Source organism: Microcoleus sp. Pol11C3 (genome assembly GCF_036701485.1).
Classification (GTDB): domain Bacteria; phylum Cyanobacteriota; class Cyanobacteriia; order Cyanobacteriales; family Microcoleaceae; genus Microcoleus.
In genome coordinates, this window is record NZ_JAUBQW010000023.1 from 1 (window position 1) to 57,671 (window position 57,671).

At 46.3% G+C, this 57,671-nt stretch carries 45 protein-coding genes, 1 pseudogene and 1 riboswitch (1 of these 47 running past the window's edge); of the genes and pseudogenes, 21 read left to right on the top strand and 25 right to left on the bottom strand.

Features of this window, described 5'->3' with window-relative positions:
- Positions 1–32: 32 nt before the first annotated feature.
- The 3 genes from QUA40_RS08190 to gltB all read right to left on the bottom strand — a co-directional run bounded on the left by QUA40_RS08190 (position 33) and on the right by gltB (position 6,237).
- On the bottom strand, positions 33–674 hold the full coding sequence (locus tag QUA40_RS08190; RefSeq protein WP_333123819.1) for a hypothetical protein: 642 nt from the start codon (positions 672–674) through the stop codon (positions 33–35).
- A 356-nt stretch (positions 675–1,030) separates the two neighbouring features.
- Complete coding sequence (locus tag QUA40_RS08195; RefSeq protein WP_333123821.1) at positions 1,031–1,555, bottom strand: hypothetical protein; 525 nt, start codon at positions 1,553–1,555, stop codon at positions 1,031–1,033.
- Positions 1,556–1,650: 95 nt separating this feature from the next.
- Positions 1,651–6,237, bottom strand: coding sequence for a glutamate synthase large subunit (gltB, locus tag QUA40_RS08200; protein WP_333123824.1), 4,587 nt, complete (start codon positions 6,235–6,237; stop codon positions 1,651–1,653).
- 523 nt (positions 6,238–6,760) lie between these two features.
- Here gltB and QUA40_RS08205 point away from each other — a divergent pair.
- From QUA40_RS08205 to QUA40_RS08235, 7 genes are all read left to right on the top strand, one after another.
- The gene (locus tag QUA40_RS08205; RefSeq protein ID WP_190732468.1) at positions 6,761–7,180 is read left to right on the top strand and encodes a phosphomannose isomerase type II C-terminal cupin domain; all 420 of its coding nucleotides are present in this window, start codon (positions 6,761–6,763) and stop codon (positions 7,178–7,180) included.
- 146 nt (positions 7,181–7,326) lie between these two features.
- Positions 7,327–7,656 carry an iron-sulfur cluster assembly accessory protein gene (locus QUA40_RS08210; RefSeq protein WP_333123827.1) on the top strand — a complete coding sequence of 110 codons (330 nt, stop codon included), beginning with the start codon at positions 7,327–7,329 and terminating at the stop codon, positions 7,654–7,656.
- Positions 7,657–7,664: 8 nt separating this feature from the next.
- Positions 7,665–8,231 (top strand): Uma2 family endonuclease, encoded by a 567-nt coding sequence (locus QUA40_RS08215; RefSeq protein WP_333123925.1) that lies wholly within the window; start codon positions 7,665–7,667, stop codon positions 8,229–8,231.
- Between the two features lie 204 nt (positions 8,232–8,435).
- A complete protein-coding gene (locus QUA40_RS08220; RefSeq protein WP_333123829.1) occupies positions 8,436–9,281 on the top strand; it encodes a class I SAM-dependent methyltransferase in 846 nt (281 codons plus the stop codon).
- An 857-nt stretch (positions 9,282–10,138) separates the two neighbouring features.
- Positions 10,139–10,744 (top strand): DUF3038 domain-containing protein, encoded by a 606-nt coding sequence (locus tag QUA40_RS08225; RefSeq protein WP_333123832.1) that lies wholly within the window; start codon positions 10,139–10,141, stop codon positions 10,742–10,744.
- A 101-nt stretch (positions 10,745–10,845) separates the two neighbouring features.
- On the top strand, positions 10,846–12,438 hold the full coding sequence (locus QUA40_RS08230) for a DUF4335 domain-containing protein (RefSeq protein WP_333123835.1): 1,593 nt from the start codon (positions 10,846–10,848) through the stop codon (positions 12,436–12,438).
- Positions 12,439–12,484: 46 nt separating this feature from the next.
- Entirely contained in the window at positions 12,485–12,997 is a 513-nt protein-coding gene (locus QUA40_RS08235; RefSeq protein WP_333123837.1) for a tetratricopeptide repeat protein, read from the top strand.
- A gap of 216 nt (positions 12,998–13,213) precedes the next feature.
- Here the strand turns inward: QUA40_RS08235 and QUA40_RS08240 are convergent, their stop codons facing one another.
- The 3 genes from QUA40_RS08240 to QUA40_RS08250 all read right to left on the bottom strand — a co-directional run bounded on the left by QUA40_RS08240 (position 13,214) and on the right by QUA40_RS08250 (position 16,246).
- On the bottom strand, positions 13,214–13,597 hold the full coding sequence (locus tag QUA40_RS08240; protein WP_333123839.1) for a VanZ family protein: 384 nt from the start codon (positions 13,595–13,597) through the stop codon (positions 13,214–13,216).
- Between the two features lie 120 nt (positions 13,598–13,717).
- Positions 13,718–15,064 carry a DUF3370 domain-containing protein gene (locus QUA40_RS08245; RefSeq protein WP_333123841.1) on the bottom strand — a complete coding sequence of 449 codons (1,347 nt, stop codon included), beginning with the start codon at positions 15,062–15,064 and terminating at the stop codon, positions 13,718–13,720.
- Positions 15,065–15,322: 258 nt separating this feature from the next.
- On the bottom strand, positions 15,323–16,246 hold the full coding sequence (locus tag QUA40_RS08250) for a nucleoside hydrolase (RefSeq protein WP_333123842.1): 924 nt from the start codon (positions 16,244–16,246) through the stop codon (positions 15,323–15,325).
- A gap of 78 nt (positions 16,247–16,324) precedes the next feature.
- Here QUA40_RS08250 and QUA40_RS08255 point away from each other — a divergent pair, with 78 nt between their 5' ends.
- Together QUA40_RS08255 and QUA40_RS08260 are read left to right on the top strand one after the other, a co-directional pair.
- Complete coding sequence (locus QUA40_RS08255) at positions 16,325–18,268, top strand: S9 family peptidase (protein ID WP_333123845.1); 1,944 nt, start codon at positions 16,325–16,327, stop codon at positions 18,266–18,268.
- Positions 18,269–18,503: 235 nt separating this feature from the next.
- Entirely contained in the window at positions 18,504–18,722 is a 219-nt protein-coding gene (locus tag QUA40_RS08260; RefSeq protein WP_333123847.1) for a hypothetical protein, read from the top strand.
- Positions 18,723–19,047: 325 nt separating this feature from the next.
- Here QUA40_RS08260 and QUA40_RS08265 read toward each other — a convergent pair whose 3' ends face one another.
- From QUA40_RS08265 to ntrB, 4 genes are all read right to left on the bottom strand, one after another.
- On the bottom strand, positions 19,048–19,833 hold the full coding sequence (locus tag QUA40_RS08265) for a universal stress protein (RefSeq protein WP_333123849.1): 786 nt from the start codon (positions 19,831–19,833) through the stop codon (positions 19,048–19,050).
- 46 nt (positions 19,834–19,879) lie between these two features.
- Positions 19,880–20,719 (bottom strand): nitrate ABC transporter ATP-binding protein, encoded by an 840-nt coding sequence (locus QUA40_RS08270; protein WP_333123852.1) that lies wholly within the window; start codon positions 20,717–20,719, stop codon positions 19,880–19,882.
- A 257-nt stretch (positions 20,720–20,976) separates the two neighbouring features.
- Positions 20,977–22,407: an ABC transporter substrate-binding protein gene (locus QUA40_RS08275; protein WP_333123855.1), complete on the bottom strand. Its 1,431-nt coding sequence runs from the start codon at positions 22,405–22,407 to the stop codon at positions 20,977–20,979.
- Positions 22,408–22,517: 110 nt separating this feature from the next.
- A complete protein-coding gene (gene ntrB / locus QUA40_RS08280; protein WP_333123857.1) occupies positions 22,518–23,366 on the bottom strand; it encodes a nitrate ABC transporter permease in 849 nt (282 codons plus the stop codon).
- Between the two features lie 100 nt (positions 23,367–23,466).
- Positions 23,467–23,679, bottom strand: a riboswitch (cyclic di-AMP (ydaO/yuaA leader).
- A gap of 171 nt (positions 23,680–23,850) precedes the next feature.
- On the opposite strand from ntrB, the gene QUA40_RS08285 reads away from it, so the two are divergent.
- Positions 23,851–25,047, top strand: coding sequence for a sensor histidine kinase (locus QUA40_RS08285; protein WP_333123860.1), 1,197 nt, complete (start codon positions 23,851–23,853; stop codon positions 25,045–25,047).
- Between the two features lie 135 nt (positions 25,048–25,182).
- Here QUA40_RS08285 and QUA40_RS08290 read toward each other — a convergent pair whose 3' ends face one another.
- Positions 25,183–26,520 (bottom strand): ArsB/NhaD family transporter, encoded by a 1,338-nt coding sequence (locus QUA40_RS08290; RefSeq protein WP_333123862.1) that lies wholly within the window; start codon positions 26,518–26,520, stop codon positions 25,183–25,185.
- A gap of 203 nt (positions 26,521–26,723) precedes the next feature.
- Here QUA40_RS08290 and QUA40_RS08295 point away from each other — a divergent pair, with 203 nt between their 5' ends.
- Positions 26,724–28,007 (top strand): HAMP domain-containing sensor histidine kinase, encoded by a 1,284-nt coding sequence (locus QUA40_RS08295; protein WP_333123865.1) that lies wholly within the window; start codon positions 26,724–26,726, stop codon positions 28,005–28,007.
- 34 nt (positions 28,008–28,041) lie between these two features.
- A complete protein-coding gene (gene bchD / locus QUA40_RS08300) occupies positions 28,042–30,144 on the top strand; it encodes a magnesium chelatase ATPase subunit D (protein ID WP_333123867.1) in 2,103 nt (700 codons plus the stop codon).
- An 82-nt stretch (positions 30,145–30,226) separates the two neighbouring features.
- Here the strand turns inward: bchD and QUA40_RS08305 are convergent, their stop codons facing one another.
- Positions 30,227–30,550 carry a PEP-CTERM sorting domain-containing protein gene (locus QUA40_RS08305; RefSeq protein WP_333123869.1) on the bottom strand — a complete coding sequence of 108 codons (324 nt, stop codon included), beginning with the start codon at positions 30,548–30,550 and terminating at the stop codon, positions 30,227–30,229.
- 549 nt (positions 30,551–31,099) lie between these two features.
- On the opposite strand from QUA40_RS08305, the gene QUA40_RS08310 reads away from it, so the two are divergent.
- The 4 genes from QUA40_RS08310 (at position 31,100) to rpsU (ending at position 35,466) form a co-directional block, all read left to right on the top strand.
- Positions 31,100–31,828, top strand: coding sequence for a Bax inhibitor-1 family protein (locus tag QUA40_RS08310; protein WP_333123871.1), 729 nt, complete (start codon positions 31,100–31,102; stop codon positions 31,826–31,828).
- A 259-nt stretch (positions 31,829–32,087) separates the two neighbouring features.
- Positions 32,088–33,671: a tetratricopeptide repeat protein gene (locus tag QUA40_RS08315; RefSeq protein WP_333123874.1), complete on the top strand. Its 1,584-nt coding sequence runs from the start codon at positions 32,088–32,090 to the stop codon at positions 33,669–33,671.
- A gap of 293 nt (positions 33,672–33,964) precedes the next feature.
- A protein-coding gene (gene prfB, locus QUA40_RS08320) for a peptide chain release factor 2 (RefSeq protein ID WP_333123876.1) occupies positions 33,965–35,099 on the top strand; the annotation gives its coding sequence in 2 pieces (ribosomal slippage) (positions 33,965–34,036 and positions 34,038–35,099; 1,134 coding nt in all).
- Between the two features lie 172 nt (positions 35,100–35,271).
- Positions 35,272–35,466 carry a 30S ribosomal protein S21 gene (gene rpsU, locus QUA40_RS08325; RefSeq protein ID WP_006632476.1) on the top strand — a complete coding sequence of 65 codons (195 nt, stop codon included), beginning with the start codon at positions 35,272–35,274 and terminating at the stop codon, positions 35,464–35,466.
- An 11-nt stretch (positions 35,467–35,477) separates the two neighbouring features.
- Here rpsU and QUA40_RS08330 read toward each other — a convergent pair whose 3' ends face one another.
- The 13 genes and pseudogenes from QUA40_RS08330 to fbp all read right to left on the bottom strand — a co-directional run bounded on the left by QUA40_RS08330 (position 35,478) and on the right by fbp (position 48,353).
- Positions 35,478–36,941 carry an AtzE family amidohydrolase gene (locus QUA40_RS08330; RefSeq protein WP_333123879.1) on the bottom strand — a complete coding sequence of 488 codons (1,464 nt, stop codon included), beginning with the start codon at positions 36,939–36,941 and terminating at the stop codon, positions 35,478–35,480.
- A gap of 24 nt (positions 36,942–36,965) precedes the next feature.
- Positions 36,966–37,142 (bottom strand): DUF4089 domain-containing protein, encoded by a 177-nt coding sequence (locus QUA40_RS08335; protein ID WP_333123882.1) that lies wholly within the window; start codon positions 37,140–37,142, stop codon positions 36,966–36,968.
- Between the two features lie 109 nt (positions 37,143–37,251).
- A complete protein-coding gene (locus QUA40_RS08340) occupies positions 37,252–37,704 on the bottom strand; it encodes a KGK domain-containing protein (RefSeq protein ID WP_333123886.1) in 453 nt (150 codons plus the stop codon).
- A gap of 97 nt (positions 37,705–37,801) precedes the next feature.
- A complete protein-coding gene (locus QUA40_RS08345; protein ID WP_333123889.1) occupies positions 37,802–38,254 on the bottom strand; it encodes a hypothetical protein in 453 nt (150 codons plus the stop codon).
- Positions 38,255–38,265: 11 nt separating this feature from the next.
- A complete protein-coding gene (locus QUA40_RS08350; RefSeq protein ID WP_333123891.1) occupies positions 38,266–38,574 on the bottom strand; it encodes a hypothetical protein in 309 nt (102 codons plus the stop codon).
- A 26-nt stretch (positions 38,575–38,600) separates the two neighbouring features.
- A pseudogene (gene codA, locus QUA40_RS08355) lies at positions 38,601–39,626 on the bottom strand (cytosine deaminase); the annotation flags it as partial.
- 12 nt (positions 39,627–39,638) lie between these two features.
- Positions 39,639–39,869 carry a hypothetical protein gene (locus QUA40_RS08360; protein WP_333123893.1) on the bottom strand — a complete coding sequence of 77 codons (231 nt, stop codon included), beginning with the start codon at positions 39,867–39,869 and terminating at the stop codon, positions 39,639–39,641.
- A gap of 202 nt (positions 39,870–40,071) precedes the next feature.
- Positions 40,072–40,563, bottom strand: a complete 492-nt coding sequence (locus tag QUA40_RS08365) for an ureidoglycolate lyase (protein ID WP_333123896.1) — start codon at positions 40,561–40,563, stop codon at positions 40,072–40,074.
- Between the two features lie 97 nt (positions 40,564–40,660).
- Positions 40,661–42,211: a cobyrinate a,c-diamide synthase gene (locus tag QUA40_RS08370; protein ID WP_333123899.1), complete on the bottom strand. Its 1,551-nt coding sequence runs from the start codon at positions 42,209–42,211 to the stop codon at positions 40,661–40,663.
- Positions 42,212–42,650: 439 nt separating this feature from the next.
- Positions 42,651–44,015 carry a glucose-6-phosphate dehydrogenase assembly protein OpcA gene (gene opcA, locus QUA40_RS08375; RefSeq protein WP_333123902.1) on the bottom strand — a complete coding sequence of 455 codons (1,365 nt, stop codon included), beginning with the start codon at positions 44,013–44,015 and terminating at the stop codon, positions 42,651–42,653.
- A gap of 122 nt (positions 44,016–44,137) precedes the next feature.
- Positions 44,138–45,667 (bottom strand): glucose-6-phosphate dehydrogenase, encoded by a 1,530-nt coding sequence (gene zwf, locus QUA40_RS08380; RefSeq protein ID WP_333123905.1) that lies wholly within the window; start codon positions 45,665–45,667, stop codon positions 44,138–44,140.
- Positions 45,668–45,928: 261 nt separating this feature from the next.
- Positions 45,929–47,083 (bottom strand): transaldolase, encoded by a 1,155-nt coding sequence (gene tal / locus QUA40_RS08385; protein ID WP_333123908.1) that lies wholly within the window; start codon positions 47,081–47,083, stop codon positions 45,929–45,931.
- A gap of 196 nt (positions 47,084–47,279) precedes the next feature.
- A complete protein-coding gene (gene fbp / locus QUA40_RS08390) occupies positions 47,280–48,353 on the bottom strand; it encodes a class 1 fructose-bisphosphatase (protein WP_333123910.1) in 1,074 nt (357 codons plus the stop codon).
- A gap of 7 nt (positions 48,354–48,360) precedes the next feature.
- Between fbp and QUA40_RS08395 the strand changes: the two genes are divergently transcribed.
- The 5 genes from QUA40_RS08395 to QUA40_RS08415 all read left to right on the top strand — a co-directional run.
- The gene (locus QUA40_RS08395; protein WP_333123912.1) at positions 48,361–48,495 is read left to right on the top strand and encodes a hypothetical protein; all 135 of its coding nucleotides are present in this window, start codon (positions 48,361–48,363) and stop codon (positions 48,493–48,495) included.
- A gap of 578 nt (positions 48,496–49,073) precedes the next feature.
- Entirely contained in the window at positions 49,074–51,842 is a 2,769-nt protein-coding gene (locus QUA40_RS08400) for an ankyrin repeat domain-containing protein (RefSeq protein ID WP_333123915.1), read from the top strand.
- Positions 51,843–51,871: 29 nt separating this feature from the next.
- The gene (locus QUA40_RS08405) at positions 51,872–53,257 is read left to right on the top strand and encodes a serine/threonine-protein kinase (protein WP_333123918.1); all 1,386 of its coding nucleotides are present in this window, start codon (positions 51,872–51,874) and stop codon (positions 53,255–53,257) included.
- A gap of 416 nt (positions 53,258–53,673) precedes the next feature.
- On the top strand, positions 53,674–55,953 hold the full coding sequence (locus QUA40_RS08410) for an AAA-like domain-containing protein (RefSeq protein WP_333123920.1): 2,280 nt from the start codon (positions 53,674–53,676) through the stop codon (positions 55,951–55,953).
- Positions 55,954–55,989: 36 nt separating this feature from the next.
- On the top strand, positions 55,990–57,671 hold the 5' end (the start) of the coding sequence (locus QUA40_RS08415; RefSeq protein WP_333123923.1) for an AAA-like domain-containing protein. 1,753 nt of this gene lie beyond the right edge of the window; the window shows 1,682 of its 3,435 coding nt (coding positions 1–1,682); it begins with the start codon at positions 55,990–55,992; its stop codon lies beyond the right edge, outside the window.

The following is a 57,671-nucleotide window of genomic DNA, read 5'->3' on the forward strand; positions in this document are numbered from 1 at the left end:
ATGAGTTTCAGCTTCTAGTCTTATGCACGAGTCTATCTTTTATTAGATAAAGTTATCACCATAAGTTCTGAAGAGCCTTCTCCTTCCTGATCGCCTGAAATTGTCAAAGGTCGGTCATAGGCGTAAAGAACGCGAATAATAGCTAGACAATCTTGGAGATAAAAGAATGGCTGATCGAAGGGGCTAACGCATATTACAAATGGCTTATTTTGAACATGAGTGAGTTTTGAATATGATTTCTGGAATTTCTTAAATTTCTCAGTAACTGCTTGTAATAGTCGAAGCGTAGATAACCTTAAAATATCATCCATTTCGGCTTCTTCGGGTCTGACCTGATCTCTATCCCATTCAGGACGATGACCTTTAGGGTGGTTTGCTGTAGTCGCTTCAGCAATAAATTCGCCATAAGGAGAAGTTAATACAAAATCTGGAGATGAATGAGATAGATTTGCTTTACAGTTAAGCTCTTTAAAAAATGCAAAAAGATACAATTCCCAAAATGATGAATTAAACGTTGTCTGGAACTCCTTGACAAATTTACCATCTCGATCAACAAAACCATCCGCCCAATTTTTCAAGACTTCACTTTCCGGGTCAAAGAATCCTGGTTTAGTGATAAAACGAAAGTTACGATGTTGAAGTTCTTGAGATACGACAGGTGTGAAGAGATCCATAGTTCAAGAATTAGGGTAGTGACTACCAGCTTAGCCCATAGTGCAATATTTTGCGTGGCCTAACACCTCTATTGGAGCAGACGGACAGACCTTAGTCGAGTTGCAAAGGCTGCTTGCAGGCGCTCAACAGAAATCTCGATGCGACGTGGCATATTGCGATCTGTGGGTGGGGTTCAGAAACCGGGTTTCTTCCTAAATCCTGGTGACGATGCCAAAATTATCACAGAAACCCGGTTTCTTGGATTTACTAACTACCCCCAATCCGAGCGACATCGCGAGTAATCGGTAGGGTGCGTCAGGCAAAAACCTGAAAATACGCCCTAAAATCTTGATGTCTGACGCACCCTACAGAGGCTTTAACCATTGTCAGAGATCGCGCGGATTCGTTGAGTCGCATAGTCTCTGTGACCATTGAGGTGGGCGATCGCCTCCCCGCGATTGTACAACGTACCAAATAGGTCGAAAATTCCAAAACCTTGATGTTTTATTTGATACGAAATCGGTTGCCCGGTGGTTACTAAACGCGCCCAATGCTCGCAATTCCAGCCTTGAACACCATAGTTCCATTGCTCGTGAAACGCCGGGACAGAAGCAATTAAATTGGTCAGAATTGCCGATCGATCGAGATAGGGAACTTTCAGGGCATCATGAAAATTATCCCCTAGCTTCTCGATAGCCAAGCGTCCTCGATCTGATGGACTGCCCGATCGCTCCGGCCCCCAACCGATCGCAGACGCATCCGATAGAACAACGCTGTAATGCCAATGCAAAACGCTATCAAACCGTTGCACTAGGCGACCACATCGACTCGATCGCGGTTGCCAACGTTTAAGAATTTCTTCAATGAGCGCATTCTCAGTATTACTAATATTTTGTAACATTGATAGTTTGTAGTTAATAATTGGTAATCGATCGCTCGTGAGGAATAGGTAATTGCTGATTGATAACAGCCATTACCCATTCCTCATGCTAAACGCTAGCTGCCACCAATTCGGGCCACATCGCGAGCGTTTTCTTCAAATGCAGCCGTCAGCGCATCATCACCGCTTAAACCCGATGCGATCGCCCTTTCAATAGCCTGCAACACCCGCTTATAATCCCGCGGCATCACCTTCACAAACACCGGCACCATCTCATCCCACGCAGCCAGAACCTTCGATGCTTTCGCACTTCCAGTCAAATCAACGTGAGTCTGAATTAACTGCCGCAAATCGCTAATCTCCTCAGGATCCTCCAGTTTTTCCAACTCCACCATCGACATATTGCAGCGAGTAGCAAAATCCCCCGCTTCATCCAAAATGTAAGCAACACCGCCACTCATACCCGCTGCAAAATTGCGTCCGGTTGCGCCCAAAACTACAACTTTGCCGCCAGTCATGTACTCGCAACCGTGATCGCCGACACCCTCAACTACCGCATTCACGCCAGAGTTACGCACCCCAAAACGTTCGCCGGCCATCCCTCGGATGAAAACCTCGCCAGCAGTCGCGCCGTAAAGCACTACGTTACCGACAATTACGTTTTCTTCGGCGACAAAGGTAGAAGCTGGCGACGGATACAAGATGATTTTGCCGCCGCTGAGCCCCTTGCCCAAATAGTCGTTAGCTTCGCCTTCGAGCTCCAGGGTGACACCCTTGGGCACGAATGCGCCAAAGCTTTGGCCGGCGCTGCCTTGGAAGTGCAGGTGCACCGTGTCATCCGGCAAACCTTCCCAGTTGCGTTTGGTGATTTCGTTGCCCAGAATTGTGCCGACAACCCGGTTGACATTGGTAATCGGCAGTTTGGCGTGGACTTTTTCGCCGTTTTCGATCGCACCTTTGCACAAATCCAACAACACCGTCATATCCATCGACTTTTCCAACCCGTGATCCTGCGCCATCTGACAATAGCGCCCGACATCCGCCCCAACTTCCGGCTGATACAAGATTTTCGAGAAATCCAAACCCTTAGCCTTCCAATGCGCCACAGCTTGCTGAGGTTCCAAAACATCAGTCCGCCCCACCATTTCATTCAGCGTGCGGAAGCCCAACTGCGCCATAATTTCCCGGACTTCCTGCGCGATGAAAGTCATAAAGTTTACCGTGTGATCCGGGTCGCCGGTAAAGTTTTTCCGCAACAGCGGGTCTTGGGTCGCCACGCCCACCGGGCAAGTGTTCTGGTGGCACACGCGCATCATGATGCAGCCCAATGTCACCAGCGGCGCCGTCGCAAAACCGAATTCCTCAGCACCAAGCAAGGCAGCAATTGCTACATCGCGGCCAGTTTTCATTTGACCGTCAGTTTCCACGACAATCCGGCTGCGGAGATTGTTGAGTACCAAAGTCTGATGAGTTTCCGCCAGTCCCAATTCCCAAGGTAAACCGGCGTGTTTGATCGAAGTTTGCGGCGAAGCGCCGGTTCCGCCGTCGTAGCCGGAAATCAACACGACATCGGCGTGGGCTTTCGCAACCCCGGCCGCGATCGTCCCGACTCCAACTTCCGACACGAGTTTGACGCTAATCCGCGCTTCCCGGTTGGCATTTTTCAAGTCGTGAATCAATTCTGCCAAATCTTCGATCGAATAAATGTCGTGGTGAGGAGGAGGCGAAATCAATCCCACACCCGGAGTCGAGTTCCGCACCTTGGCAATCCACGGGTATACTTTTTTACCCGGCAACTGTCCGCCTTCACCGGGTTTCGCGCCTTGCGCCATCTTGATTTGCAGTTCCCGCGCTTGGGAAAGGTACAAGCTGGTAACGCCGAAACGCCCGGAAGCAACTTGTTTGATCGCGCTGTTTTTCGAGTCGCCGCGATCGTTCGTCCAAGTGTAGCGTTCCGAGTCTTCCCCGCCTTCACCGGTGTTCGATTTGCCACCAATGCGGTTCATGGCGATCGCCAGAGATTCGTGGGCTTCTTGAGAAATCGAACCATAACTCATCGCCCCAGTTTTAAAGCGTTTGAGAATAGATTCGATCGGCTCAACTTCCTCAATCGGTATCGATTCCCGCTGCTTGAATTGCAACAAACCGCGCAAGGTAAAATGCTGCTGGTTTTGTTCATTAACCAGCCCAGAATACTGTTTGAAAAGCGTATAACTGCCCTCGCGCACCGACTTTTGCAGCGCGTGAATTGTCTGCGGACTAAACAAATGCGCCTCGCCTTCTTTCCGCCACTGATATTCGCCGCCGACATCGAGAGTATGTCCGCTGCTGGGGCGATCGGGGAATGCGTGAGTATGGCGCAAAATTGCTTCTTGGGCGAGGACTTCGAGGCCTACGCCTTCAATCCGCGAGGCTGTCCAAGCAAAGTATTTATCGACTACGGATTTGTTTAAGCCGATCGCCTCAAAAATCTGCGCGCCGCGATAACTTTGAATTGTGGAAATCCCAATTTTCGAGGCAACTTTCGTCACACCTTTAGTTGCCGCTTTGACGTAGTTTTTGCAAGCTGTTTTGTACTCGACATTTAGCAGCAATCCTTCGCGAATCGAATCGGCGATCGTCTCAAAGGCCAAATACGGATTAATCGCGCCGCAACCATATCCAATAAGTGTCGCAAAGTGATGCACTTCCCTCGGTTCGCCGGATTCGAGCACGAGTCCCGCCCGCGTGCGCGTACCTTTACGGATCAAGTGGTGGTGCAGGCCTGCAACTGCCAGCAGCGCCGGAATTGGGGCTTTGTCTGGACTGATACCCCGATCGCTCAAAATGATGATATTCACCCCGGAGGCGATCGCGCTGTCTGCTGCTGCAAAAACCTCTTCTAAGGCTTGTTCAAGACCTTTTACCCCGCTTTTGGGGTCAAACAAAATCGGTAGTGTAATCGACCGGAAATTGCCCTCATTTACGTGTTTGAGCTTAGCTAATTCTTCATTGCTGAGAATGGGCGTTTTCAGTTCAATCAAATGACAGCTTTCCGGTTCTGGTTTGAGCAAATTGCGTTCAGCGCCGATCGTAGTTTCGGCAGAAGTTACAATTTCTTCGCGGATAGAATCAATTGGCGGATTGGTAACTTGAGCAAACAACTGCTGGAAGTATTCGTAAAGCAGTTTTGGGCGGTTGGAAAGCACCGCCAGCGGCGTATCCGCACCCATCGCGCCGACAGCTTCCACGCCATCTTTCGCCATCGGTGCTAACAGCAACCGCAGTTCTTCAAAGGTGTAGCCAAAGGCCATTTGCCGCTGGATCAATGTTTCGGGGTCGGATTCTGGCAATGCCGGCGCATCTTTCAGTTTGGCGATTTCGACCATGTGCTGGTCTATCCACTCGCGGTACGGGTGTTCTGTGGCGATTTTGGTCTTAATTTCTTCGTCAGAGACGATGCGGCCTTCCTCGGTATTTACCAGGAACATCCGCCCCGGTTGCAAGCGGCCTTTTGATACAATTCGTTCTGGGGCGATCGGCAAAACTCCCGCTTCCGATGCCATAATTACCAAGTCGTCTTTGGTAACGCAGTAGCGGGAAGGGCGCAAACCGTTGCGATCGAGCACGGCGCCGATCGAAGTACCATCGGTAAAGGCGATCGAAGCTGGGCCGTCCCAAGGTTCCATCAAGCAAGAATGGTATTCATAGAAAGCCTTTTTCTCGTCACTCATCGACTCGTGGGCTGTCCAAGGTTCGGGAATCATCATCATTACAGCGTGCGGCAAAGAACGCCCAGCCAAATACAGCAATTCCAAAGCATTGTCAAAAATCGTCGAGTCGCTGCCTTCGATATTGATTAAATTGGGGATTTTCTTTAAGTCATCGCCGAATAGTTCCGACTCGAACAGCGATTGCCGCGCGTGCATCCAGTTAATGTTGCCGCGCATCGTGTTAATTTCGCCGTTGTGGGCGATGTAGCGGTAAGGGTGCGATCGTTCCCAGCTCGGAAAAGTATTGGTGCTGAAGCGCGAGTGAACCAGGGCTAGAGCGCTTTCCATGTCGGGGTCGTGCAGGTCGGAATAGTAATCGCCGACTTGCACCGGCATTAACATACCCTTGTAGACGATCGTCCGGCAGGAGAGTGTGGAATTATACCAGTATGGGTCTGTGTTAGTCCTGCGAATCGCATTGTGAGCCCGTTTGCGGATGACGTACAGTTTCCGCTCGAAGGCCGCCTCGTCGATACCTGCCGCGCGCCGCAGGAACACTTGCTGCATGAAGGGTTCGCTAGATTTGGCGGTGTCGCCGAGGGACGAGTTGTCCGTGGGCACATCGCGCCAGCCCAGCACTTCCTGGCCTTCTTCTGCCGCGATTTCCTCAAAAATGCGTTTGCCGTTTTCGCGTTCAGTTTGATTTGGCGACGAGTAAATCGCGCCCACACCGTACTCGCCGGCTTCGGGAAGTTCGATGTTTAGGGCCGCAGTTACTTTCTTGAGAAACTTGTGGGGCACCTGCATCAAAATGCCCGCCCCGTCTCCGGTGTTGGGTTCGCAGCCGCACGCGCCCCGGTGGTCGAGGTTCAGCAGGATTGTCAGTGCCTGCTCGACAATTTCGTGGGATTTGTTACCCTTCATGTGTACAATAAATCCGACTCCGCAAGCGTCGTGCTCGAACTGCGGATCGTACAGGCCTTGTTTTTGTGGCAGTCCGTTGCTGTTCATTTTGATGTTTTCCTAAAAGTGACGAAAAAATTGCGATCGACAGAGTACCGAGCTTTTTATTGTACCTAATCTGTATTTTCTAATCATGTCTGCTTATAAGTTTTAAGCTTAAGAAAATTGTTATATCTCTGCAGTCATGAGTCATTAGCCATTAGCGATTAGTCATTAGTCAGAAGAAAAGTTCTCTCCCTGTCCGTCTCTGTGCCCCTGTCCCCCTCTCTTCCCGTCTCTCACTCCCGCTTCTCCCCTTTCCCCGTTAAGGTTCTTTAAAGCACAAGCCTTTGACAATGAAGATTTGATGTAGATTTGGGCAATCCCGAATACCGGCTGACAACCGCTGTGGTGATTTTGCTATGGTTGTTAAAGCAACTCGATCGAGCAGAGCAGACAAAAGTGCAAAACTCTACAGTCCGCTAACTGGTTCGTGCGATCGGACTTCGGTTTTAAGGATAAATTAGCTAATATCCAAACCCAACGTCGTTTACCAAGGGATTCAGCAAGCAATCCTCAAGGAGTGAAAATCATGGTACAGATTCAAGAAATTTCTCAAGTATCTACTCTGCACGCACCTGCTGCACCCAACGGAATTGCCGCTACAGAATTGCGGCCTTGGGGTTCATTTACTACTCTAGAAGAAGGCCCAGGATATAAAATTAAGCGGATCGAAGTTAAGTCCGGACACCGCCTCAGCCTGCAAATGCACCACCACCGCAGCGAACACTGGATCGTAGTTTCTGGTACTGCAAAAGTTACTTGCGGCGAGACAGAAATTGTTCTGTTTACAAATCAGTCTACCTACGTTCCTCAGTGCACTTCTCACCGCCTGGAAAATCCGGGAGTTATCCCCCTGGTTTTAATTGAGGTGCAGAATGGCGAATATCTCGGAGAAGATGATATTATCCGCTTTCAAGACGATTATGCTCGTAATGAAAAGGCTAAGTAACTCAAGTTGCTAAAAATATAGGGGTAAGGTGCGCGGCCCGGCGCACTTTACATTCTCCGGGTAAGGTGCAGGGCTAGGCGCACTCTACATTCTCAAAACTCTACACTACTCCCAAATTACCAATTACCAATTACCAATTACCCATAATGATTCATCTGAGCAAAACAGCAGCGATAGAAGTAACGCGCCTCAAGTCGAAGTATCCCAACCCCAATGCTTTATTTCGTCTGGGCGTGGAATCGAGCGGCTGCTCCGGTTTGTCTTATACAATGGCATTTGACGATGCGCCAGCCCCAGAAGACGCTGTATGCGAGTCGGAGGGAATTTCCGTTGCGATCGACCCCCAGCACTTAAAATATCTCAATGAGCTCACCTTGGATTATTCAGAAGACTTGATGGGCGGAGGTTTCCGATTTCACAATCCCAATGCCGCCCAAAGCTGTAGCTGCGGCAACTCCTTTTCTGCTAAGGAATAATCCATATGATGACCCTCAAAGACTTAGAAAAAGTCCAAAAAACCTTCCAAGAAGCTGGTCAAGACTACCAAGTTGAACTTGAAAGCGGGAAGATTATCATTGTGGGGCCGTCAGATATTGTATCTAGTGAAATTGGCATTCGCTTGAGTGCGTTTCTTTTCGTTTGGGTGAATCCCCGCCGTTTGGGTCGAGTTTTTGACTCCGCAGGCGGCTTTATTTTACCTGATGCTAACCTCACAGCACCTGATGTTTATTTTGTCCGAGCCGCACGTCTCAGGCAAAGTCCCCGTTATTTTGGAGAATTAGTCCCAGACTTGGTAGTAGAAATTAAATCACAGAGCGATCGTATTAAACCGCTAGAAAAAAAGATTAAGAATTTTATAGAACTCGGAGCGCAAGTAGGAATTTTGATCGATCCGGATGAAGAAACTGTAACAGTTTATCGTCAGGAAGGTGAACCGCTTGTGTTGGGAAATGAAGATATTTTGACAGTAGCCGAACTTTTTCCTGGTTGGGAATTGCCAATTTCCCAACTGTGGCCGCCAATTTTTACAGAAGCAGAAACTCAAGCATAATTTCGCATTTTAATACAATTAGTTAGAACGAACCGCGAAGACGCAAAGGACACAAAGGAAGAGAAGAGTAAGATTTTATAATTGATGGGAGGATTGGTAGATATACGTTGTCATTGCTTACTCTTGAAAGTTAGCGTAGCGCTCTCTTATCAAAGCAATCGCAGCATCGGGTAATTGCAGCAGCAAATATGTAAAATTTTAAAAATGGTAAAAGAATCAGAAAAATCCCAAGATTGGTATAGCGAATACATCGCTACCTACACTTCCGAACAGCGAAAAAACTGGTACAGCGAAATCGCAGATGCTTATAACAAAACAAGACCGCGCTATCCTCAACAACTAATTAATCGCGTTGTCGAATTAGCTGAACTTCCTGCGGGTACAAACATTCTTGAAATCGGATGTGGCCCGGGAATTCCCACTATTCCGTTTGCTGAATTCGGCTTTTCAATGCTTTGTCTCGAACCCAGCCAAGAAGCTTGTCAGCTAGCACGACAAAACTGTGCAGCTTATCCATCTGTAGAGATTCAAAATCTCACATTTGAAGAGTGGGAATTAGAGACTGAGAAATTCAATGCTGTGCTGGCAGCGACTTCTTTTCACTGGGTGTCGCCGGAGATTCGGTATCAAAAAACGGCGGCTGCATTAAAAAATAAAGGTTCTTTGATTTTGCTGTGGAATGCGGGAGTTTTGCCGCCGGATGAAGTTTACCGAGTTTTGGATGAGGTTTATCAAATTAAAGCTCCGTCTCTAGCAGAATATCATGCCAAAGAAAGAGGAAATCAAGAAGAAAGTATCAATGTATTCGGACAATATGTTATTGACTCTGGGCTGTTCGAGGGTTTGATTTACGAACAGTTAGTGTGTGAAATTACCTACAGCATAGAAGATTATCTGGCACTTTTGAAAACTTACTCAGTCTACATAGCGCTCGATGATGAAAATAGAAATTATTTGTTGGCAAATTTGCGGGAAGTCCTAGAAAAGAACTGCGGAAATAGCATCCAAGCTTCCTATCTTTCAGCTTTTCACGTAGCCCAAAAAATCTAGCGCTTTTTCTCTTCTCTTCCTTCGTGACAAGAGCGCTTACGCGCCGCTTTGCTAACGCACCTCGAAGCGGTTCGTTTTAAAAAAACTCATTTACAAATCCTGCCCAAGTTGCTATGTACAATTAACTGGTTCAATGATATATAGCCTTTCTCAAAAAGGTGAGGTATGAATTTTGACCTGGAAAGCTTGACAATACAGGGTTTCTGCATACCTCATTAATCTGAGAACCGCTATAATCCAGAATTAATCGAGATTTTAAAATTATTTAATTAATCAAACCAATAAATTGCAAATTATGCCTCGGTATAATATTTTGTAGTTTTAACGCGATCGCCCCAAGTATAGCCTAAATTGTCCCAGATGCCACGCTGCCCGTCAATTCTGCCGTTATTCTCAACGGCAATAATATAGCAATCCTCGCATCAGTTTCAATAACTGGTTAACTGGTTCCCAGGAAGAGCCTGGAAACCGATGTCACTCTTGCTCTGCCTCGGCCCAGACTATGGAGGCTCTGCCTCCGGATCTGCGTTACCAGGCTCTTCCTGGTAACGAGTATAATCATTTAGGATTGCTATAAGTCCCGAGAGTTTCAAAGCACGGATTTGATTTCGGTCACTCTGTGGCGTAGCATGGTTAGGGGTGAAAAATTATGGGTTTTGTTGCTTGCGATCGATCAAACTTGAAACCGCAACTTTTAACCCGCAAATCCGTCCAGCAGTTAGGATTGCCGGAATCAAAGCAACGAGCTATGGAGACAACTTAACAGATGTGCTGTTGCCCACAGGCCGCAAAGCTTTCATCACTGCATACTGTTTGATATCCTGCCTCAACCTGTCTTAATTTCCCGTGCTGAAGCCATGCGCTCGACCGTAAAGTCCTCCGCTCCCACAAACGAAAGGGGCCCATCTCCCAACTGGGAAGAATTGACCCAAAAAGCACCAGAACCTACCCAGTTGGACAACATTAAAGCCCAACTGGATTTAGTGCTGTTAGCCCTAGAAGCACTGGCAGAAATTGGGTCAGAGGCGATGCTCAAGGTAGCAGCCGAACTGAATTTAGAGCCAATGGTAGCCGATCGGGTAGCTTTGTGGCGGCTGCGCCAATCTAACCCGCTGCGGAAAGGCCACGGAGGGCGCAAAAAACTTGATGTGGAGGAAGCTCGATCGCTCGTTTTGATAAGCTGTCATTTGGCCTGTCAGCACCAAGCTTTAATCCGCCGCGCTGTTGCTTTGCTCGAACAAATGGCAGAGCAAAACCGCGAACCTCACACAATCGCTTTGCTGGGAGATTATATTGACAGGTTCAGCAACACTTATGGCTCGCGCATGGAAGATGCAGAAAATTTATCTGCCCGAGAGTTGACTGATTTGGCTCTCAAACTCCTGATCGATTTGCTGTTTTACAGCAGTCCCGGCGGCCACCGCCGCCTCTGGCTGGCTCTTCTAGACCGTGCTAAAAATTAAACAACACTCAAAATTCAGCAGCTAACAGTCAGCAGCTAACAGTCAACAGCCAACAGCCAACAGTCAACAGTCAACAGTCAACAGTCAACTGACTTCCTGCTATGGTTCTCAAACGGTACACGCCCCCCACTTGCACGCTGGAAATTACAGCCAAAAGTTCGCCTCTATCTCGCTGGGCGGGCCAACCGGTGTTTAAATCTTTAAGTTTCGAGCTGCGACTCGACGACCCCAGGCTGCCAGATACCCAACACATTACTCTTAGGGGCGATCGAATTCAACTCGAAACCCTCCACGAAGCTGTTAGCACCTACGTCCAAAACTTGCTCGGCGAATCCCGCGAGTGGGAAAGCAACCTCAACTCTCAAACAGACCGTATCCCTGCGGGCCCAGACTCGCCAGAAGTCGCGCGTAACGCCGTTATATTCGATCGCTCCGTCAACACTTCCGAACTAGCAACTTCCAACCCCTACTCTCTCCCAACCTCCGCCGCTTCCTACCTTCCGGTTCCCCCCCGCTTAGAACCCCGCGGCTTGCTCGCCCACAACTTGTTTTTAGGCTCTTTGAGCGCCGCAGAATCCGGGCCAGTAGTTCCCTTGAGCACCCTGCAACTGTTTGACTTGGCCACAGCACTAGATAACTGCGCCGCCGAAGTGATGGCGCTTCCCAACCTCAACCGTGAGTCCCGACAACCGCTGTCCTCACCCTGGCTCAAAGTAGCAGCAATGCTCGTCGCCAGCGCGGGCCTGACGACAGGAATTATCAAAATGCTCCATCGATCCGCCACCTCCCCCCAAATCGCCACAGCCCCCGCCCCCGCGCCCGCTCAAGGAAACCCCCAGCTAGCTGCAGGCGTTTCCCCCAGTCCAGTTCCCGCCCTACCCACACCCCCAGCACCAACACCAGCAGCGACACCCGGTTTACCGCCCCTGCCGCCCCCGCCCATCAACACCGCCACCTCCCCCAGCCCCAGCTTGCCCCCCATCGCCCTCGCCCCAACTCCCCCCACCAACAAACCCAGCCCCATCCAACAGCCACCCCTGCTATTTCCCGCCAATGGCAGCGCACCCAGCGCCCCACAGAGCGCCCCAGATTTCCCTCAAGGGCAAACAATCACTATTCCCGCCCCCGAAGAACCGCCCCAAGGCCGCCCCCAAGCACCCGCACCAGTACCTTACCTGCTGCCCCCATTACCGCCCAGACTAGCTCCCGCCGTGCCGCCCCCCCTGCCGCCCTCTCTGTCTGCTTCCCGATTTCCCGTTCCCGCGCCGCAACCCTTCCCCCGCCGCATCGAGCCGATTCTCCCCCCCGCCAGTACCGAACTCCCAGCTCTTGAGGACGCTCAACCCCCAGCCGAGTCCGAGGACAACAACCAGGCTGCGGCAAGCAAAAAAAACCGCACTTTATTTGATACAATTCCTCAAGTTTCAGAAGCTAGAACTTACTTTGAGGAACGCTGGAAGCCTCCAGAAGGAATGGAACAAACTTTGGAATACAGCGTGCTGATCGATGAAAATGGATCAATTCAAAGTATTGTGCCGATGGGAAAAGCAGCAGCAGATTATATCGAGAAAACTAATATGCCATTAGCCGGCGAGCCGTTTGTTTCTGCGGTTTCTGATGGAAAAAACCCTAAAATCCGAGTTGTTTTGAGACCCAACGGTAGAGTACAAACCTTTTTGGAAGAGAGTAATTGAACGCTCTCCCACACATTGTTGAGATAGAAAATCCGGTTAATTGCTAATGTTAAACAAGTTCAAAAAAAATCAATTTTTAACGGCAGCAGCAGCAGCAGCCAGCCTATTGACAGTTGCTCCAGTTTGTGCTGCTAATATCTCTTTACCCATGGGGGGAGAGTCACCAATAAACAATAGTTTAGTCCAAAATACGGGCGCAAACGAATCTTTTCAAGAAGGCTTAAATCTCGCAGCACAACAAGATAGGGCAGGTGCAGAAGCAGCCTTTCGTAGAGTCATTCAAATAGACCCCAATTTTGCCGAAGCTTACGCTAATTTGGGCAGCATTCTAGCCAATCAAAACAAATTAGCAGAAGCAATTACCAATTTAGAAACGGCAATTCGCCTCAAGCCTAACATCCCAGAATTTTATTATATGAAAAGCCAAGTCCTGTACGCACAAAATAAAATGTCAGAGGCAGTAGAGTCGGTAAAAAAAGCCAGGGATTTATTTAGAAAGCAAGGCAAAACTCAAGAAGCAAATTCGCTAGAACAAGTTATAAAAAACCTGAGTAGATAACTCAGGTTTGGTACGCAGTGTACATCAAACCCTAATTTACGACTTCCCATAAAAATCTAATAGTGCAGTAACGAAAGTTGCTCACCCTCGTCAAGTGGTGGGCATTGCACACCTTACAAACTACAAACTCACCCTCGTCAACCGGTGCAGCTTCTTTCTATCTCTTCAATCCGTTAAATCCAGTACACTGCGACGGAAGCCGAACTTCCTTCTATATCACTTCTGTTTTTTTCTATCCCAAACTTCTCCAATCCAATAAAAAACTAAAATCCCGCCAAAACTAAACAAAAAATCTTCAATACTAGCAGTACGATTTGGTAAAATCGCTTGCAGCATTTCTTCCGCCGCAGTGAACATGGTAAAAATTGCGGGTCCGAAAGGAATTGGATAATTAAACACACTCATCATTTTTTTGCCAGTTGCTCTATGGCATAGAAAAGATGCTATTCCGTACAAAATAAAATGTCCGAGTTTGTCATAAGGCGGATGAGCGAGAGGAAAGTTGACTAAGAGGCCCGTATCTGCTAAAAGCATGATACTGAGAAGAATTAAAAAGTACACAAAACCAGCAACAATCCAGAATGTTTTTGATAACTTCATCTTGTTTTTTGCCCATACCAACTAGACATAAACCACGTCTGTGCAACGCGAAACTAATATCAAATCTGGTTAATTGCGTATTGTATTTGTAGGCGTCTGCCTACCCGTAGCAGCTCAAATTTAATTTGTTCTCACTGTCAAAACTTGCGGAGGCGACGCATCGGGCGGATAAATAAAATCCACTTCTACAAGTCGCTTTTCTCCCGATTTCATCTCTAATTTTACCAAAGGTTCCCCCTGCTGTCCCCGCCGCTGGACTAAATGCACGTAGCGAGTTTGAGGCACTTTATTGTCATCATTATAGCGCACTCTGACCGTCCCCCTAAAAAAAGTTTGAGGTGCCGGAGGTTCTAAAAAACTAAGTCCTCCGGCAGCTAATTTGTCTGTCTTAATAGGAGTTTGAATCGCGACAGTTACAGTTTGATTTTTGCTGGTAGAATTGTACAGCGGCAAGCTGAGATTGTATTCAATTCCGTAATTGCCGTGGGCGCGGTATGCTGTATCTGGGTAGCGGACTAGCATTCTCGCACTTTGCACTTGATTTGTGCCCAGCATTCCGCGCGGGAGACTGCTTAATGCGTAGGAAAATGCTGTTCCGGGTTGGGGAATTGTTAGGTTTGATGTGGCGGGGTTGTCGGAGAGAAGTGCTCGCCATTCTGAACCTAATGCTACACCGGCAACTCGGCCGTAAATTATTTGACCTTCGGTGATTTCGGGCGGTGTGGGAGTTCGATCGCGCGGCCCGGCTATATTACCATTGTCTAATAAGTTTTGCCATTCTGCTAAGTTGGGCGATCGCTCGTTTCCCTGTGCGTCAACTCGGGCAAACATCGCCAGACTGGCAACATAGACTATACCATCGCTGCGTAACCGCATCAAGGTCGATCGACCGTTAAGCGGCGGTACCAATCCCCGCACCGGTATCGGATGATTCATCAACAGTTCGCTTTTTCCCGGTGGAATAATTAACTGAGGTGGAAAGTCTGACTGTCTCCTTCCTCTGAGAATATCATTCACAGCGCGGCTTCCCGGCCCTGCGTAAATATTACTGTTTGAATTATCGACTTGCGGCGGCAATTCAATAAAAGGTGCATCGGGTTGACTGAGATAACTCGCCGCTTGCAATATATCTAATGTTACAGGTTTATTGCCCGGATTGTAAACAATTACTCCTTGATACAATGTTCGCAAATCTTCCGGCGAAGGTGCGCGGGCTATGTGGTGGGCAAAGATGTCGAAACGTCCTTGAAACGGAAAGTTTAAATGTGCCGCCGGAAATCTTTTCCCATCCGGGGGAAATGTCGAAAGCAAAATTCCTTCTTGCAGCACTAATTCTGGACTGTTGCTGTTAAATACTGGTACGTTGTCTAACTGTCCGGGGAGAGGTCGCACTTCTTGGATTTGAACTATTTCTTGAGGTGTGGGAGGGGTTTTTGCTAAGGGGATGATTGATAAAATTGGCAGCATTTTTTGATATTTTGCATTTTTGAGATGAGTTTTTTTTACCGCAGAGGGCGCAGAGGGCGCAGAGGAAGATAGGGAAGAGAAGAGCAGGTAAATATTCGCGTTAGGGCGGGTTGTGTACGGAGATTTTGCCTACCAGTCGTAAGCTGTTGTGGCATTGAAATTGTCTGTCACAAAAAATTCAAGTTTTGTGGGGTGGGCGTCCCGCCCGCCCTGAAGATACAATTTAAATGCGCGACTGCTTAGCCGATATTGTGGTTTTTACCGCGCCCACTGTTGTAATATGTAATTGTAAAATTTTGCCGTGTCAACTTTATCCATTGCTTGAATTTTTCGCCCTCCTATTTTAACTTTGGTGCGTCCTTGGCTGATGCCTTCGGTAATAATTTCTGTTTCCCATTCTCGCAGTTGGTAAAATTCGGGATGCGCTAAATAAGCGGTTGCCAAAATGTCCCAAAAATAGTAATCTTGAGATATTGCTAGGGCATAACACTGTCCTGCTAAGTCGGAAATTGGATATTTGCGCTGTTTTGCTAAGAGATTGGAAAATTCTACAGTCAGCGGTACATTATTAGTGATATCTAAAGGACACATGACAACGGGAATTTGGGTTTGCCAAATTCTCTCGATTGCTATCGGGTCCCAGTAAGCATTCCATTCCGCCGACATATCTTGTCCGGGTTCCATATCTTTGCTAACATTGCCGATAACATTGAGGGCGCCTCCCATCCAGACAATTTCTTGAATTTTGCTTTCAATTTCTGGCGCGATATCTAAAGCTTGCGCTACTGTTGTTAACGGCCCCGTTACCATTAATGTGACTGGTACGGCTGCGTCTTGCAAAACTCGCACCATAAAGTTTTGTGCGGGTTCTGATATTAACGGCGTGTCAATGGTTCCTTTTTCATTTAGAATGGGAAGTCGATCGACTGCAAAGGAATCTCGCCTAAATAACACCGGAAATGGGTTGAGTCCCCGCACCGTACTCGCCGCCACCGGAACTTCTGAACGCCCCATCAAATCAAGGATTTTGCGCGTTGCACTCACCGCCGGTTGAATGTAGCAGTCCGCAGGAGTTACAATTACTCCCAGAGTTTCGACTTCCTCCATTGTCATTAGCAACACGACAGAGAGATAGTCGTCAACTGCACCGTCGTGATCCATTAGTACGAGTTTTTTGGACATTTTGCTTCCCGGTGACTGAATTACTGTAAACTACAAATATTAATTTTTTTGTTCGAGAATCACAACTGCCTCAACTATATGAATACAGTATCACCTTACGGCTCTTGGAAATCACCTATTTCTTCCGATTTAATTGTTTCTGGAACTATCGGACTCGGACAAATTACTATTGACGGCGATGATATTTATTGGGCTGAGGGAAGACCTTCGGAAGCGGGGAGAAGCGTCCTCGTGCGGCGCACTCCTGACGGTACAATCAACGACGTGACACCGCCTCCTTTTAATGTTCGCACTCGCGTTAACGAATACGGCGGCGCTGCTTTTGCAGTTGCTGGCAGTGTTGTCTATTTTTCTCATTTTGCCGACCAACGTATTTATACTCAAACATTAAATTCTCAACCAGAACCTCTGACACCTACTGCTAATTCTCGCTATGCAGATGCGATAGTTGACAAGCACAGAAATCGCCTGATTTGTGTGCGCGAGGATCATGCAGGTGAGGGCGAACCTGTCAATACTATTGTTAGCATTAATTTAGATAACGGCGAAGATATTCAAATCTTAACTCAGGGAAATGATTTTTATGCTTCCCCTCGTTTAAGTCCAGACGGTTCTCTACTTTCCTGGATTTGTTGGAACCATCCAAATATGCCGTGGGATGGCACAGAATTGTGGGTAGCAGAAATTAATGCTGACGGTTCTTTAGGTGAACAATACTTAGTTGCTGGCGGGATTGAGGAGTCTATTTTTCAACCGGAATGGTCGCCCGATGGAGTTTTGTATTTTGTTTCTGACAAGTCTAACTGGTGGAATTTCTATAGAACCGTCAATCCCCGCTTGCCGAGGGAACAGCAAGAGGTTGAACCTCTGTGCGGAATGGCGGCTGAATTCGGACTCCCCCAGTGGGTTTTTGGAATGTCTACTTATGCCGTTGTCTCGGAAAGCAAAATTATTTGCACCTACACTCAGCAAGGCCTGTGGTATTTAGCGAGTCTTGATTTAACGACAAAGCAGTTGACAACAATTGAAACGCCTTACACTGATATTTCGTCGGTAAAAGCGCGGGGAGAAACAGTTGTTTTTCTGGCAAGTTCGCCGACTGAATCTACTGCTATTGTACAACTGGATTTAGCAACAAGCCAACTAGAAATCTTGCGTAAATCAAGCAATTTAAGCGTCAATCCGGGTTATCTTTCTGTACCGGAACCGATTGAATTCCCCACGGAAAACAATTTGACTGCTTTCGGTTTCTTCTATCCTCCTAAAAATCAAGATTTCACAGCGCCTGCAGGTGAAAAACCGCCGCTTGTTGTTAAAAGTCACGGCGGCCCAACTGCTGCTACTTCTAGTAGCATGAATTTGAAAATTCAATATTGGACGAGTCGCGGTTTTGCCGTGCTCGATGTTAATTACGGCGGTAGCACTGGTTACGGCCGAGAATACAGAAAAAGACTCCAAGATAGTTGGGGAATTGTCGATGTTGACGACTGCGCTAACGGTGCTAAATATTTAGCTCAAAAAGGTTTAGTTGATGGCGAAAGAATGGCGATCGCCGGAGGCAGTGCAGGGGGGTACACTACTCTGTGCGCTCTTACTTTCCGCGATGTGTTTAAGGCTGGTGCGAGCTATTATGGAGTTAGCGATTTGGAAGCTTTGGCAACGGATACTCACAAATTTGAAGCGCGCTATTTGGATGGATTAATCGGGCCTTATCCTGAAAGGAAAGATTTGTATGTAGCTCGTTCGCCGATTCATTCCGCCGAACATTTATCTTGTCCCGTTATCTTTTTTCAAGGATTAGAAGATAAAGTGGTTCCGCCTAATCAAGCGGAAATGATGGTAGAGATATTGAAAGCTAAAGGTTTGCCGGTTGCTTATGTTGCTTATGAAGGGGAACAGCACGGTTTTCGCCGCGCTGAAAATATTAAAAGAACTCTTGACGGCGAATTCTATTTCTATTCCCGGGTGTTTAAGTTTGAGTTAGCTGAACCTGTGGAGGAAGTGGTGATTTACAATCTTTAGAAAACATTAAGTTTGCAGTGGCTCGGTATTCCCTAAAACGCACCTGCAAACTTTATCATAATTCGCAAGTTTTTAATGTGATTTACTTCACAATTTTTGCTGTTTACTATCACAATTTTTGCTGTTTATTGTCACACTTTTAAAGGCAATACAGCTTACACTTTTATAGTGCGATCGCCTTTTGTTAATGCAGAAACGTCCGATCGCGCGATCGTCGAATTCAGACTTAATCGCTATGCTAACTCCTATCCACCTGATTCCATCTGCTTTGGCCGAGCTGTTTGCCGAAGTGAATCATAATGGCTACATTACTCTAGCCGATAGGTACGGTTTGATGGCTGCTATTTTTGACGAAAATTTGACGGAGGAAGACAAACGCTCGATCGATCGGCTGCTGCGCTCTGTGTGCCGGGGAAAGATAAAATTAGTTAACGAACTGTCTATGATCAGATAAGTGCCGATAATTTTCCTTAAGAGTAATTTTAAACATCTCAATAATCAAAAAAAAGTCCCAATTGTATCGTAATTGGGACTTCGAGGGAGGAAACTATTGTTATTTTTTGATCGATATAGCAATCCTAAATCATTTGTGTAATTCTTATAGGGGCAAACCCCCGCGGTTGCCTCCATGAGGCTGGGGTAGGCACTCTTAGCACTACCCCTACTCATTTAGGATTGCTATATAGAACTTACGCAAAAAAAGGTTGGGCGCGCGAATTATAGTCGTAGGTTGCGCCGCACCTTACATAATTAGATTCTGCCCCAACGAGTGAACAAGTTTAACGTGCAGGTATAGTTGTCGCCAACTGTAACTTGCTCAAACTTTCTTCAGGCTGAAAATCCATCTGATAGCTGAGTGCCGAAGGAATCCCGAGTACGCAGCACGGAAAATTATTGCCTAGTTGCCTAACCAGCCGATGGTTGCCAGAACCACAGCCCAAAAACAGTAAATTTGCTGATTCTAATTCAACCACATTTCTCAGTTCTGTCGCCACCCCTCCGATGCGTAAATGAGCTTTGAATAAACCGCGCCATTCCTCAGCCAAACAGCGCGCTTGCCACAGCAACTTATCTGCTACCTCGTACTCATTATTTTGACCATAAATTGCTTGTAAATAATGCGGATCTATCCAATTTTTTTGCTGGGATACCGATGGGATTTCGGTTGGTAAAGCGAGCGCAGGTACTGCACAATGAAGGGCGAATGTTTCTTCTAACTCCGACACTTTTTGCTGTGCAGCCAAGGCATTCGCTACAGCCAATTTGCAAGTATCTTCGCGGTAACTTTTTTGCGATTCGTCGATCACGTAGACAACTTGAACCGTGACTTCTTTAGTTGTTACTAAACGAGTTTGATGCGCCATCCAAAGGGTAATGTCCAGAGCTGTTTGACTTTTGGGAGAACTGTTGTAACCGACAATAAAATTGATACTTTTTGCCGGTTTTGTAACTTTTGATTTCTTAGAACCTTGCACTTGTGGCTCCGGCAGCAACACCATTTCTTCTGCTAAATTTTGATATCCCAATGCACTTTCAAAACGCGCTAACATTGTTTTGAGCTTCACAGGCTTGACCTCTCTTAAGTGAATTGTTTGGTCTGTCCGTCGGGCGTTATTCGTCTTGAGTAAAGTAGCGATCGAGAAAATTCAAAGCATAATTGCGGAGTTCGTAATAGTCCTTCGATTCCCGCAACTCCTGGCGATCGCGCGGGCGCGCAAACGGCACTGACAAAACTTCACCTATCGTCGCAGCCGGGCCGTTTGTCATCAGCACAATGCGATCGGACATATAGATAGCTTCATCCACATCGTGAGTAATCATCATTGCAGCTTGTCTGTGATTTTCCCAGATATCCAGCACCTGTTTCTGCAACTTGCCGCGAGTCAGAGCATCCAGCGCTCCGAACGGTTCGTCCATTAATAACATTTTCGGTCGAATCGCCAAAGCTCGCGCAATCCCAACCCGCTGTTTCATGCCCCCTGAAATCTCGTCTGGATATTTATCGGCTGCCGATGTTAAGTTTACCATTGCTAGGTGTTCGTTGACAAGACTAATCTTCTCAGAACGGCTAAGACTTTGCAAAACTTCATCAACTGCCAGCCGAATATTTTCCCGCACCGTCAGCCAAGGCAGCAATCCGTAGTGCTGGAATACCATCATGCGATCGGCTCCGGGTTTGCGAATTTCTTTTCCTTCCAGTGTCACCATTCCCCCGCTCTGTTTTTCCAAACCAGCCACTATTTTGAGCAGCGTTGATTTGCCACAGCCAGAGTGACCGATTACCGAAATAAATTCGTTTTCTCCAATACTTAAATTGATATTTTCCAAGACGCTAAATTCTGTACCGTCACCATTTTTGTATGATTTGAACAAATTCTCTATTTCCAGAAATAGACTATCGCTGTTGCCGGAATTTTTGGTACTGGTAGAAGTAGAAGTGTATTGACTCACGGTATTCTCCTAAAAAGTAGTAAAGTGTTAATTGACTTTTATTGCTATTGCCTAAGTCCTAAAATTTGGCAGTCGGGTGGGAGCATCTCAATGAAAGCAGCCAAGCTAGAAATTGGAGTTGTGAGGCAGGAGGAAGGAGGCAGAAGAAGTATTTTTACAAATATGAGATGCTCCCAGTCGGTTTCAACCGACTTTAGCTATTAGCCAGGGAATTCATTCCCTGGCGGGACATTAGGAAAAGCGAAACATCTCAAACATTAAGACTGAAAAAAAGACTGAGGGCGGTTGGCTCGAATTTCAAAACTATTCAAATAACCCACCGGATCGCTAGGATCGAATGCCTTTTTATCAATGAAAAGTTCCGCAGGTTCCACTTGGTAATCCTCCTGGGGACAATCGATCGCCATTTCGGCAACAATCTTGCGGTAAAGGTCGGTTCTCCAAGCTTTTTTAGCTAATTCCTCAGCATTTTTTGGCACTTCTTTAATCTGTCCCCAGCGAGCGGCTTGAGTCATCAACCACAAACTCTGAGACTGCCACATAAATGTTGAATGATTTCCCGGTATTTGAGGCAAATTCTTAGGAATATCATAGAAAATAGTTGCATCTTCCGATTGTATGGTGCGGTCTTTTCCGTCAAACCCTCCATAGTTGTAGTCGCCAACTATTGCGGGTCGCGTAAATTTGTCGATCGCCCCTTTTTTCGGTTTCGCCCCCGTAAACGATCGCTCAGTCAGCAGCGCCGATATTTCACTGCGATTTTCCGGCTTGCTGCAATACTGACAAGCTTCCACCATTGCCTTAACCAGCGAGTAATAAGTCTTCGGATTTTCCTCAATGAATGATTGCATTACTCCCAAAAGGCGATCGGGATGTCCCAGCCAAACTTCCTTCCCTTGCACGAAGGTAAAACCCACTCCCAAATTGCCTTGAATTGCCCGCGTATTCCAAGGTTCGGCCACCATGTAAGCCTGCATGGCGCCAATCCTGATGTTCGTTACCATCTGCGGCGGCGGCACAATAATTACCCGAAATTCTTTGAAAGGATCGACACCGGCAGCCGCCGATATGTAGCGGACAAAGTATTCGTAAATCGCAGAACTCAGAACCACTGCCCAAACCCTGTTTTCCGCTGGCTGACGGTCAAAAAAGGCTCGAAATTGTTTGCCAAATTCTTCCAAATTGCCGTTGTATTCGTGCCACGGGCGTAAACCGAAATCCCACATAGCTTTGTTCATCGTCATGGCGTTGCCGTGGCGGTGAATTGTCATGGCGGCGCACAGGGGTGCGTGCCGCGCTCCTTCGGCGCCAATTCGGGCGTTTGTGACGGCGCCGGATACGACTGGGGAGGCGTCGAGGCGGCCGAAAATCACGCCGTCGCGGGAGGTTGCCCAGCTTGCTTCGCGGTTGAGTTTGACGTTTAAACCGTATTTGCGGAAAAATCCTTTTTTCCAGGCGATCGCAAATGGTGCACAATCGTTAACCGGCACGTATCCTACGGTTAAATTTGGTTTTTCTAAGGTGCGGGAATCGACGATCGGCTTTACGGCTGAGGCTTCTTCTGTGAGTCCTTTTGCCGATCGATCCGCGCTAATTGCACAACCAGATAAAGCCATTCCCGCCGCCGCCGCTCCCATTCCTTGCAAAAACTCTCGGCGGTTCCATTCATTGGAAAACTTGTCACTCATATTTAATTTGACTAATGACTGTTAACTGTTGACTGTTGACGGTTAACTGTTGACTGTTGACTGTTGACAACAGACAACTGCTTTGCTAACAACTGCCAACTGACTAATAACTAATGATTAATGAGTGATCGATGCGTTACCAATTCCTGAACTTTGTCAACTGCAGCGTCGAGCAACAATCCAGTTATGCCAATTACAAACACTGCTAAAAATACCGAGCTCAGATTCAAACGGCTCCACTCATCCCACACAAAAAAGCCAATTCCCACACCGCCTGTCAGCATTTCCACCGCCACAATCACCAGCCAAGCAATCCCCAAACTAATCCGTAAACCTGTAAAAATGTATGGCAAACTTGCAGGCCAAATTATCTTGGTAATCCGCCTCCAGCGCGGCATTTCCAACACTCGCGCCACATCCAGATAATCCTTGGAAACGCTAGCAACTCCCAAAGCTGTGTTGATAATTGTCGGCCACAAAGACGTGATGAATATGACAAAAATTGCCGAGGGCTCTGCTAAATTAAAAATCGATAAAGCTATCGGCAGCCAAGCTAGCGGCGACACTGGTTTGAAGATTTGAATCAGCGGATTGAGCGCCATCATTGCCGGTTTCGACATCCCGATCAGAAATCCCACGGGAATCGCAACTGCTGCACCCAGGAAAAATCCCACCAACACCCGCCGCAAACTCGCTAGCAGCAGCCAGCCAATGCCTAAATCTCCAGGCCCGCGCTGATAAAATGGATGCAATATGTAATCTAAATTAGCTATTAACGCCTGATACGGAGTGGGAATCAAATCGCTGTTGAAGCTGGCCACAATCCACCACAAGCCAAGAATTCCCAAAAAACCCGCAGCAGGTAACAAAACAGCATCTCGGATGACAACGGGTTTTACACGCTTCCACGTTGCAACTCCTGCAAGTGCGATCGCAGATAAATTAAGCTGTATTAACATTTCAATCTCCTTCAGAGTCAGGGCAGGTACAAGAATCTTGAACAATACCAACCTGAGACACTGACGAAGCCAAATTATCTTTTTCAAAATATTTGGCTTTTCAGTCTCTTCTCAATGCCTGCGAAGTTAGCTGACGGGCTAGGACTGAGAGATGTCCTTCTCTAGAGATTTCAAAATCCAAAATTACACTCAAATTTGGCAATTTTTAATTTGGCTTTTTAATTCTGTAGAGATTCGCCCCGAAAATTGGTTCCTCCGCTCCAGCCACACGCTTGGTCTGATAGCGTGACGCTTGATTAGGCTTGACTTTTTAAGCCAATTTAACATAACCTAGCACGAGTGTTGAATTTTGTCAATAGGTCTTTAGGAGTAGCTATTGGTACTCGCCGAAGCTCAAAAGTTGAGAGAAAATTCAAAAAGTTAATTATTAAACTAACCTAGAGATATAAAATGCGTTCCAGACTTGATTTATATATTAAGAGCCATGATTGATTTTAGCGAAGCGCTACAAGATAAAATTGACATAATTGTTCAAAACTGGATCGAAGCTGTTCGCGCCGACGAGCAAATCGGAACCGCCAAGCAACTCACCTACGATTCCGTGCGCGACAGCCTTCCCATCGTACTGCAAGCGATCGCAACTATGCTGTCCCAATCACAAGGCTGCGATGAGATCCAGACAGTCATACAAGAAAGTTTAGACCACGGGAATGTCAGGGCAAAACAAGGCTACGATGCCGAAGAAATTGCGCGGGAATACCGCTTGCTGCGGAGGGTAATTTTCGATGCTATAGAACCCGAATTGCTAGAAGGATCAGCCGCTGAAGTGAGCCGAGCTTACCGCTTAATTGACAGTGCTCTCGACGAAGCAATTGCTGACTGTTTCAAAACCTATACCCAGGCAAGATTCCAAGAACTACAGGAGTTGCAAAACCAATTGCAACTTACAAATCAAGAACTGACTCGCTTACTTCGCGCCAGTCAAGATAATCTATCTCACTTAGCTCACGAATTGAAAACTCCCCTCACCTCTATTATTGGTTACTCAGAATTGTTTTTGCGCCAAAGAAACAATTCTAAACTTAAAGATTCTGCTCCCAATTTGGCACATATTGATAAAGTCCTCAGCAACGGCAGACGGTTACTTAGATTAATTAACGATACTCTCGAAATCTCGCGGTACGACGCGGGACGCATAAAATTGCAGCTAACTACGACAAATGTGCGATCGGCGATCGGCACTGTTGTCGAAATAATCGAGCCTTTGGCTAAAGCCAAAAATTTAGAGATTGCCGTTGAGTGCGATCCGGTTCTCGATCAAGTTATCACCGATTACTTGCGCTTGCAGCAAATTATCACCAACTTGGCGAGCAACGCCATTCGCTACACCCAAGGTGGTACTATTACCATAAAAACCGAATTATTGTCAGACAAAAATTGGAGTATCTGCATCACGGATACAGGAATTGGCATTGCTTCAGAAGACTGCGATCGGATTTTTATGCCATTTTTTCGGGCAGACAACTCCCAGGGAGCTTACATTCCTGACAGTACCGGCTTAGGGCTAGCAATTGTCACTCGATTAGTCAACCTCTTGCAAGGTAAAATCGAATTAATTTCTGAAGTAGGAGTTGGCTCCTCTTTCACTGTAATTTTCCCCTTAGAATTGGAGGGATTTTAGATAACTGTTGACTATTGACTGTTAACTGCTGACTGCTGACTGCTGACTGTTAACTAATGACCAATAACTAATGACCAATAACTAATGCCCAATGCCCAATGCCCAATGCCCAAAGACTAATCACTAATGACTTCTTCAAATCAGAAACCGAATCGTTACATAAACAGCCGCACTTATTAATTGCAGCGCCATCACAGGCAGCCCGTAACGCAGAAAAGTTTGAAAAGAAATCCGGCGCCCGTGCTGTTCAGAAATTCCCGCCGCCACAATATTAGAAGAAGCTCCTACCAAAGTGCCATTTCCGCCTAAAGTTGCTCCATACATCATCGCATAAAACAGCGGCAGCACAGCAGGTGGAAACTGCCCTGCAAAATCCGGAGCCAGCACCTCTGCCGGTGCAAGCCCGACATTGACAACATACTGTTTTAGCAGCGGCACCATCGCCACTACCAGCGGAATATTTGGCACCACGCTCGACATCAAACCCACAAAAAATAACAAAACTAAAGAGCCAAGAAAAATATTTTTACCTAATATTACTGCTAATATTCCAGATATGCTGGCGATGACTCCGGTTTTTTCCAAACCGCCAATCAGCACAAAGATAGACATAAAAAATAGCAGGGTGCTCCAATCTAAATCCCGCAAAATATTATTAACCGAATCAATTTGGGAATGGTGAGCTAAAAGCATTGCCAAAGCAGCCCCCAACAAAGCAACGGCGGCCGGTGAAATAGGCACGGGCAGAGTCTCTCCTATGACAAAAAATGTCAGCACGAAAGCTATAATTAAGCCGCCCACTGCTAAAACTCGTGGGTGATTGATTTTTGGGCGCGGCAAATGTTCCAAATCGTCTAAGTTTTTGTGCCAAATTTCGCGGAACAGCCAAGGCAACATAACTAATATAACTGCTACGGCAATTACCCCGCCCAAACTTAACTTTATCAGATAATCTGCAAAGCTCATGTTAATAGCATCGCCGACAATGAATGTCGCCGGATCGCCCACGATTGTCAGCAGTCCAGAACTGTTAGCCACAAATACCATTAAAATTAATAACGGCACAAAATCTACACCGACTTCTTCTGCCATTGGCGGAATTAATGGTGCTAGCAGCATGACTGTTGTAGCATTGGGTAAAACAGCACAAATTGGCGTAGTAATCGCGACAATACCCAGCAATAGGTTTTTGCCTTTGCCTTTAGCCAAAAGCACCATTTGAGTTGCCAAGTATTCAAATACTTTGGTAGGCTCAAAGGCTCTCACCATTACCATGACTCCGAAAAATAAGCCCAGCGTGGCGTGACTCCGACCGATATATTCGATCGCGTTGTTTAATGTCATAACATGGGTAAAAACCAGAATCACGGCTCCCAAAAATGCCGCAACTGTGAGGTGTATCCATTCTGTAATTATTAAGAAAATTACACATATAAATATTGTTGCAGCAATCACAGCTTGCACGTTTTCCATTTAGTCCCCTGAAAAAATTAAAAATTAAAATTAAAAACTATTAGTGTGAGGCACTTTACTGCTTTATGGCTCTTCTGTCAAGTTAAACGGCTGATTATCCTAGCAAAAAGCTGGGATCAACCCCTAGAGAGAGATCCGGCAGGGGGAAAAAATCACCTCAAAACTACTTCTTTTGGCAGGGTTGCGATCGCCAGAAGTTTGGTATGGCGATCGGGCGATCGCTCAACTACAATGAAGCATGGGCAATCTCTGCCAAACTCAACCCCCACGCAGACATCATGGACTACAGCCAAGTGCTCGCCGAAAAAACCGATATTATCGTCAAAAACTGGATTGAAGCAGTTCGTCAGGATCGGAAAATTGAAACCGCTGACGCCTTACCGCTCTCAGCAATCGAAAATCACATACCTTACCTGCTAGAGGCGATGGCCACAGTGCTTTCCCAATATCAAAACAGCGACATAAAAGTAATAATTGAAGCCAGTTTAGATCACGGATTTCTCAGAGCAGAACAAGGCTACGACGCCGCCGAAGTAGCCCGGGAATACCACTTATTGCGTCAAGTAATATTTTCCCAGTTAGAATCAGAATTGCTAGCAGGAAGCGTCGCAGACGTATTCAGAGCTTTTCGGCTGATAGATGCCGTACTAGACGAAGCAATTGCCCAGTGTTTCAAGAGCTACGTCGCTCAGAGGCTGCAGGAACTTCAACAAATCCAAACTCAGTTAAAACTCACCAATCAAGAACTCTCTCGCCTTGTCAGCGTCAATCAAGAAAACGTCTACCATTTGGCTCACGAACTCAAAACTCCTCTCAACTCAATTATTGGTTATTCCGAACTATTCCTGCGAAAAGAAAAATGGCAATCTCAAGTCAAAGATACCCTCCCCGGCATCGAACACATCGAGCGAGTATTGCGTAACGGCAGACAGTTGCTTCGCATGATTAATGACACCCTAGAACTTTCTCGCGCCGATGCCGGCAAAATTAAACTTAACCTGCAGCGAACTAATGTACAATCAGTAATTAACACCGTAGTAGAAATGATGCAGCCAATTGCAGATGCTAAAGGATTAAAGCTCGCTGTTACCAGCGACTGCGCCCCAACACAAGTAATCTCCGACTCTGGGCGGCTGCAACAAATTCTGATCAACTTGCTGAGCAATGCCATTCGCTATACAGAATCTGGTAGCATTGAATTAAGTTGTAACCGTGCCGGAGAAGCAAATTGGGCAATCGCAATTACAGATACCGGCATTGGCATCGCCCCCGAAGATACAAAGCGCATCTTTGACCCCTTCTTTCAAGCAGGAGAAGCGGGCAAACAGCTCTTTCCCGCCGAAAGCACTGGGCTGGGATTAGCAATAGTATCGCGGCTCGTCACGCTGCTGCAAGGCAAAATCGAGCTAGTATCAGAAATAGGAGTTGGCTCAACTTTTACCGTGATTCTACCCCAAGAAGTTAAAATACTCCAAGAAGTAAGCTAAACATTAAGTTCAAATTTTTACATCCGAAAATCCTATGCCTGCAGCCAACCTTAGCCCTTCCACCACAGCCTTTCCCCTCACCGCCGTAGTCGGGCAAGAAGCAATCAAATTAGCCCTGCTGTTAGCAGCAGTCGATCCCGGATTGGGAGGAGTGGCAATCGCAGGCCGCCGCGGCACAGCAAAATCAGTAATGGCCCGCGCCTTGCACTCCTTACTGCCACCCATTGAAATTGTTAAAGATTCTTTTTGCAACGCCGAACCTAATGAAATTCTTGCACAACAGGCATCAGGCTTGTTACCAGAAAATGGCGGGCAAGATGCCCACACCACCGATACTAATTCCTTAACTACTGAAATAATTCCCACACCCTTCATTCAAATTCCTTTGGGTGTCACCGAAGACAGACTCTTAGGTTCCGTCGATGTCGAACAATCAGTAAAATTCGGCCAAACCGTATTTCAACCAGGACTCTTAGCGCAAGCAAATCGAGGCGTACTTTATGTAGACGAAATTAACCTCCTTGATGACAACATTTCCAACCAATTGCTAACAGTATTAACCGAAGGGCGCAACCAAATAGAACGCGAAGGCATTAGCTTCCAACACCCCTGCAAACCTCTATTTATAGCCACCTATAACCCCGAAGAAGGGCCACTCAGAGAACATTTGCTCGATCGCATCGCGATCGTACTTTCAGCCGACGCAGCACTCGAAATACAAGAAAGAGTCTATGCAGTAGAACAAGCTTTATCCTACTCCAGCTCCCCCCAAGACTTTCTCAATCAATACGCCGAAGACACCGACAACCTCAAAACCCAAATCATCCTAGCCAGAGAATGGCTCAAAGATGTCAGCATTAAACGCGAACAAATTGCCTACCTAGTAGAAGAAGCCATCCGGGGTGGCGTTCAAGGACACCGCGCCGAAATATTCGCAGTCCGCGTCGCCAAAGCCGCCGCCGCCATCGAGGGACGCACAGAAGTTAACGCCGAAGACCTGCGCCGCGCCGTAGAATTAGTCATCGTACCCCGCGCCACCATCATCCAAACTCCCCCAGACGACGAAAACTCCCCTCCCCCCCCACCGCCTCCCCAAAAGCAGTCAGAACAAGAACAAGACGAACCAGAAAACGAGCAAGAAGACGAAGAAGACCAAGAGGACGAAGACAACCCGGAACCTGAAGAAGAACCAGAAAAAGATACCATTCCCGAAGAATTTCTCTTCGACCCCGAAGGCGTAATTCTCGACCCCAGCGTGCTTTTCTTCGCCCAAGCCGCCAACCGCCAAGGCAAATCGGGCAGCAGAAGCACCATTTTCTCCGAAGATAGAGGTCGTTACGTCAAGCCAGTATTACCCAAAGGCCCCGTCCGCCGCATCGCCGTTGACGCCACCCTCAGAGCCGCCGCACCCTACCAAAAAGCCCGCCGCGACAGGAATTCTAACCCCCCCCAAGCTTCGGGGGTACAAGGGGGGGTTGAGCGCCGTGTATTTGTCGAACAGGGAGACATTCGGGCGAAGCGCTTGGCCAGAAAAGCTGGAGCTTTAGTCGTATTTGTCGTCGATGCTTCCGGTTCGATGGCCCTCAACCGAATGCAGTCGGCAAAAGGTGCAGTCATGCAGCTACTCACAGAAGCTTATCAAAGCCGCGACCAAGTTGCTCTCATTCCCTTTCGCGGAGAACAAGCAGAGGTGCTGCTACCGCCGACTCGCTCGATAGCCTTGGCCCGCAAGCGTTTGGAACGGTTGCCCTGCGGCGGCGGTTCCCCCCTGGCCCACGGTTTGACTCAAGCAGTGCGGGTGGGAGTCAACGCGCGGCAGTCTGGAGATATTGGTCAAGTTGCGATTGTCGCCATTACTGACGGACGCGGTAATATTCCTTTGGCTCGTTCTTTGGGCGAACCGATTGTAGATGGAGAAAAGCCTGATATTAAAAAGGAATTGTTAGAAATTGCTGCGAAAATTCGCGGGTTGGGAATGCAGTTGCTGGTGATTGATACCGAGAGCAAGTTTATTTCGACTGGCTTTGCGAAGGAATTGGCCAAGACTTCTGGAGGGAAATACTATCACTTGCCGAAAGCTACCGAACAGTCGATCGCAGCTATGACTAAAAATGCTCTGCGCGACGCGATCGGCTAAAATCCTGATAGCCACATTTATCTGCGTTTATTCGCGTTTATCTGCGGTTAAAAATCCAAAAATTAGACTGTTGGCCAAAAGTCTAATTTTTAACTCTCGCTCTCCGGCGACTCACCGCCAGCGAACCCGCAACTAAACCCAACCCTACCACCGTCGAAGGCTCAGGAATTCTTACGGGCAGAGGTACGCGGTTTGCCGTCCCCCGGTTCGGGGTTGAAGAAATTGTACCTTGGGGGAGTTGACCGGTCTGAGCCAGCAGCAAATTTTCTGAACCCTGCCATGAAGCAGCGGTAGAAACGGCTCGGACATTAGCTGCAACGGCAGCTTGACCGCCGGAAATAACGGCTGCCGCCAATAAAATTCCGGCGGCAGGTGGCAATAATTTGCGATCGAAAAAGGTGTACATGAGATATTACCTATTTAGCAGTTTGTCGATCGAACTCGATCTATTCATTAATTTTATTGGTATCCTCTGTCTGAGCTACCTTAGCAATTAACGGAACCGATTTGAGATTTAAGATTTGAGATTTGAGATTTGAGATTTTATATTATTGAAGTTTCTGATCCCTAGTTTCAACTAAGTCGCAAATCAAAAACCTAAAATCAACTGTGGCCCCTGCCTCTAGCATATACTCCTTAATCCCCAATCGTAAATCCCCCCTCCAAATTGATTGACTTCAGCTATATGTGATTTGATCGACTTTAAGCTAGCCCTTGGCCGCAGATAGGGCCGGCCCTTTAAACTCAATTATAGCTTTGCCGCGAGGCGCAACGGTGCGAGACAGCGACACGGCACAGACCTGTACGCCGTCGATTATAAACAATCGATCCCTGCTTTGGAGTGATTTGACCCCCGTTCTTTATCAAATCTTTAAACTCTTTCAGGTTTTGCAAACAAAGTGTAAAGCTGTCAAAATAGAGATAGCAATTCTCAGCCAAAATTAGGTAAATCCTCGTGAGTAACACTAGCAATTTTCGCGAAGCCGTGCGCGAGGCCAAAAACCACGCGCTGGTAGGCCCGAACGTCATCTCCAACGCTCTCCCCTTCGTGGGCGGGGGACTTGTCTTAACTGCTGTCGGCACCTACGGGGGCCTGGGAGTGATCCGCAACTATCCCGCGATCTTCTTTCCCACATTCATCGGCGCGATCGTCGTAGAATTAATTCTCTTCTTCATCGCCCGCGGCGCCGCCGAACAAGGCAACAAAAACACCGCTTTGCCCCTGCTGGCAACCTACAGCCTGCTTTCCGGCTACACTCTCAGCGGATTGGTATTTACAGCCCTCAGAACCCAAGGCGTCGGCATCTCCGGCATCGCTTTTGCAGCCCTCGGATGCGGCATTACCTTTATCGCCGCCCGCCAAATTGGCTCCAACCTTTCTGAACAAGACGGCATGGCCATCACCAAAACTATCAGTTTAGGTGTGATTGCTTTGTTAGTCGTTGTTGGCGGTCAGTTTCTGCTCTCTTTATTTGGCGTCTACACCCCAACCTGGTTGGAAATTGGCATTTCTGGCATCGGCGTGTTTATATTTGCCGGCGCTGCGATCGTCGATTTTTACATATTACCCCGCAGCTACCGCGACGACCAGTATTTGCCCGCCGCTCTGTCGATGTACTTGACCTACATCAACTTGTTCATTTTCATTCTGCGCCTGCTGATTGCTATCAACAGCCGCGATTAATTGAAGCTTTAGCTTATTAAAAAAAACCGCGGCTCGATCGACATCCTGCCACGGTTTTTTTTTAATTAAGATTTGGAATCAAGATAGTCGTCATCGCCTTCTCTCCTCCTCAATCTCTCATACAAAAAACTTATATCATGTTCACAGTCGGCAGGCATAAGGTATAATTTTACTTTTAAATCACTCAATCAAAACTATTGCTATCTAATTGTGTCGATCGCGATTTCAATATTAATCACAAATTAATTGGGGAAAACTCATGTACTTAAAATATGAAGATATTAGGAGAGTCAGCGTAGAAATTACCTCTAGGTGCAATGCAGCTTGCCCGCAGTGTCCCCGCACCGACAACCCGATTTTGCCGGGGGCGGAATTAAAGATGGAGGATATTGAGAGAATTTTCCCACAAGAGTTTTGCTCTCAGTTGGATTTTGTTTATATGTGCGGCAACTACGGCGATGCTATGACTAGCAATACCACAATTCCGGCGATCGAATATTTGCACCGCATGGGAGTTCCTCATATCTCCCTGTACACCAACGGTAGCGGACGCAATCCCGAGTGGTGGCAAGCCCTGGCAAAGGCGATGACAGGAGAATACGATCGCGTAATTTTTAGTATCGACGGGTTGGCTGATACTAACAGCATCTACCGCCAAAATACCAACTGGGACAGGATAATGCAATCTGTCAATGCGTTTATCCAAGCTGGCGGAAAAGCTGTATGGCATTACTTGATATTTGAACACAACCAGCACCAAGTAGAAGCAGCCCGGGATTTAGCCCAACAATTAGGATTTGTCGAGTTTGTACCGAAAGCTACCTCTCGTTTTGTGGCGAAAGAAATTTATGACAAAGAATCCGCAAATCAACAGCCTCAGAAGGCAGAAAACTCTCAGGTAGAAGCTAAGAGCGATCGCCCAAACCAACCAGCAACAGCTAACGTATCAGCCCCTCAGCATCAAGAACAGGCCGCGCTTGGGTTCCACCGACAAGCAGAGGAATTTTTGAAACAAGGAAAGCTATCAGAGGCGATCGCAGCCAGCCAACAAGCCCTAAAAATTCAACCTAATTTGGCAGCAGCATGGAAAACTTTAGGCAATGCTGTTCAAGGTTTGGGGAAGATGCAAGCAGCAGCAGACTGTTACGCAAAAGCCCTCAAAATTCAGCCTAATTTTCCCGAAGTTTATGCTAATGTCGGCAGTCTTTACGCTCAACAGCAACAGTGGCAGCCAGCTAGTGCTTATTACCAAAAGGCGATCGAGCTTAAACCCTATTTTGCCGGAGCTTATCGCAATTTAGCTAAAGTTTTGACGCAGTTGGGGCAACCAGAAAAAGCAAATTATGCTTGGTATCAAGCTATAGCTATCGAAACCACTCAAGCACCAGAAGCAACTCCTTCTGTCCCATCACAGCCAGCCAGCGAAGAACTTCAACCCCCATCTTTGGAACAATATAAAAATCCCCAGGGAGACCAATTTATCCAAGCTGTAGAAAAATTTGGTAGCCTAAACAATTACTACCGAAATGTAGAAATTAGCTGCCAAACTCAAGCCACCAAAGAGATTTTCATCAGTTTTGAAGCGGAACTCTGGCCTTGCTGTTGGGTAAGCCATACTAAATACGCGGTTTATAACCACACTTACAGACCGCAAATGCTGGCTTTAATTGAAAAGTACGGAAATGGCTTTAATTCTCTCAGAACTCAATCGGTGAAAGAGGCGATCGCCAGAGATTGGTTTCGCGAAGACCTCACAAAAAGTTTTTCCTGTTCTAAAAGGTTGGACGTATGCGCTCACGAATGCGGTAAAACTTTCAATTCAACAGGTTCGCAGTACATTTAGTCACCTCTGCAACCGAAAAAAACTGGAGAAACCGGGTTCCTTGACCAAAAACCTACGTTTTCGGGTAAGCCCGGCGCAAGAAATTAAGCTTGTAGGGTGCGTTAGGGCAAAGCATTACTCGCTATTACGGGTTTTGACTTCCTAACGCACACTACGATACCAGATTCATCCGCGTTCATCCGCGTAAATCTGCCTACATCTGCGGTCAAAAAATCTTTCCGAATATTTTTGCAACAAGCAGCCTGCCGACAGCTAAAATCAATATTACCACCCACAAACTAGGAGAACTAACAGTGGAAGTTCTAGACATCAAACACAATATCGAAACATTGTCCGATCGACTGGGTACAACCCAGGACTATCTTTGACCTCCCCGCACTCACAGCCAAAATTCAAGACTTAGAGCAAATCTGCGCCCAACCAGCATTTTGGGACGACCAAGATCGAGCTCAAGAAACCCTCCAAGAACTTAATGACTTCAAATCTCATTTAGATCAATATCGCGGCTGGCAAACGAGCTTGGAAGATGCTAAAGCTATTTTAGAACTGCTGGAGTTAGAAGCCGACGAATCTCTGTTTCAAGAAGCCTCATCCAGTCTTTCTCAGTTAACCCGCGAACTCGACCAGTGGGAACTGCAACAATTACTATCGGGGCCCTACGATGAAGGCGGCGCCGTTTTGACAATTAACGCCGGGGCCGGCGGCACCGATGCTCAAGATTGGGCCGAAATGCTGCTGCGGATGTATACCCGCTGGGGGGAAAGTCAAGGTTACAAAGTACATTTAATGGAAATTTCCGAGGGAGAGGAAGCAGGTGTTAAATCGGCTTCTTTGGAAATTGTCGGCCGCTACGCTTACGGTTATATGCGATCGGAAAAAGGCACTCACCGTTTGGTCAGAATTTCGCCTTTTAATGCTAACGACAAGCGTCAAACCAGTTTTGCAGGCGTCGAAGTGATGCCAGTTCTCGATCGATCCGTCAAGTTGGACATTCCAGAAAAAGATTTGGAAATCACGACTTCCCGCGCGGGCGGCAAGGGCGGGCAAAACGTTAACAAGGTAGAAACCGCAGTCCGCATCGTTCACATTCCTACCGGTTTGGCTGTCCGCTGCACCGAAGAACGCAGTCAGTTGCAAAATAAAGAAAAAGCTTTGACATTACTCAAGGCTAGGCTGTTGGTGATTGCTAAGGAACAGCGGGCTTCGGAAATTGCCGAGATTCGCGGCGATATGGTGGAGGCGGCTTGGGGCAACCAAATTCGCAATTATGTTTTTCACCCGTACCAAATGGTCAAGGATTTGCGTACTGGGGTGGAAACAACCGCCATCGAAGATGTGATGAACGGCGAATTAGACCCGTTTATTCAAGCTTACCTGCGGCAGGAAAATCAGTTGATAGCCCAAACCGATGGAACCGCGCGAATATAATTCGCGCCTGGACATACAAAGTCCGCCTGTGCAGACTAAAGAATCAAGAGCGGTGATGGCAGCGGATTTGCTATAATTTTGGGGTTTTGGTCGATCGCCCGACCTTCAACAGGTCGCGCGGCCAAAAACCTTGATATGATAAAACTTGATCTAACGAACAAAAGGAGAAATAATGACCCAAGTTGTAATAGGCGAAAATGAAGGGATTGAGTCAGCCCTGCGACGGTTTAAGCGACAAGTTTCTAAAGCGGGTATTTTCCCCGACATGAGAAAGCACCGCCACTTTGAAACCCCGTTGGAAAAGCAGAAGCGCAAAGCTATTGCCAGAAGGACTAAGAGACGCTTTCACCGCAATAACAAGCCCTAGAATTATTAGCACTAAATTGATTCGGCAGATATAATGCCTTGCGATTCTAGTACCGCAGCGACTCGGAGAATCACCGCTTCGCTGTAGGGAGCACCAATAATTTGTACCCCCAAGGGCAAAGCGCCGGGCCGCTGTACGGGCACGCAAAGAACGGGCAAGCCAATAAATGATAGGGGTTGGGTGAACAGTCCGAGATTGGGACGCACTAAGATTTCTTGTCCGGCTATTACCATTTTCTCGACGCCAATTTCAGGGGCAGCTATCGGGGTTGCGGGTGCGAGGATGATGTCTGTTTGTTGGAATATTTCGCGAATTCGATCGCGGTACCACTGTCTGAATCTCTGGGCTTGCAAGTACCAAGTCGCAGGAATCAGGGTTCCCGCTAAAAAGCGATCGCGCGTCGCCGGATCGAAGTCTTGAGGGCGCGATCGCAAATTGTCTAAATGCAAGTTGCCCCCCTCGCAGGCGGTAATTATAAACGCCGCAGCCCGGGCGCGATCGGATTCCGGTATGGTGACAGTTGCAAGCCCCCCTATTTTTGGGGGGTTTGTTGTTGTTTTTGTTCCCTTACCACAATCCAAGACATTTGTCAAGGCTTTAGCAACTATTTCTACAGCATCCATTGCTTCCGGTTCGGCCCCTGTAGCGAAATACCCGTCAGCAACAGCAATTCCCAATCCTTCGATGCCTTGATTTAACTGTGGCGAACAAAGTTCAGGCGGGCGTTGAGTGCAAACTGGGTCGCGAGAATCAGGGCCTTGCAGGATATCGTACAGCAGCGCCATATCTCTGATCGATCGCCCAAACGGCCCCACACAATCCAAACTACTCGAAAATAAATAAGCGCCAGCCCTGGACAAACGGCCGTAAGTAGGCTTAAACCCAAAGATACCGCACAAAGCAGCCGGTACGCGGATGGAACCATTAGTATCAGAACCGAGAGTGATGGGTACAAAACCGGCGGCGACTGCTGCTGCGGAACCGCCGCTAGAACCGCCGGCGATGCGCGTAGTATCGCGGGGATTGCGAGTCGGGCCGTAGTGGCTGTTTTCCGTGACGAAACCGTAGGCGTACTCATCCATGTTGAGCGTACCTACGAGCACAGCCCCGGCTTGTTTGAGTCGGGCGACCACCGCCGCGTCCTGGGTAGCCGGAGGATTGTCAGCGTTGATTTTTGACCCTGCTAGAGTAGTAATTCCGCCGACATCGAACAGGTTTTTGACAGCGAAGGGAACACCTGCTAAAGGGCCTGGGTTTTGGTTATTTGCGATCGAATTATCTATCTTTTCGGCTGCTGCGAGTGCACTTGATGCAGTGATTGCAGTAAAGCAATTAAAAGCTTTATCCTTAACAGCAATCCGTTCCAAAGCAGCACTTACCGCCTCTGCAGCCGTAACTTTACCACATTTAACAGCCGCTGCCGTAGCAACCGCATCAGCCTTATCTAAAAAACATCTGCGTTCATCTGCGTTCATCTGCCCTCATCTGCGGTTAAAAATCTAAGGTTCAAACACCGGCGCGACTTCTACTTCTGGGGGTAAAGGAAACTCAGTAACGAGTCGGGCGATCGCAGCTATCCTCTCGAAGTTTACCACAACACCGGGCCGATGTTCTGGATCTAACGGTAAGTTTATCAGTTCGGCAGTGCGATCGACATATTCTTCTATATTTGTCATTAGCCCATCCCAAACAACATCCGCGTACATCTGCCCTCATCTGCAGTTGAAAATCTAAGGTTCAGATATAAGTGCGATCGATTATTGTATTGTAATCGCGATCGGGCAGTCAGTTATTATTGCTCAGCTTTTTGTATTCCTCAGATTGTCTGATATCATCTAAAGGGGATTTTTGCTTTGCTGGTTCATGGGGACAAAACTTTATACATACCTGGGTTTCCCCCGACTGGAAATTTTCCTTAATTTTTATTTGAAGCCTTCCTTTTTGCCAACCCTTAGAACCTATTCTTAGAACTTGACAATCTATTCCTTCTTGAGGGGAGTTCCAGTCTATATCCCCTCCCTTAATTATTATTTCTTCGTTAATTCGTAGCTCTTTCATCCAATTAATTATTGATTTCTGGCGAGATTCCCTTATTGCAATAAGATCAAGTATCTCAATAAACTTGCTCGTGACTACCTCTTCAAAACTGCGTACCAAAAAAGTAGCTTTATCGAATAACAAAACATCATCGCCGTCTAGTATATCATAGTTCTTATTGGATTCGAGTTTGTCGTCCATTTTTTTTCACACAATTCTGCGGCTTCCTATTTGATACCATTTGAAGGTATATGGGTCAAGGTGGTAAAGAAACAATTTGCGATCGCACTTTTTCCACTCAAACACTGACAGTTTCCTGCAACTTCTCAACAGCCACATCCAGCCGAGTCAAATCAAAATCCTCAGCATCCATCAATTCCTTAACCTTATCAAAAATCTCCACTTCCGCCTCTTCTTGGTCTGTCAGCTTATCGTAAAAATAAGGATCTGTAAACCACTGTTCAAACGCTATCATTAACAATCCATTGGGCGAAAGTTCAAACCGCCAATACTTAGAAACTCTACTGTCAACCACTTCAAACATCGGTGCCGGAGTCTGTATGGGATAATAGCTGTAATTGTCATTGGAGATGTAGTACCAAATAGTCCCTTGCCATTCTCGGATAGCATAAACAACATATTCCTTGCCTATAGTTAGCGGTAACTCAACCTTTCTAGTGTAACCGCGTGGCGTATCTATATATTCTTCAGGGAGAGATTCCCCCGTATTAGCAATACAACGAATTTTCATAAATTGATTACCTACAGATTTTTAGGGGCTGTTTTGGGATACTGTCGCTTGAACTTGAACTCCACCTCTTGAAGAGTCTGACTGTTCCGAAACCAATGGACTTGTACGGAAGCTCCATTAATTTCAAAAGCCTCAATACTTGTCATTTTATCCCAATCCTCAGAATTTCCGCCATAAACAGCAATAAGTCTCGGTGCATCCCCCAACAATCTATCTGTACCGCAATGAATTACTATGCAATTACCAGCCTTAGCATCTTGCAGTAGCAGTTGCTCCTGCAAATTTCTCGGACTCTCATCGGGAATATCACGTTCATTCACAAGTTAACAGCTTCAAATATTGTTTGTCAAATACCATAAAAACTAATCTTAGCAGGTTCAGTTTCCGCCAGCAACTTTCCCCGCGAAATCACATACCGAACGGCAGCGCGCCTCCTAATTGCATCATAACAATCCTCAGCATCCAACACAATCAAATTTGCAGGTTTCCCCGCCTCTATCCCATAATTATCATCACCCAGATTGAGAGTTTTCGCACCGTTGACAGTCACCATATTAAAACAAGCTGCAATCTCAGCCATTCCCGTCATCTGACAAACATGAACCGCCATATGAGCGACATCCACCATATTGCCCGTACCTAAACTATACCAAGGATCTTGCACGCAGTCGTGGCCAAAACTCACATTCAATCCCTGCTGCCACAACTCCTTAACCCGCGTCACCCCACGGCGTTTGGGATAAGTATCAGCGCGGCCTTGCAGGGTGATATTAATTAAAGGATTGGCGATGAAATTAATTCCCGATTTTGCCAAACTTCCCATCAGTTTAAAAGCATAAGCATTGTTGTAAGAACCGAAGGCCGTCGTGTGGCTAGCCGTCACCCGCGAACCCGCCCCGCTTCTAATCGCACAAGCTGCTACAACTTCCAAAAATCTCGACTGTTCATCATCGATTTCATCGCAGTGAACATCTATTAATCTATTGTATTTTTCCGCAAGTTCAAAAATTCGCTCAACCGACTTCACCCCATCTTCCCGCGTCAACTCATAATGCGGAATCCCGCCCACAGCATCCGCACCCATATCCAGAGATTTCTCTAAAAGTTTGTCATTTTCTGGACTTCCGTAAATCCCGTCTTGGGGAAAAGCCACAACTTGCAGAGTCATCCAATCTTTGACTTGTTCACGAACTTCCAAAAGTCCTTGCAAAGCAGTCAGCGTCGGTTCGCTAACATCAGCGTGACTCCTGACAAACAAAATCCCTTGAGACGCTTGCAGCCTTAAAGTTTCTACAGCCCGTTTTTTGACATCATCCAGAGTTAAACCTTGCTTTCGTTCCCCCCAGATTTGAATTCCCTCGAACAAAGTGCCGCTTTGATTCCATCACGGTTCCCCCGCAGTCAAAGCCGAATCGAGATGAATGTGCGACTCCACAAAAGGAGGAGTAACTAAATTGCCTTGAATGTCGATTTCGCGTTCGCCAAATTCTGATAGCCGAGGCGAAACAGCGACTATTTGGTCATCCTCAATAGCAATATCAACCGTTGGGCGATCGTCGCCCGCACCTAACAAACGACATTGGCGCACAACAATGCTATACTTTTGCTCAGGCATGACAATTGCACCTATTTTAACACTTGTAAACTTTATACTTTTTAGTGACCATTCAGCCTAGTGAAACCAAAAGAATTCCCCAATCACTTGCGAATCCCCTCCTTCTCCTCCTCTGCGTCCTCTGGGGTTAAAAAATCTTACTCAAAAAAGCAACCTATAACGAGAATTACCCCGAATAAAGCGCAACTACAAATCGCCAACATCAGACAATCTCAAACTCCAGATTGTGATTTTTCACCAAATCAAAGCTAAAATGGTCAACCACATTAGTATTGCTCAACTCCAGATTGTAAAAATCAACAAAATCCGCATCAAAATAAGGCCCAGCGTGCCAAGTCCCCACATCTAACTTAATAAAACAATTGCCCGGAATCCGAAAAGCAGCAATATCCTCTAAACTCGGTTTATAGCTATCTCCAGGAGGCGCAACCGCCATCAACCAATCCTTCCCATCCAAAGAACCCAAACACTGAGTACATTGAACGTGCCGTGTAATTTTGCCAAACTTGCGACCTTTATTGTGCAGCCGCATAATGTAAAATCTAGGAATACCATTTTGCAAGTTTAACTGAGCATCCTCAGCATCGAAAGACTTGCCATCAACAGCCGCAAAGATAACTTGACCGTAACTCCGAAAATTATCCGGTGTCACCCATTGTGCGGATAACTGCTTAGTCGAAATTGATTCGCTCATAAAGCCCAACATCCCTAGCTTGATCCGTTATGAACATTCTAATACAGTAAATCCTCTCTCATCTCTTCTCTGTGCCCTCTGTGTCCTCTGCGGTTAATTAAATAAAAAAATCTAGTTCGCTTTCTCGATCGCCCAAAACACCCTTACAATCAAAATCAGCACACTGCTGCAAAAAACGAGCCGGAATATCAGGCCGAGCACCCCAATGCAAATGCAAATAAGAAGCGTGCACCTGACAAACTCCCCAACCTTCAGCAACCGCCTCAACTTCCCCCCGCTTCCCATACCTCCAACTGTGATAAACTGGATTACTCGGTTCCACAGTTAAATGCGATCGATGAAACTCATGTCCCCAAACCTCATCAAAAGCAGTTAAAACCGAACTATCCCTCACCGCCACAGCTTCTCGGTATCCCAGCGTCAAACGCTTTCCCATCGCAGCAGAAGTTTCCAACACCCCCACCCCTTGCCAAGAATTGCCATCGAAGTCTACAATAGAATCGCACAAGTACATCAAACCGCCGCACTCCGCATAAGTCGGCATTCCCGAAAAAATAGCACTTCTTACCGCATCCCGAATTAAAACATTACCGCTCAATTTTTGAGCAAACACTTCGGGAAAACCACCACCAAAATATAACCCTTGCACATTGTCAGGAAAAACCGAGTCATCAAGGGGACTCCAAAATACCAACTGGGCACCCAACTCTTCCAACAAATCAAGATTGTCCTGATAGTAAAAATTAAAAGCCCGATCGCGCGCAACTGCAATCCTCACTCCAAATTGTTTTCCCAAAGAGTTGACAACATCATCTTTTTGAGTTATATTTCCCGAAGGGAAATTGTGCCTACCCAAAAGTTGCTCAGACCCCTCACCCCCCCCATTTCGAGTTGCAGCCAACAAAGGCAAAAGTTGCTCCCAGTCAAAACTAACAGCAGCCAAATCAGCCAGTTTATCGATCGCAGCATGAAGATTCGGCAACTCCTCAGCAGGAATCAGCCCCAAATGTCGATCGGGAATAGTAACAGCCTCCTCCCTACGCAAAACGCCCAAAATAGGTAAATTGAGCGGTTTGAGAGCCTCTTGAAGCAGTTCCAAATGTCGATCGCTCGCCACCCGATTCAGCACCAAACCAGCGAATTTAAGGTCCGGGTTAAAAGAACGAAAACCGTGGGCGATCGCAGCCACAGAACCAGAGAGCCTGCTGCAATCTATCACAAACAATATCGGCAAATTCAGCAAATCAGCAACATGAGCCGTAGAAGCAAAGGAAAAATCATAATTGCCTTCTTCTTTTCGATAATTAATCCGTGTATCCGTGTCAAAATCCGTGTCGTGGCTTCGTGATTTCTGATTTTTTCGACTCACTCCATCAAATAGTCCCATCACCCCTTCAACTAAGGCATAATCGACATCTTGTATATGACGAGAAAAACACTTCTGCACGTAACATTCAGAGGTTAATATCGCGTCTAAATTCCGACAGGGGCGACCAGTAACAAAAGCATGAAACATGGGGTCAATGTAATCGGGACCAACCTTAAAAGATTGAACATTCAAGCCGCGGCGGATTAAATAAGCTAAAAGGGCGATCGTCACAGTCGTCTTTCCCGCACCGCTGCGTTCGCCAGCAATTACTAAAGCCATAGTTCTAGTTAGTTAAAATAAATAATAGATAAGATTGCCAAAGTTGCTTTCCAATCAGGAAATTATCTGCGTTTATCGCTCTTAATCTGCCTTGCATCTGGGGTTTCTGTATCAATCAAAGATTTATGCAATTTTTCCTCATAAAAACAGACAGTTGATAAAGTTATGAGTATTGCTCTCGAACGGCTCAAATAATAACTATTTAGCGAACCGCGAAGACGCCAAGAGCGCGTTCGGCGAAGCCGTTCCCGTTCCCCGCAGGGGTTCCCGAAGGGTAGGGTAGGAAGAAAAGAGAAGAATAAAAGTAGGGCAGACATTGCCTGCCCCACTGAATGTTAACTCAATCCGTCTTGCTTATTCCTTTCTCCTTTCTCCTGATTCCATCCATCCGTTACATCCGCTGCACAATCCGTTGCACAATCCGTTGCCGAACTTCTTTTTACCGCTTAGCTAACTTCAGCATTTGAGCCGTGACTGCCAAACTTTCTTCGTAAAGCACATCCCGACCCCAACTCTGCAAGTGCTGGCCCAGCAACTGTTCCGTCACCTGATCGAACAGAGGACTCACCTGGTTAAACCGATCGGTTTGAGCGCCGCCCTTCGTTTCCATCCGCATACAGCCGCCCACTTCCGAACACAGAACTGTACCGCAGTCAGCCTTTTCGTTTGTAGAATTCAAACGCAGAGCAATCAAATCGCCCGCGACATCGCCCGAATCAGCAGTAGGAATAGCAGCCAACTCCGCTTCGACAACCCGTTCGTCGGGCCCCGCGAATTTAATTCGCTTGATTTGGTAATCGCCCTCCTCTTGTTTGAAAGCAACCGGACGCCACTGAAGCCGACTCGCCAGCCAGCCCAAATACATCAGCGCTTGAGTAGAATTGTCCTGTTCGTAATCGATCGTCACCCGATCGATTTCCCGAATCGCAGCGCGACGTTCCGGGGCGTCAAAAGCCTCAGCAGCCAACTCCTGCCACGCGGCCAGCCGGCGCCAATTCAGATCCGCAATCGGAATGCCCTCCTCGATCAGACTTTGCATCAACAGCAATTCGGCTTCACACTCGGCAAAGCTGCTAGAGTCAACAATCACAGAACTGCTAATTGTCGCCAGCCGCTGGAACAAACCTCGATCGGCATCAGGATTCGCTTTCCACCACAGCAGCGTCGGCAAATTTGGGATAGTCAACGCCGTCACGATGCCGCTCACCCGTTCCAGAGCAGCTTCCGTACCCCGGAGGGTAATGTACTCGCAGCAGATCAGATTGCCGGTGGTGCGCTTGTGAACCGGACAATAAGCAGCCACTTGAGCCTGCACGCCTGTATCTTCCCCCGCCGTCGGGCACAGAGCAATAATCCGGCAGGGATTGGCAGCCACAATCGCGTCAGCCACGCCCGAACCCCCCGAACCCAAACCACTCGATCCCATCTCCTCGCCATTTGAATTTTTGCGAGCCACTTCTTCCCGCAAAGTCGCCAGCAATTCAGCATTAGGTTTGCCAGTTCTCGGCAGCCCGTAAGCTTTTTGAGCCACCCTGATGCTAGATGCCGTCATCGGCCCGGTAATACCGTCCACCGGCCCGTCGTAAAACCCCAGATCCGCTAATAACCGCTGAGTTTCTTCCGGTTCGTAGACTACAAAAGTAAAAGTTGTTGCCCTACTAGCGATCGGAACATCGCCCTTTGACCCCGATTCTCTGTAACTTTCCCAAATTTGACTCAATTCGGCCTCTATTTGGTCGATCGACACATCTTTAGGATTTTGCAGCGAAACCAGAGGTGGAGCTTTCATCGGTGTCATCGTCATAAATCTTTTCTCCTTTGTTATTTGTTATTAGTCATGAGTAATTGGTTCTTAGTCCTGGGTTCTTAGCTAATCAATAATGACTAATCCTGACCAATAAACTAAGGACTGCTGACTAATGACTTTTAAAGTCTGCGCCACTTGCGACCGTCTCTGTTAATTAGCAGTTCTGCTTCCGCCGGTTCCCAAGTACCCGCTTCGTATTTAGGAACCAAATCTGGGTCGTTGGACGATTCCCAATCCATCAGCGCCGGCGTTACCACCCGCCAAGCTTCTTCCACTTCATCAGAACGGGTAAACAAAGTTTGGTCGCCCAGCATACAGTCAATTAACAGGCGATCGTAAGCATCCGAAGATGTCACCCCAAACGAAGAACCGTAACTGAAATCCATATCCACCGTCCGCGTCCGCAAATCCGGCCCCGGCATTTTCGCCTCAAACCTCAGCGAAATCCCCTCATTGGGATGCACCCGCATAGTCAAAACGTTAGGAGTAGTTTGTTGGGCCGCAGACTGAAAAATTAACAGCGGCACTTCGCGGAACTGAATGGCAATTTCGCTAACTTTTTTCGGCAACCGCTTGCCGGTTCGCAGGTAGAAAGGCACTCCCTGCCAGCGCCAGTTGTCAATCATAAACTTCATCGCCACAAAAGTCGGCGTTGTCGAGTTGGGAGCAACGCCCGGTTCTTCGTGATATCCTGGCACCGGTTTGCCCTTCATCCAACCTGCGGAATATTGACCGCGAATCGCTGAGAACTCCAAGTTATTCAAATCTGCCAAGCGAGTTGCTTGCAGAACTTTCATCTTTTCGGTGCGGATGCTGTCAGCGTCGAGGGAGTTCGGCGGTTCCATCGCCGTCAGACAGAAAATCTGCATCAAGTGGTTTTGCAGCATATCCCGCAACGCCCCAGAGGATTCGTAGTAACCGGCCCGGTCTTCTACGCCTACTGTTTCTGCAACTGTAATTTGTACGTGATCGACAAATTGCCGATTCCACAGCGGTTCAAAAATCGCGTTAGCAAACCGGAACACCATTAAATTCTGAACAGTTTCTTTACCCAAATAGTGGTCGATCCGGTAAACTTGCTGTTCTTGGCAAACCTGCTGCACGACTCGGTTGAGAGCTTTTGCCGAACTCAAGTCGCGGCCGAAGGGTTTTTCAATTACCAAGCGGTGTTTTACTGGGTCAACCAGCATTTGAGCAGCGCCCAGTTGCCTAATTGCTTCTGGGAAAAAGTTCGGGGAAACTGAGAGATAAAATATGTGATTGCCGCGAGTTCTCCTTTCTTCGTCAAGTTCCGCTAAGAAAGCTTTGAGTTTTTGATAGCTTTCGGGGTTGTCTATGTCGCCCGGACAGTAGTACAAACCTTTAGCGAATTCTTGCCAAAATTCTTCATTGCCAATGCCGCCACCAAATTCTTCAATGCCTTCGCGCATTTGCTCGCGGAAGTAATCGTGACTCCAAGGGCGGCGGGCTACTCCCACGACGGTAGTTTCCGGTGGCAAGCGTCGATCGCGCTTCATCTGATAAATTGCTGGTACCAGTTTGCGCTGGGTGAGATCCCCTGAAGCTCCGAAAATTACCAGAATTTGTGGTTCCGGCACCCGTTCTTTTCGCAAACCGACCCGCAGTGGATTTTCAAGTAGCGTTACCATTATTTATTTTCCTTGTTCTAGTGCTGTTAACCGTGCCAAAATACCATGATAGTTTGCGGTCATTTCTGCTAGTTTCTGGGTGAGAGAGTTAATCGCTTCTTCATACTGCTAGAGGAGGCAGATGATTTTGCTCTCTAGGAACTCTGAGAGGCATTAATCTCAAAAATCCTAGAGAGGATTTAAAACTCAGCATTTAAGAACCCAAACAATTATCTATTCCGACTCCTAAATGCTTCTGCCTTCAAGGATACAGATATCTGCCTAAGCGACGGGTGACAACTTCTGCACTTTCTCTTGCAAGGAATCCATCAGCGATTGGAACGGGGTGACGAATTTCTCAATCCCGTCCAAGAGCAACTCTGCCATCACTTGATCCAAGTTGATGTCGATGTCGGGATCTTTGAGACTTTCGATCAGGGTGTAAGCTTCTGCAACATTGTTCTCAATCCGGGGTGCGACATCGCAGTGATCGAAACAAGCTTCAACGGTGTTCGGCGGCAAAGTGTTAACCGTTTCGGGGCCGATTAGTTCATCGACGTACATGACATCGCTGTAGTTGGGGTTTTTGGTGCTGGTGGAAGCCCACAGCAAGCGCTGCACTTTCGCTCCTTTTGCTGCTAAAGCTTGCCAGCGATCGCTCGCTACGATCTCTTTATACTTCTGGTAAGCTACCTTCGCATTGGCGATCGCAACTTTCCCCTTTACTGCTTCCAGTTTGGCTTTTGTGGAAATATCTGTGACATTTTTGAGTTTCTCGTCAATCTTGCCATCGACATTGATGTCGATCCGGCTCAAGAAGAAACTGGCAACAGAAGCAATATTGCTAATATCCAAACCTTTAGCCGCCCGCGCTTCCAAACCGCGAATGTAAGCCCAGAAAGTTTCGACGTAGCTGTCAACCGAGAACAGCAAAGTCACGTTAACGTTAATCCCTTCGCTGATGACTCGCTCGACTGCAGGCAAACCTTGAGCGGTTCCGGGAATCTTAATCATCACGTTTTCTTTGCCGAGGGCTTTGTAATAGCGCAGGGCTTCGCTAATCGTGCTTTCTGTGTCGTTGGCGATCGTCGGTGGCACTTCAATGCTAATGTAGCCGTCCAAACCCTTCGACTCTGCGTAAACCGGGGCGAAGATGTCGCAAGCGTTGCGGATATCTTCAAATACCAGAGATTCATAAATCTCCATCACAGATTTACCCGCCCTGATGCCCGCTTCAATATCCGCGTCGTAAATAACATTACCCGCGATCGCTTTCTCAAAAATAGCTGGATTAGATGTAATCCCGCGCAGTCCCCTACTTTCAATCATCTGTTTGAGATCGCCGGACTCGATCAGATCGCGAGTCAAATTGTCCATCCAGATACTTTGGCCAATTTCTTTGATTTCTAACAGGTGATTCGTTGGTGTTGCTGTCATTACTGTAACTCCTACAATTTGATAGTTGATAATTTGGACTTGGAAATTGGGAATTGAAAATTGAAAATTGGTAATTGAAAATTGGCAATGAGGAATTGGTAATTGGGAGTCGAAAGTTATAAGTTAAAACCCTCTTCCTTCTTCCTGACATCCATTACATCCGTTACATAATCCGTTGCCCAACTTCGCTCTTCCTTCACTCTTGGACTGTTCTAGGATTGCGCGCTCGATCTTGAATAAAAGACTCGACCATCGCTACATTTTCTTTACTGCCGATAATCAAGGGCGATCGCTCGTGCAGCTTGGTCGGCACTACATCCAAGATGTCTTGAATACCTGTACTTGCCCGCCCGCCGGCTTGCTCCATCAAAAACGCCAAAGGAGCCGATTCGTAGAGCAAGCGCAATTTGCCCTCGGGGTTTTTCACCGTTCCGGGGTACAAAAACACGCCTCCCTGGAATAAAATGCGGTGGAAATCTCCCACCAAAGCCCCGCCGTAACGGGCGCTGTAACCTGCGCTGCGGTGTACGTAGCGAATGTAGTCCCTCAAAGATTCCTCCCACTGCCAGAAGTTGCCTTCATTAACGCTGTAAATCGGGCCCCGATCGGGAACCTTAATGTTTTCGTTAGCTAGAATAAACTCGCCCAAACTCGGATCGAGGGTAAAGGAATGAACGCCCTGACCGATCGAATAAACCAGCATTGTACTAGGGCCGTAGAGCACGTAGCCAGCCGCAATTTGTTTGTGTCCATGTTGCAGCAAGTCGGAAGCAGAACCGTCTGCATCGTCCCCCTCTTGCTTGCGGATGCTGAATATTGAGCCGACATTGAGATTGATGTCAAGATTGGAAGAACCGTCTATAGGGTCGTAGAGCAGACTGTAGCGTCCGATGGGACAATTTTCGGGAATGTAGTAGGGTTTTTCCATTTCCTCGGAAGCCAAGCGGCAGACAAGTCCGCTTTGCTGGAATACCGAGATAAAGACTTCATTGGCATAGATATCCATCTTTTTGACGGATTCTCCCTGCACGTTCGTAGCCCCTGTAAACCCCAAGGCATCTGCCATTAATCCGGCCCTGCTAAGTCGCCTGGCGATCAGCTTGGCCGCCAGCCCGATGCGATTCATCAGGGCACTGAGATCCTGAGCATCTGTTGAAAAGCTGTGAAGTTGCTGGAGTACGTGACGGGATAGAGTTGTGCAATCGCGGTCTAAGGATTGTACCTGCTCGATCGGGCCCAGGCGGGCTTCCCCTGTCGGCGCGTTTACCATGATTTTGATGTCCTCCCTGTCTTGCGGCTCGCTAGTTGGGGATTTTCAGGTGCTTGGTGTGTGCCCCTCGATCGGCTATGACACCGATCGACCCCTAACTTCTATCTTAGGAAGGGTTTTGCGATCGGGCGTCGAACTTTAGGTGAATTTTAGATCCGCATCGAAAATAGAGGAGTTCGATCGAGTGTTGAGTCCGAAATTGTATTCCAAATTACTAATTTTTTATTTACCGCAGAGGGCCGAGAGGGCCCAGAGGGCCCAGAGGGAGAAAGTATGCGCTTGCAAAAAAGCGATCGCCCTGTTTACGATTCGAGATAAGTAGATGAGTGGAAAAATACATAAATATGTCCCGAGCGAGTGAAACGCAGTGAAACGTTAGCGTAAGCGATCTTTTATGAAAGCAATCGCAAGGTTTCGGGTACCTTTACATTCTGTTACATACCTTAGTTTATTTGCGCCTACCTACTTACTACGGCAAAATCTGTCAACCGCAAATTTTTGCCAAAGGTGATATGACACTCTAAAATTCTGGGTAAGCTATCCGTAGGAATACGGTCATTGAAATTTAAGCAAATATACATAGTCATTCATTGACTTTTCTATTGAATTGTTTGAAATTTACTCAAACGCTCAATTTTTATTGAATATTTTCTCAAAACTTGGGTTGTAAAAACCCAAATAAAAAAGGTTTGTTCGTACTCATAAACCCAGGATAATGCTATGGATATTGTTCAACAAATTCCCCATAACTTAGTCAAAAACTATCAGATTAAAAATCTACTCGGAGAAGGCGGTAGTAGCACAACTTACGAAGCCATTGACCTCAAAACAAACCAGCGAGTCGCACTCAAAGCTTTGTCTTTACAGAAGATGAACGACTGGAAAGTGCTGGAACTATTTGAACGAGAAGCCAATGTTTTATCAAAATTGAATCATCCGGGAATTCCGCGTTATTTGGATTATTTTTATGTCGATACTCCCGATAACCGTTGTTTTTATATAGTACAAGAACTGGCAGAAGGGCAATCTCTAGCAAGTTTAGTCGAAAGTGGCTGGCACGCTAGTGAGTCCGAAATTAAACGCATTGCTACACAAATTTTGAATATTTTGGTTTATCTCCATTCACAGACACCACCTGTTATCCACCGGGATATTAAACCAGAGAACATTGTATTCAAATCGCCGATCGATTCCCACAAAGAAAAAGACTGGGCAGTCTGCTTAGTAGATTTTGGAGCAGTGCAAAACACTTATTACAATACTTTAATGCGAGGAAGTACCGTAGTTGGAACCTATGGTTATATGGCTCCAGAACAATTTCTCGGACAAGCCGTACCTGCAACAGATTTATATGGTTTAGGAGCGACCTTGTTGTATTTACTAACCCACCGTTCCCCCGCCGAATTACCAACAAATATACTAGAGAAAGATTTTTGCTCTCAAGTTCAGATTTCTTCAGCATTTGCCGATTGGTTAGGAAAAACGATCGCGCCAGATTTAGAAAACCGCTTTCGATCGGCAAAAGAAGCGCTTGAATCTCTTCGCAATCCTCGAATAGTTAACGTTAAATCCAATCCGACGCAATGGAAAAAGCGCCTCAAAATAGGAATTGCTGCTATTGCTACTGTTGCTGTTTTCAATCACTTTAAATATCCCATCCTCAACCGGATTGGATTTACCCCCAATGCAGTTGTCCAGGCTGTTGAACGGGGAGATACTAAAACTGTTAGGCATTATCTGGATCTTGGTATTAATGCTAATAGTAGGGTAAATAACCAGAATTTACTACACTTGGCTGGCTCAAAAGAGGTGGCAGAATTGTTAATTGCCGAGGGTGCAGATATCAAAGCTCGGGATGTACTTGATTTTACTCCGTTACACTTTGCTGCTGCATTCGATCGCATAGAAGTAGCACAGACGCTAATTGCTAAAGGTGCAGATATTAACGCCCAGAGTGACCTTCATTTTGATAGGTGGACTCCTGTCTGGAGTTTTAAATCGAAAATGTTTTTACATTTCTCTCCTAGGGGTACTACTCCTCTGTTCTTTGCGCGATCGCCTGAAATGGCCAAGTTGCTGATTGCTAAAGGTGCGAATGTCAATGCTAAAAACAAACATGGTATGACTCCTCTGCATACGACGCAATCAAAGGCAATCGCAAAGATACTACTCGCTGCGGGCACAAAAATTAACATCAAAGAAGAAAATGCCCGAAATGGCAAGAGTACGGCCTTATTACATAACGCAGCAAAAATAGGTTTTAAGGAGTTGGTACAACAGCTAATTAAAGACGGTGCAAATGTTGTTATCAGGGATTATGAAAAAAGAACTCCACTGCACTATGCAGCAACCAAAGAAGTTGCCGCTTTGCTCGTGCTGGATATCAACGCTAGGGACCAATATGGAAATACTCCGTTATACCTAGCTGTTCAAGATAATCGCCCAGAAATGGTATCTTTTTTAATTGCTAATGGGGCGCAAGTCAATGTTAAAAATAATTCTGGATGGACTCCTCTAGATATTGCTGTCTTCAAGAATATGCAGAATATCAATCAACTGCCGACGTTAGAGCCTGGTGCAGAAATTAATATCCAGGATAATCACAGAAAAACTCCACGGAATATCGCGGTAGAAATGAGCCTCCGCGATACAGTGGCGCTGCTGATTAGTAAAAACCCAGATGTTAATAGTGAAGACAAATATGGCAGCACTTTACTGCATATCGCTGTGAGTTTCAAACTTAAGGATGTAGCCAAACAACTCATTGCCAAAGGTGCATTCGTTAATGCCAAAGATATCTTGATTGAAACTCCACTGCATCTTGCTGTTGCTCAAGGAACTCAAGATATCGCTGAACTGCTAATTGCTAATGGCGCAAGGGTTAACGCTAGAAATAAGAATGGTCAAACTCCATTGTATCAAGCGATCGCGATCGGACACAATGATATTGCTGCACTGCTAATTAACAACGGTGCAGATGTCAATAACATAGATGGATCTGACACAACTCCACTGCACAAAGCCGCACATTATGGCAGTGTAGAAATCTTAAAATTGCTGATTGCTAAAGGTGCAGAAATTAATATCCAGGATAATGACAGAACAACCCCCCTGCATCTTGCTGTCGATCGAGGATCTCAAGATATCGCTGAACTGCTAATTGCTAAAGGTGCAAGGGTTAACGCTAGAAATGACGCTGGTCAAACTCCATTGGATCGAGCGATAGCGATCGGACACAATGATATTGCTGCACTGCTCATTAAAAACGGTGCAGATGTCAATAACAGAGATATATGTGACACAACTCCACTGCATAAAGCCGCACATTATGGCACGGTAGAAATCTTAAAATTGCTACTTGCTAAAGGTGCAAAAATTAACACTACCAACTGCCAGGGCGAGACGCCGCTAAAGATAGCAGAAACAAACTCTAACCCCGACCGAGAAGTAGCAGCCAAAATACTCAGAGGTCGCGGCGCAACCTACTAATTATCCAAAATCAACCCAAGCAGAAAAATATGGAAACATTACAAGAATCGGAAAAAATCATTGCTGAAAGATATCGCATTCTCGGCAAATTAGGACAGGGTGGAGTTGGAATCACCTATGCTGCTGTAGATTTAAACAGCAATCAAAAAGTTGCACTCAAAGCTTTATCCCTGCGTCTGACAAGTGAATGGAAGAAAATCGAGTTATTTGAACGAGAAGCAAAAACTTTATCGGGATTGAATCATCCGGGAATTCCTCGCTACATTGACTACTTTCAAGTTGATACTTCCCAAGATCGTTGTTTTTATATTGCCCAACAACTCGCACCGGGAAAATCTCTCGCACAGTTGATAGAAAATGGCTGGAAACCCAATGAAGATCAAGTTCGTCATATCGCCTATCAATTGCTAGAAATTCTAGCTTATCTGCAATCGCTGTTACCTGCTGCGATCCACCGAGATATTAAACCTCAAAATATTATTATCCCAAAAAATGGGCGAGTCTTTCTAGTTGATTTTGGTGCAGTTCAAAACACTTACCATCATACTGTTACTGGAGGCAGTACCGTTGTCGGAACCTACGGTTACATGGCACCAGAACAATTCAGAGGAAAAGCTGTATTATCAACAGATTTGTATGGATTAGGAACAACGCTGCTTTTCTTGTTAACCCAGAAATTTCCATCTGATTTACCCAGACACAAGCTGAAGGTAAAATTCCGCAATAGCGTTTCTATTTCTACAGAGTTTGCCGACTGGTTAGAGAAGATAGTTGAACCCGCAATTGAAGATCGATTTCACTCAGCAAAAGATGCTTTATCAGCGCTGCGAGGGGAACAGCCAAGCGGGATTAATCCCGAAAAAATGTTTAAGCGATCGCCCCAATCCCGAATTACTTTAATTGACGCTAAACGGTGGTTATTCATCAATATATACCCCGCTCGTTTACCTAGCAAACTCAAAGGCTTTTTCCAGTTCATTAATCTGACGGGTAAAGTTTTACTTCCCTGCAGTTTGTTCCTTCAAGTTTTCCACTTAATACTAAGTCTCATAGCCGTACCGCTAAACTCGACATTTAGCGTGTTTAAATACACTGTAGCCGACTGGCTAGGTAAATTATTTCAGCTATTTGTATTTGTATCACTCCAAGCTGTAATAATATTTATCGTATTTTATGCTTTGAGGTGCTTGTGTTTGATTTCTTATTGTTTATTGAGTAGACAAATTCAAATCAGTCCTCAAGATATCCAGCGGGTAAAGTTGAGCGGAATTCATCTGCCCTTGCTCAAAAAATCGATTACTTTTTGCCGGATTCGCACCAAGTCGCGTAACTATTGTTTTGGCTTATTTTGGCCACAAGCTGAGAAAGAATGGTTGGTAGGGGAATTGAATGATTTTTTAAGTAAACTAAAATAAATCATTGTTGATATCCACAGAGTTGATCAAAAACCCGTTTTTTTTCGGAGTGCGTGGATCAAATAAATGCGAAAGTATAGAAAATTTTATGTACTAATTTAGGCAATAATAATCATCAAAAAATCCTGGGTCGGGCATGAGAATAAAACTATAAAGAATCTCGATATTGATGAAATAGGACTGCAAAAGGGGAAGGCGATCGCACTTCTTGAATACGTAGCTCAAAAGATTAGTTGAAAGTAGTGATCGCCTTTTCGATTGGTTATGCTTGACTCAGGGCGCTCCTTTGTGCCGGTTTACTGACCAACACAAATAAAGATGTTTGTGCTTAAATACTGTCAAGGCAAGAAATATCTCGCCCTGATTGGGGTAGTGTCGTTAAGCTCCTGTATCTCCTAAGCGTGAAGGTTCCATTGATGAGTAGTCCCCCAAGAAAGAAAAAAGCGATCCTGTTTTTGGCCGCCAACCCGAAAAACTCCACTCCCTTGCGCTTAGGTGAAGAGGCGAAGGAAATTGCAGAGGGGTTGCAACGCTCTAAAAAAGCCGACAAGTTCCAACTTGAGCAACAGTGGGCGGTGACACCCAGAGAAATGCAGCGAGCCATATTAGATTATAAACCAGAGATTGTGCATTTCTCTGGGCATGGTGCAGGAGAAGGCGGTTTAGCCTTGGAAGATGAGGCGGGACAAATTAAGCTGGTAAATGCCAAAGCTTTGGCAGCTTTGTTTGAGGCGTTTAAGGAGTACGTGGAGTGCGTAATACTCAACGCTTGCTATTCAGAAGTGCAAGCTGAGGCGATCGCACGTCACATTCCATACGTGATCGGCATGAACCAAGCGGTGGGAGATCGGGCCGCACGAGAATTTGCTGTAGGTTTTTACGATACCTTGGCGGCGGGGGAGTCGATCGAATTTGCCTATAAGTTGGGTTGCGTTAGCATCAGCATGGCTGGTATTCCCGAAGAGCTGACTCCGGTATTAAAGAAAAAGTCGGATTTTTCTGAGTTGGATGCAGCAGAGCGATCGGGCGATGCTTCAGTTAGCGATATCGTTGAGAAGTCGTCGCCTGTGGTGGAAAATGCGCGATCGATCGCCGCACCTCCCGTTTCTCTTCTCAACTTAGACAACCCCGAAGGTTCTGTTAGTTTAGATTCACCCCTATATATTGATCGGTTTCCCATTGAATCCGACTGCTACCAAACTATTGTAAAACCCGGAGCTTTAATCCGAATCAAAGCCCCTCGGCAAATGGGCAAAACTTCTTTATTGCAGCGGATTTTATACCACGCCAAGGAACAGGGATATCAAACGGCTTATTTAAACTTTCAATCGGCTGATGGCAGTTCTCTCACCAATATTGATGAGTTGTTGCAGTGGTTTTGTGGTGAGATTACCAATGAATTAAATTTAGAAGATAGGTTAGGAGAATATTGGAAAGGCGTTCTCGGCAGTAAAAATAAAAGCACGAAGTATTTCCAACGCTATCTACTATCTGACAGCGATCGGCCTCTTGTTTTAGGGTTAGATGAAGTCGATCGCATTTTTCAGCATTCCGAAATAGCCACCGACTTCTTTGGATTATTACGAGCTTGGCACGAGCGGGGAAAAAATGAGCCAATTTGGAAAAAGCTGAGGTTAGTCATTTCTCACTCTCAAGAAGTTTATATTCCTCTCAATATTAATCAGTCGCCCTTTAACGTGGGATTGCCCATAGAGTTACCTGAACTCAATCAGAGACAGGTAACAGATTTAGTGAATCGACACCGATTAAATTTGTCAAATCAAGAGATTGGTGACCTGATGGAAATGGTGGGCGGTCATCCTTATTTAGTGCGAGTTGCTCTCTACCAAATTGCCAGGGGGAGAATTACCTTAGATAGCTTGCTAAAAGTCGCTCCTACTGAAGAAGGGCCTTACTACGATCATTTACGACGGCATTTAGTTAACTTGGAACAAGATGCAGAACTAGCAGCAACAATTAGACAAGTGATTAACAGCGAAAAACCTGTAGAGATTCACACCGGAGACGCTTTTAAATTGCGAAGCATGGGGTTGATAAAATTTCAGGGAAATGCTGTAATGCCATTCTGTGGTTTGTATCGTCAATATTTTAGCCATCGCCTAGCCTCTCCGCAACCGAAGATGACTGCTGTGCAACCACCTAATAACCCACCAAGCTTCCCCGTAGAGAGTAATTTAGCAGCTATTATGTTCTCGGATGTCGTTAATTCCACCGCCTTATCAGTTGCCAACCAAAAGCTGACACTAGAATTAGTGAATCGAGATTTCAACATCATCCGAGGCATCTGCGCTAAACATCAAGGCAAAGTCCTTAAAGAAATGGGCGATGGTTTATTAATTTTCTTTCCCGAAAGTGCCGTAAAAGCAGTCGCTTGTGCACTAGAAATACAACGAAGTTTCGCCCAAGCTGCTACAACCTTACCTCCGAGTCATGTCCTCCAACACCGGATTGGTATTCACTTGGGGGAAATCTTCTTTTTTAATAATGATATTAGGGGGACTGGTGTAAATTTAGCTGCTCGTTTAGAAGGGAAAGCAGAGCCAGGAGGAATCTGTATTTCTGAAACAGTTTATCAAGTCGTTAAAACCCACTCACCTTTAAATGTGATTGACTTAGGTATGCAAGAGTTAAAGGGAATTCCTGAACCTGTACGGCTGTACAAATTGATTCCTTGATTCTCTGCTCTTCCACCTATGAAGTAACAATGACCTATGAAAGATTATCAATATCAAGTTGGAGGTAGCCTGCCTGCAAACGCCCCAACTTATGTCACTAGGAAAGCGGATGAAGAACTTTATCAAGCTTTAAAAGCCGGAGAATTTTGCTATGTTCTTAATTCCCGACAAATGGGAAAATCATCCCTGCGAGTGCGGACAATGCAGCGGTTACAAGCAGAGGGAATTGCCTGTAGTAGTATTGATATCACAGAAATTGGAACCTCAGATATTACACCAGAAGAGTGGTATGCAGGCGTGATCGATAGCATCATCAGCCGATTAAATTTGTATGAGGTTTTTGATTTAGATGAATGGTGGGAGGAGAACAGCTTACTATCGAATGTTAAACGATTTAGTAAATTTATTGAAGAAGTATTACTCAAGAAGATTTCAGAAAATATAGTAATATTTGTCGATGAATCGGACAGTTTAATCAGCTTAAATTTTAAAATAGAAGATTTTTTTGCTGTGATTCGTGATTGCTATAATAATCGAGCTGACCAACCCGACTATCGTCGATTAACATTTACGATGTTAGGGGTGGCAACTCCCTCAGATTTAATTCAAGACAAGCGACGTACTCCGTTTAATATTGGTCGAGGGATAGAGTTAACGGGGTTTCAATTAACAGAAGCGCAACCTTTGGCAGTCGGGTTAGAAACTCCAGCAGGAAATTCGCAAGCTTTGTTAGAAGCGGTGTTATATTGGACTGGTGGACAGCCATTTTTAACTCAAAAAGTTTGTAGATTGCTGCTCAATCATGCCAACTCTGCATTTATGCAAACTCCCGCTGAGTGGGTAGGAAATTTAGTGCGAGAAAAGGTGATAGAGAATTGGGAAGGGCAGGATGAACCCGAGCATTTAAAGACGATTCGCGATCGCATTTTACGCAGCGAACAGCGTGCCAGTAGGTTATTGGGACTCTATCAGCAAATTTTACAAAATAATGAGATAGGCACTGATGATAGTCCCGAACGAATGGAACTACGATTAACTGGGTTGGTGGTTAAGCAGTCTGGCAAACTTAAAGTTTATAACCCAATTTATCAATCGGTTTTTAACCTGGATTGGGTGGAAAAACAATTAGCGGAACTCCGCCCTTACAGTGAAAGTTTTAAAGCTTGGATAGAGTCTGGTTGCCAAGATGAATCGCGACTGTTGCGGGGTCAAGCGTTGCAAGATGCTCAAACTTGGGCAGCAGATAAAAGTTTGAGCGATTTGGATTATCAGTTTTTAAATGCCAGTCGGGAATTACAACAGCGGGAAGTTGAACGAGAGTTAGAAACACAGAGACAAGCAAATAAAATTTTGACTGAAGCGAATCAGACGCTAATTAAAGCAGAGCAATTTGCCAGGTATAAAGTCACTCAAGCCCAGAATTTAGCAAATGTAATCCAGGAAACTGCTTTTTCTAATGAATCATTTCGTTCAGGACAGACATTCCAAGCACTGTTGGAAGCATTAAAGGCAGGGCAAGCATTCAAACAACTAGATGCTTCAGCCGAGACGACAAAAGACATCAAAGCGCAATTGATAGCTGCAATGCAACAAGCCGTTTCCCAAGTCAAAGAACGTAATAGTTTAGAAGAGCATAGCGGTTCGGTCTGGGGTGTGGCCATAAGTTCAAATGGCAAGATATTGGCTTCTGCCAGCGCTGATAAGACCATCAAACTTTG

Bases quoted from the DNA above. Each gene is read 5' to 3' on its own strand.
- QUA40_RS08305 (WP_333123869.1), bottom strand. From the start codon at position 30,550: ATGTACACCTTTTTCGATCGCAAATTATTGCCACCTGCCGCCGGAATT.
- fbp (WP_333123910.1), bottom strand. From the start codon at position 48,353: ATGGTAAACGCGCCGACAGGGGAAGCCCGCCTGGGCCCGATCGAGCAG.
- QUA40_RS08245 (WP_333123841.1), bottom strand. From the start codon at position 15,064: ATGCTGCCAATTTTATCAATCATCCCCTTAGCAAAAACCCCTCCCACA.
- tal (WP_333123908.1), bottom strand. From the start codon at position 47,083: ATGACAGCAACACCAACGAATCACCTGTTAGAAATCAAAGAAATTGGC.
- QUA40_RS08210 (WP_333123827.1), top strand. From the start codon at position 7,327: ATGATTCATCTGAGCAAAACAGCAGCGATAGAAGTAACGCGCCTCAAG.
- QUA40_RS08405 (WP_333123918.1), top strand. From the start codon at position 51,872: ATGGAAACATTACAAGAATCGGAAAAAATCATTGCTGAAAGATATCGC.
- QUA40_RS08230 (WP_333123835.1), top strand. From the start codon at position 10,846: ATGGTTCTCAAACGGTACACGCCCCCCACTTGCACGCTGGAAATTACA.
- QUA40_RS08195 (WP_333123821.1), bottom strand. From the start codon at position 1,555: ATGTTACAAAATATTAGTAATACTGAGAATGCGCTCATTGAAGAAATT.
- opcA (WP_333123902.1), bottom strand. From the start codon at position 44,015: ATGACGATGACACCGATGAAAGCTCCACCTCTGGTTTCGCTGCAAAAT.
- QUA40_RS08315 (WP_333123874.1), top strand. From the start codon at position 32,088: ATGTACTTAAAATATGAAGATATTAGGAGAGTCAGCGTAGAAATTACC.
- QUA40_RS08360 (WP_333123893.1), bottom strand. From the start codon at position 39,869: ATGCCTGAGCAAAAGTATAGCATTGTTGTGCGCCAATGTCGTTTGTTA.
- QUA40_RS08285 (WP_333123860.1), top strand. From the start codon at position 23,851: ATGATTGATTTTAGCGAAGCGCTACAAGATAAAATTGACATAATTGTT.
- QUA40_RS08295 (WP_333123865.1), top strand. From the start codon at position 26,724: ATGGCGATCGGGCGATCGCTCAACTACAATGAAGCATGGGCAATCTCT.
- QUA40_RS08370 (WP_333123899.1), bottom strand. From the start codon at position 42,211: ATGGCTTTAGTAATTGCTGGCGAACGCAGCGGTGCGGGAAAGACGACT.
- QUA40_RS08395 (WP_333123912.1), top strand. From the start codon at position 48,361: ATGTCCTCCCTGTCTTGCGGCTCGCTAGTTGGGGATTTTCAGGTGCTT.
- QUA40_RS08335 (WP_333123882.1), bottom strand. From the start codon at position 37,142: ATGACAAATATAGAAGAATATGTCGATCGCACTGCCGAACTGATAAAC.
- QUA40_RS08365 (WP_333123896.1), bottom strand. From the start codon at position 40,563: ATGAGCGAATCAATTTCGACTAAGCAGTTATCCGCACAATGGGTGACA.
- QUA40_RS08225 (WP_333123832.1), top strand. From the start codon at position 10,139: ATGCGCTCGACCGTAAAGTCCTCCGCTCCCACAAACGAAAGGGGCCCA.
- gltB (WP_333123824.1), bottom strand. From the start codon at position 6,237: ATGAACAGCAACGGACTGCCACAAAAACAAGGCCTGTACGATCCGCAG.
- QUA40_RS08345 (WP_333123889.1), bottom strand. From the start codon at position 38,254: ATGAAAATTCGTTGTATTGCTAATACGGGGGAATCTCTCCCTGAAGAA.
- QUA40_RS08235 (WP_333123837.1), top strand. From the start codon at position 12,485: ATGTTAAACAAGTTCAAAAAAAATCAATTTTTAACGGCAGCAGCAGCA.
- QUA40_RS08250 (WP_333123842.1), bottom strand. From the start codon at position 16,246: ATGTCCAAAAAACTCGTACTAATGGATCACGACGGTGCAGTTGACGAC.
- QUA40_RS08330 (WP_333123879.1), bottom strand. From the start codon at position 36,941: ATGAACGCAGATGAACGCAGATGTTTTTTAGATAAGGCTGATGCGGTT.
- QUA40_RS08215 (WP_333123925.1), top strand. From the start codon at position 7,665: ATGACCCTCAAAGACTTAGAAAAAGTCCAAAAAACCTTCCAAGAAGCT.
- zwf (WP_333123905.1), bottom strand. From the start codon at position 45,667: ATGGTAACGCTACTTGAAAATCCACTGCGGGTCGGTTTGCGAAAAGAA.
- QUA40_RS08205 (WP_190732468.1), top strand. From the start codon at position 6,761: ATGGTACAGATTCAAGAAATTTCTCAAGTATCTACTCTGCACGCACCT.
- QUA40_RS08190 (WP_333123819.1), bottom strand. From the start codon at position 674: ATGGATCTCTTCACACCTGTCGTATCTCAAGAACTTCAACATCGTAAC.
- QUA40_RS08410 (WP_333123920.1), top strand. From the start codon at position 53,674: ATGAGTAGTCCCCCAAGAAAGAAAAAAGCGATCCTGTTTTTGGCCGCC.
- bchD (WP_333123867.1), top strand. From the start codon at position 28,042: ATGCCTGCAGCCAACCTTAGCCCTTCCACCACAGCCTTTCCCCTCACC.
- QUA40_RS08275 (WP_333123855.1), bottom strand. From the start codon at position 22,407: ATGAGTGACAAGTTTTCCAATGAATGGAACCGCCGAGAGTTTTTGCAA.
- QUA40_RS08260 (WP_333123847.1), top strand. From the start codon at position 18,504: ATGCTAACTCCTATCCACCTGATTCCATCTGCTTTGGCCGAGCTGTTT.
- QUA40_RS08290 (WP_333123862.1), bottom strand. From the start codon at position 26,520: ATGGAAAACGTGCAAGCTGTGATTGCTGCAACAATATTTATATGTGTA.
- QUA40_RS08400 (WP_333123915.1), top strand. From the start codon at position 49,074: ATGGATATTGTTCAACAAATTCCCCATAACTTAGTCAAAAACTATCAG.
- rpsU (WP_006632476.1), top strand. From the start codon at position 35,272: ATGACCCAAGTTGTAATAGGCGAAAATGAAGGGATTGAGTCAGCCCTG.
- QUA40_RS08220 (WP_333123829.1), top strand. From the start codon at position 8,436: ATGGTAAAAGAATCAGAAAAATCCCAAGATTGGTATAGCGAATACATC.
- QUA40_RS08255 (WP_333123845.1), top strand. From the start codon at position 16,325: ATGAATACAGTATCACCTTACGGCTCTTGGAAATCACCTATTTCTTCC.
- ntrB (WP_333123857.1), bottom strand. From the start codon at position 23,366: ATGTTAATACAGCTTAATTTATCTGCGATCGCACTTGCAGGAGTTGCA.
- QUA40_RS08340 (WP_333123886.1), bottom strand. From the start codon at position 37,704: ATGGACGACAAACTCGAATCCAATAAGAACTATGATATACTAGACGGC.
- QUA40_RS08240 (WP_333123839.1), bottom strand. From the start codon at position 13,597: ATGAAGTTATCAAAAACATTCTGGATTGTTGCTGGTTTTGTGTACTTT.